This is a genomic window from Mycolicibacterium hodleri (assembly GCF_025822245.1).
GTDB lineage: Bacteria > Actinomycetota > Actinomycetes > Mycobacteriales > Mycobacteriaceae > Mycobacterium > Mycobacterium hodleri.
This window is the reverse complement of sequence record NZ_JACKTL010000005.1, coordinates 57,672-113,058: the sequence shown is the minus strand read 5'-3', so window position 1 is coordinate 113,058 and position 55,387 is coordinate 57,672. Positions and strand designations below refer to the sequence as shown.

The window sequence follows — 55,387 nt, the reverse complement described above, 5'->3', positions numbered from 1 at the left end:
GCAATTTCGTGAAACAAAGGGAGGACGGCGAGCGTTTTGCAACGTGGGCCGTGCGGGCCGACGAAGCAGATTTGAGGTAGTTGATGACCGACCTGATGACCGAGACCGATCTGATCGCCATCGCCGAGCGCGGCGCGGCCGAGCTCGACGGCGCCAGTCCCGACGAGCTGCTGCGCTGGACCGACGACAACTTCGGTGGCGAGTACGTGGTGGCCTCGAACATGCAGGACGCCGTTCTGGTGGCGATGGCCGCCAAGGTGCGCCCCGGCGTCGACGTCCTCTTCCTCGACACCGGCTATCACTTCGCCGAGACCATCGGCACCCGCGACGCCGTCGAAGCCGTCTACGGCGTGAACGTGGTGAACGTCACACCGGAGAACACCGTCGCCCAGCAGGACGCACTTCTCGGCAAGAACCTGTTTGCCAGCGACCCGGCGGCGTGCTGCCGGATGCGCAAGGTGGAGCCACTCGGCAAGGCCCTGAAGGGTTATTCGGCCTGGGTCACGGGCATCCGCCGCGTCGAGGCTCCGACGCGCGCCAACGCACCCCTCATCAGCTATGACAAGGCCTTCGGCTTGGTGAAGGTCAACCCGATTGCCGCCTGGTCCGACGACGAGATGCAGGCCTACATCGACGCCAACGACATCCTGGTCAACCCATTGGTCTTCGAGGGCTACCCGTCGATCGGCTGCGCGCCGTGCACGGCGAAGCCCATCGAGGGGGCCGATCCCCGCAGCGGTCGCTGGGCCGGTCAGTCGAAGACGGAGTGCGGACTGCACGCCTCGTGACCGCAGATGACTGAGCCCGCCCTGATCCTCGCGGCCCACGGCAGTTCGGACGCCCGGTCGCCGGAGGTCGCGGTGGCCTTGGCCGGGCGCATCCGCCGGTTGCGCCCCGGACTCGAGGTTCGCGCGGCGTTCCTGGAGAAGTCGGCGCCCTTCGTGGGCGACGTCCTCGCCGATCTTGCGAAGCGCGGCGACCCGGCCGTGGTGGTTCCAATGCTGCTGGCCAGCGCCCATCACGCCAGGGTCGACCTGCCCGCGGTGATCGAGGAGTCAGGCGCCGTGGTCCGGGTCGCGGAGGCGCTCGGCGAGGATCCGGCCCTGGTCACCTTGCTCGGTCAACGCATCGCCGCCGCGGGAGCACCGGCCGATCGACGCGACGTGGGAGTCGTAGTGGTCGCGGTGGGCTCGTCGAACGAGGCGGCCAACGCGCGCACGGCCACGGTGGCGGCTGCCCTGAGCGCGAGGACGCGCTGGGCCGGCGTGGAGGTGGCCTTCGCCACCGGACCGCATCCCACCGTCGCCGAGGCCGCGGCGCGCCTTACGCGCCGGGGAGCCCGACACCTGGTCGTCGCACCGTGGTTCCTCGCGCACGGCCGCATCACCGACAGGGTCGCCGCGGTGGCCGCCGAGCTCGGCATTCCGATGGCGGAGCCGCTTGGTTCGCACAATCTGGTCGCCGCCACGTTGCTCGACCGTTTCGACGCCGTCCAGCTCGCGCGCATCGCCGCGTGAGCGGGCAACACGTGCGGTCGACGGGGCCGTCTCTGCGCCGCGACGCCGGCGGCACACCCCGGTTTGCCGTGGTTCCCGCCAGAGTGTGAGCTCCCCTGCTGGACACGGTCTGGCACGGATTCAGCGATTCGTACTCGATTTGCTCAACTCGTGGCATCATATTGACGTCGGCGTCCAGCCGCCCACGACCCCGCAAACGGTCGTTGGATCGCAATTCGGGGATTGGATTGGGATAGAACATGAATACAGATCGTTTCACTCGCCGCGTGGCGTTGGTCATCGGTGGCGGTGCGATCATCACGATGGGGGCACTGACCGCTGGCTGCAGTAGCAGCAGCGAGACGCCCGCACCGAGCAGCACCACGACGACGACCACCGCGCCGTCCGTCACTCCGACGGAGAAGAGTCTGACCCCCGGTGGGGCCAACAGCTTCTCTCCGCCGGTGAAGGCACCGCCGGCTCCTACCGGCGAGCCCGGAACTCACCGCAACGGCAGCAGTTCCTAACTCCGGTCGCCCTAGGGCAATTCGACATTCTGCGGGGACGTCACGTCGTGGCGTCCCCGCAGAATCGACTGTGGTGACCGGGAGTCCCTGATGTTCGATCGACGCGCCGCTACGCGCATGATCGGGTGCTCGTTGGCCGCGTCGTTGACAGCCGGTGTCGCCGTTCTCATCTCGGGTCACCGAGCCGAGCCGCCGCCCTCACCCGCCGTCACCATCGCCGGGCCGTACGCGAACCTGCTGGCCAGCTCCACCGATCTCGGTCCGTCCCATCTGGACCGCGCTCAACTCACCGTCGGTCTCCGCGGCTCGGCGCGACCCGACCCCCTGCTCGAATGGGCGGCCACCAAGGGACTCGACGTTCGTTGGCGGCCCGGCGAGGATTGGGCCATCGTCGAAGGTGCCCCTCCCGTCGTGTCCGAGGCGTTCGACGTCCCGGTGCACGACTATCGCGGCATGCAGGGCCAGGTCTTCTACGCGTCGCCTCAACAGCCCGAGGTGCCCGCCGCCGTCCGCACCACGGTCAGCGACCTCGGCCGCATCCTCGGATTCACCCCGCACCGCGAGGCGCGTCCCGACTACGTACCGCTCGACGTCCCCGGCCAAGGGCTGACGCCGACCGCTCTGCTGACCGCCTACAACGCGAATCCCCTTACCGCGGCCGGCATTACGGGCAAGGGACAAACCATCGTCTTCTTCGCGTTCAGCGGCTACGACCAGGGCGACCTCGACGACTTCGCGACGATGTCCGGGCTGCCACCGTTGAAACCGATCCTCGTCGGAGGCCAGCCAAGCGAGTCACGCGCCGAGACCGTGATGGATCTCGAAGTGGCACATGCGATTGCACCGGATGCCCGGATGGTCGTCGTCAATGCCCGCCCCACGTTGGAGGGTGGCCGCACCTACGAACGCATCGCGGAGATGTTCGACGCGACCAACGAGCAATTCCCCGGCGCCGTGTGGAGCTTGTCGATCGGGTGGGGTTGTGACGCGCTGATCACCGCGACCGACCTCAAGCCCGTGCAGTCGGCCCTGGAACGAGCGCACCGCAACGGCACCTCGGCCTTCGACGCCAGCGGCGACACCGGAGGCCTGGAGTGCAAGGGCGGCGAGAACTGGTCGTCGCCACCCGGTCCGGACGACATCGGCCTCGACGCGATCTCGTCCCTGCCCGGCATGACGTCGGTGGGAGGCACGACGCTGTCCACCGACGAGGACGGCCAGTGGCTGGCCGAACAGGCGTGGATCGACTCACCGTTGTCCCAGGGCACCAGTGGTGGTGTGTCCAAGCTCTTTCCGCGGCCGCCGTGGCAGCGCAGGATGTCCGTCGAGCGCGACTCCGGCAAGAAGCAGCGACGACTGACACCCGACGTGGCCGCACTCGCCGATCCGTTCACCGGCGTCCGAATTCGATTCGACCAGCAGGACCTGGTGGGCGCCGGGACGTCACAGGCGGCGCCGGTGTGGGCCGGCCTCACCGCGTTGATGAACCAATACCTGCTCGCCAACGGCGGGGAGCGACTCGGTGACGTCAACCCCCTGCTGTACCGGGTGGCTGCGGGCGCCAACGCTCCCGGGTTTCGCGACGTCACCCTTGGCGGCAGCGCGGTCGACGTCGCGGTTCCCGGCTACGATCTTGCGACCGGACTCGGAAGTCCCAACGTCGCACAGCTGGCCCGCGACCTCCTCGACATCCAGAAGGGGATGGCCCCTCGATGACGACGATGACGTGTCGCATCTGCGCCGTCATCGTCCCGACGGGCGAATTCTGCGGCAACTGCGGGGCGACGGCTACGCCGCGGCGAGGCGACGGGCCGCCTTGGCTCCGGCTGTCGGCCTACGCGGCGGCACCCGGCGAGCACGTGCTTCGCCCCGCGGTGATCAGCACGATGTTCCCTGCCCTGCCAAGGCATTCCAGGGTGGCGTTCGGCGTCGCGCTGGTCGGCGTGCTCGTGCTGTTGGTGGGCACCGCCCTGCCGATGTGGTTGGCCGCGCTGATCGGGGTCGTCGGCGCCGGACTGCCAGCGCTCTTCCTGGCCTACCTCTGGGAAGCCGACGCGGGCGCCGATCCGTCGACCGGCACGCTGGTGGTGGTCGCGCTGCTCAGCATCGTCGGTGGCGTCGGCTGGAATTTCGCGACGGACGTGGCGGCGGCACGCGTGGACGACGACGCGCTAGGCCTGCCGGCAAGCACGCTCGACCTCCTGCTCACCTGTCTCGCCATCCCGGTGGGTTTCCTCGTTCTCCTCCTGGCACCGACGATCGTCGCGCGCGTGTGGCGCCCCGGCACTCGAGAGCCGTTGCACGGGCTCGTGATTGGCGCCTTCGGGGCGGTCTGCTTCGTCACCGCGGGAAGCATGGCGGGCTTGGCGCCGGAGCTCACCAGCGGCCCGGCCGACCCCGACGGTCAATCCACTGCCGACCTGGTGGTCGGGGGTCTGCTCCAGGGTCTGGCGGTGCCGCTGACGGCCGCGGCGGTCGCGGGTGCGGTAGGCGCCACCCTGTGGTTCGTGCCGCGGCGCGACATCGGACGCGCGCCGCGGTGGTACTGGCTGACCTCTCCCCTGCCGGCGATCATGTTCGGGCTGATCGCCTACCTGGGTCTGGGCGTGCTGGACTTCCTCTCCCCACCCAGCGACGTCGAGACGGTCGTGTACGCACTGCTGACGGTGGTCGCCCTCTACGTCCTGCGCGTCGTCGTGCACGTCACGTTGCTGCACTCCGAACCTGACCGCGCCGAACCCGACCGCGCCGAACCCGACCGCGCCGAACCCGACCGCGCCGAGCCGGGGGTCACGGACGAGTTGGTGCTGTGCCCCGAATGCGAGCACGTCGTGCCCGATCTTCCGTTCTGCCCGCGGTGCGGGCTCGCCGCCCAGACCGCCTCCCGGGCGTCTCGGGCCCGGCGGAGGTCCCAGCGCCCGGTGCCGGTGAGCTCGTGACGTCGGCTCCCCCGAAGGCGTGGCCGGGGTACTCGGTCCCCGAGACGAGTTACACCGCGGCCCCGGTGAAGTCGACCTCGCCGACGCGGCTGCTGGTCATCCTGGCCGTCGTCGTGGGTCTGGTGGCGGCGGGCACGGCCGCGCTGTCGGTGTGGTTCGAGCCGCCCGAGGCGCTGGTGGTGTGCCCACCCGATTGCGGAACGCCACCGATCAGCAAGCCGGTCTCCACCAACCCTCGGTTCACCTCCGACGACGGCCAGTTCTCGGTGTCCTACCCGGGGCCGGAGACGGCGTACGACGCCACCTTCGAACCGAACGGCGTGGTGCTGGACCTCCTCGCGGGCGACGGCGGCACACTGCGCTTGTTCGGACAGCCCGCCAACGGGCAGACGCCGCGCCAGATCGCGGACGACTTGCTACGGCAGCACTACCCGGATGCGACGTTCGCCTACGAGATCCCCAACGCCTTCGTCGGATACCAGCTCGGGTACGGGGAGGTCGCCGACGACTATCCTCCGGACGCAATCGGCGACGACGACCGAAACCGGATCCTCGTCATGGTCGGGGTGAAGAACGACTACGCGCTGATCGCGGCGGCCGCCGGTCCATTCCGCGAGTTCAGTCCCGAGTTCGGCTCCGGGCACCCCTCCGGCGCCAACTTCTTCCTCGCCCTCGACATGGCGAAGTACGTCAACAGCTTTACGTGGCGGGGAGACCCGCCGCGCTGAGGTCGGCGACCGGCACCTCGGCGCCGCCGGGGATGGGCGGCACCCGGGTCGCGCGCACGTAGACGGTGTCGCCCGCCTTGAGGCCGAGCGCCTCGGCATCACCGCGGGTGATCTGAGCGGTGAACGAGGTGTTGTCCGCCGCGCTCGTGAGCTCGACGCGAACTTCGAAGCCCAGCACCACGATTCGGTCGATGACGGCCCGGATGACGCCCGTCGCCGAGACGTTTCCTTCGGTCTGCGCGAGCGCCATGTCGGGGTTGCGGCCCACCCGGATGTCGTGGGGACGTACCAACGTCCCGTTCAGCGAGGACACGGCGCCGAGGAACGACATCACGAACCCGTTGATCGGGCTGTCGTACACCTCGGTGGGACTGCCGATCTGCTCGATGCGGCCCTTGTTGAGCACGGCGATGCGGTCGGCGACGTCGAGCGCCTCGGCCTGATCGTGGGTCACCAGCACCGTGGTGACGTGCACCTCGTCGTGCAGCCGGCGCAGCCAGGCCCGCAGATCCTCGCGGACCTTCGCGTCCAGCGCACCGAAGGGTTCGTCGAGCAGCAGCACCTCGGGGTCGACCGCCAACGCCCGCGCCAGCGCCATGCGCTGGCGCTGGCCACCGGAGAGCTGGCTGGGATAGCGACTCTGAAAACCGGCGAGCCCGACGATCTCGAGGAGGTTGTCGACCTTGTCCTTGATCTCGGCCTTCGGCATCTTGCGGATCTTCGGGCCGAACGCCACGTTGTCCCGCACGGTGAGGTGTTTGAACGCCGCGTAGTGCTGGAACACGAAGCCGATGCCGCGTCGTTGCGGCGGCACGCCGGTGACGTCGTCGCCCTTGATGGTGATGGTGCCCGAATCCGGTTGGTCCAGACCGGCGATGGCCCGCAGCAGGGTCGACTTGCCAGAACCGCTGGGACCCAGCAGCGCGGTCAACGAGCCCTCCGGAACGTCGAAGTCGACGTCGTCGAGGGCCACGAAGTCGCCGTAGCGCTTGTTCGCGCCACGCACCGTGATCGCGTTGGCTACATCGGAACTCATGGGGTCTCCTACTCGAGGCCTATTTTGCCGCCCGGGCACGCCGGGCGTCGAGGATGACTTGCACGATCAGGACGAACACCGCGACGGTCATCAGCAGTGTCGACACGGCGTAGGCGCCATACTCCTGGCCGCGGCTGTAGCGGTCGGAGACCAGCAGGGTGAGGGTTTGCGAGGTGCCGGGCAGGTTGGACGACACCATGATCACCGCGCCGTACTCACCGAGGGTTCTGGCGATGGTCAGCACGATGCCGTAGGTCAACCCCCACCTGATCGACGGAAGGGTGATCCGCCAGAACGTCTGCCACCACTGCGAACCCAGGGTGGAGGCGGCCTCCTCCTGGTCGGTGCCGAGCTCGTGCAGCAGGGGCTCGACCTCGCGGATGACGAACGGCAGCGTGACGAAGATGCTCGCCAGCACGATGCCCGGCAGACCGAAGATGATCTTGATGCCGAGGTCGTTCTCGACGAAGCCGAGCGCACCCGCCGACCCCCACAGGAGGATCAGCGCGACGCCGACGACCACCGGGGACACCGCGAAAGGCAGGTCGATCACGGCCTGCAGCGCGCTCTTTCCACGAAACTTGTTGCGTGCCAAGACGAGTGCAGTGGGCACGCCGAAGACCACGTTGAGTGGCACCACGATCGCGACGACCAGCAAGGAAAGCTGCAGCGCCGAGATCGCGGCGGGCGTGCCGATGGAGGCGAAGAAGGTGCCGAAACCCGGGGCCAGGGTGCGCCAGAGGATGAGCCCGACGGGGACCACCACCAGGACCAGGATGTACGCCAACGCCAGGTAGCGGATGAGATAGCGCACCGGGCGCGACAGGATCACGAGGCCAACTCCTCGCGTTTCGCCGCGCGCGATCCAACGGCCCTCAGCACGAACAACACCACGAACGACGCGGCGAGCAGGACGATCGAGATCGCCGCGGCCCCCGTGCGGTCGTCGTTCTCGATCAGGGTGCGGATCCACTGCGACGACACCTCGGTCTCGCCGGGGATCGCACCGCCGATGAGGACCACCGACCCGAACTCGCCGATCGCCCGCGAGAACGCCAGGCCGGCACCAGACAGCAGTGACGGCAGCAAGGCGGGCAGGACCACGTGAACGAAGATCGTCCAGTTGTTGGCGCCGAGCGATGCCGCCGCCTCCTCCACCTCCCGGTCGAGTTCCAGCAGCACGGGCTGGACGGAGCGGACCACGAACGGCAGCGTGACGAAGAGCAGCGCGATGCCGATGCCCCACCTGGTCTGCTGCAGGTGAAGTCCGACGGGACTGTTGGGGCCGTACAGCGCCAGCATGACCAGGCTCGCCACGATGGTCGGCAGCGCGAACGGCAGGTCGATGATCGCGTCGACCAACCGCTTGCCGGGAAAGTCGTCACGGGTGAGCACCCAGGCGACCAGCAATCCGAAGACCAGGTTCACGGCGGTGACCCCGATGGACACCGACAACGTCACCTTGTAGGACTCGAGCGCCGCGTTGGAGGTCGCCGCGTCCGCGAACGCCGACCAGCCGCCACCCACCGCCTGCCACAGGATTGCGGCCAGCGGCAGCAGGACGATGACGCTGAGCCACAGCGTCGCAGCGCCCACGCGCAGCGACGTCGTGCCCCTGGCCCGGCGTAGACGACCCGGCGCCTCGGGGGTCGGCGCGAGCCCAGCCGTCATCCGGTGGCCTGCTTGTAGATCTTGGTGATGGTGCCGTTGTCCTTGTCGAACAGCGCCGGGTCGACGTCACCCCAACCACCCAGGTCGGCGATGGTCCACAGCTTCTGCGGTGCCGGGAAGTCGGTGGCGAACTGGGCGGCGACGGCCGGGTCGACCGGGCGGAAGCCGGCTTGTGCCCACAGCTTCTGAGCTTCCGGGGTGTAGAGGTAGTTGTTCAAGGCGGTGGCCTTGTCGACGTGCTGCGACGTCGTCACGACCGCAACGGGGTTCTCGATCTTGAAGGTCTGCGGCGGGGTGACGTGTTCGACCGGCTTGCCCTGACGCTCGACGTTGATGGCCTCGTCCTCGTAAGCCAGCAGCACGTCGCCGCTGCCCTGAACGAAGAGGTCGGTGGCCTCGCGGCCCGAGCCGGGACGCGCCTTCACGTGCTCGGTCACCAGCTTGTTGACGAAGTCGAGACCGGCCGCCGCGTCCTGGCCACCATTGCTGGCGAATGCGTACGGCGCCAACAGGTTCCACTTGGCCGAACCGGAGCTCAGCGGACTCGGGGTGACCACCTCGACGCCGGGCTTCAGTAGGTCGTTCCAGTCCTTGATGCCCTTCGGGTTGCCCTTACGGACGAGGAAGGTCACCACGGAGCCGAATGGAATGCCCTTGGTGGCGCTCGTATTCCAGTCCTTGGCGACCTTGTCGGCCTTCACCAGCCGGGTCACGTCGGGTTCGACGGAGAAGTTGACGATGTCGGCAGGCTTGCCGTCGACGACGCCACGCGACTGGTCGCCGGAGGCGCCGTACGACGCGGTGACGGCGACGCCCTTGCCCTCGGGAGTGGCGGCGAAGGCCGGGATGATCTTGCTCCAGCCCGGCTCCGGCACGGCATACGCCACCAGGGTGAGCGTGGTGTCCGCGGCGGGGCCGGCAGAGCCACCGGCGACGTCGCTCGCGCCGCCACCGCACGCGGCGAGCAGGGATGCCGTGACGGCGATCGCGCCGGCAGCGGTCAGCGACCGAATCGACTTCGGGGTGAAGACGGGCATGGATTGGGCCTTTCCTAGCGGCGATTCATGGGTTCTGTTACCCGCCACGACGGAGAGGACACGTATCAGCGCTCAGGCATGAAGCTGCCCCGACCGACACCACACCGCGCAACGGAATGGGGGTCAGCGACAACAGTGCACATCGGCGACAGCGCAATTGCCCACGGCGATGAGAGCCAAGACATGGCTCTCGACGCTGCCGGACAGTGCGTGCATGGCGCGAAGCGTAACAGACCGGATTGACGTGGCGTTATCGGGCGAACAGCCACATCACGACGACGAGCAACACCAGCGCCACCAGCACCAACGTCACCCTGGAGCGCGGCATGCCGGTCACGACGGATCCTCGTCGGCGTGCCTGGCCCGCTGCAGCAGACGGATGCCGTTGCCCAGCGCCCCGTCGAGCAGCACCGCCACCGAGTAGGCGAGAACCAGCACCACGGGCATCACCACCACCGTCTGGACGACGAACCCAAGGCCGGACAGCCACAGTTCGACCCCGTCCCACCAACTCAGGATGCCCTTCACCCGCTCCACCCTACGATCAAGGGGTGAACGGACCTCAGTCCACGTCGTGCCTGATCGCCGGCGGCGGCCCGGCGGGCATGATGCTGGGTCTCCTGCTGGCGCGCGGCGGCGTCGACGTCACGGTGATGGAGAAGCACGCCGACTTCCTTCGCGACTTCCGCGGCGACACCGTGCACGCGAGCACGCTCCGGTTGCTGGACGACCTCGGGCTGGGCCGCGAGTTCGAGCGGCTCACCCATCGCGTGATCGAGACCGTGGGCATGTCGGTGCAGGGCGTGCCGGTCGACATCGACCTGCGCCACATCCCCGGCCCCCACAAGCACATCGCACTGGTGCCGCAGTGGGACTTCCTGGAACTGCTCGCGACCGCCGCGCAGAAGGAGCCGACCTTCCGGCTGCTGCGCAGCACCGAGGTGCTCGAACCCCTCCATCAGAGCGGCGTCGGCGTCGTCGGGGTCCGCTACCGCGGCCCGGACGGCCAGATCGCCGAGATGCGAGCCGATCTGACGGTGGCGTGTGACGGTCGGGGCTCGGCTCTACGCGCCGCAATGGGCTTGCGGCCCAAGAGCTTCGGTGCCCCCATGGACGTCTGGTGGTTCCGACTGCCGCGCACCGAGGGCGACCCGCCCGGCCTGGAGGGCGTGCTGACGTCGGGCCACGCGATGATCGTCATCGACCGCGGCGACTACTACCAGTGCGCCTACATCATTCCCAAGGGCGCCGACTCGCAGCTGCGCGCCGACGGCATCGAGTCGCTGCAGCGCACCGTCGCCAAGCTGGTGCCCGCACTGGCGGACCGCGTCGGCGAGCTGACCTCCTTCGACGACGTGAAGCTGCTCGACGTCCAACTCAACAGGCTGCGCCGGTGGTACACCGACGGTCTGCTGCTGATCGGCGACGCGGCACATGCGATGTCACCCGTCGGCGGCGTCGGCATCAACCTGGCGGTGGCCGACGCGGTGGCCACGGCGCGCGCGCTGGCGGTCCCCCTGCGCACGGGTCGCGTCCCCATCAGGGACCTGGCCCGCATCCAGGCCAGGCGGTGGGTCCCGACGGCACTCATCCAAGGCATGCAGCGGATGATCCACGCGCGCGTCATCGCGGCGGCGGTATCCGGCAGCGGCTCGGCAGCGCCACCCCTGGCAGTCCGCGTCGTCAGCCGGGTGCCGTTCCTGCGCACCGTGGCCGGGTACGCCGTGGCGATCGGACCGCTTCCCGAGCGTGCGCCCGCCTACGCCCGGCGGCCCGAGCCGCACGAGTAGACGCCGGAGGCCCGGTCAGTCGATGATGTCGGGATGGTTCTGCAGCAAGCTGGGTCCACCGACGGTTCCTCGGATGAGGCCGACCACGTGCCGGAGGCGCCGTACACGGTCACCGCACCCGTGCCGTACGCCCCCAGCGGGCCACTGCGCAACCCGTTTCCGCCGATCGCGGACTACAGCTTCCTGTCCGACTGCGAGAACACCTGCCTGATCTCCTCGGCCGGTTCGGTGGAGTGGCTGTGCGTGCCGCGACCGGACTCGCCAAGCGTGTTCGGCGCGATCCTCGACCGCGGGGCGGGGCACTTCCGACTCGCGCCCTATGGGGTGACGGTGCCGTCGGCCCGCCGGTACCTGCCGGGCAGCCTGATCATGGAGACCACCTGGCAGACGCACACCGGGTGGCTGATCGTGCGCGACGCGTTGGTGATGGGCCCGTGGCACGACCTCGACACCCGGTCGCGGACCCACCGCCGCACCCCGATGGACTGGGACGCCGAGCACATCCTGCTGCGCACCGTCCGCTGCGTCAGCGGCGTCGTGGAACTCGTGATGAGTTGTGAGCCGGCGTTCGACTACCACCGCGAGCCGGCGACGTGGGAGTACTCGGCGCAGGCCTACGGCGAGGCGATCGCCCGCTCGAGCAAGAACCCGGAAGCGCATCCGACGCTGCGGTTGACCACCAACCTGCGCATCGGTCTCGAGGGGCACGAAGCGCGCGCCAGGACCCGACTCACCGAGGGCGACAACGTCTTCGTCGCCCTGAGCTGGTCGGGCCACCCGGCGCCGCAGACGTTCGAAGAGGCGTCGGACAAGATGTGGAAGACCAGCGAGTCCTGGCGCCAGTGGATCAACATCGGCGACTTCCCCGACCACCCGTGGCGGTCCTACCTGCAGCGCAGCGCGTTGACCCTGAAGGGCCTGACCTACTCCCCCACCGGCGCGCTCCTTGCCGCGAGCACCACGTCGTTGCCGGAAACGCCTCAGGGCGAACGTAATTGGGACTACCGGTATTCGTGGATTCGGGACTCGACCTTTGCCTTGTGGGGGCTCTACACCCTGGGCCTGGACCGCGAGGCCGACGACTTCTTCTCGTTCATCGCCGACGTGTCGGGGGCGAACAACGGTGAACGCCATCCGCTGCAGGTGATGTACGGCGTCGGCGGGGAACGCAGCCTCGTCGAAGAGGAGCTGCACCACCTGTCGGGGTATGACAACTCGCGGCCGGTGCGCATCGGCAACGGCGCGTACGACCAGATGCAGCACGACATTTGGGGTTCGATGCTGGACTCGGTGTACCTGCACGCCAAGTCGCGCGAGCAGATCCCGGAGACGCTGTGGCCGGTGCTCAAGCTTCAGGTCGAGGAGGCCATCAAGCATTGGCGCGAGCCAGACCGCGGCATCTGGGAGGTCCGCGGCGAGCCGCAGCACTTCACCTCCAGCAAGGTGATGTGCTGGGTGGCGTTGGACCGCGGCTCCAAGCTGGCGGATCTGCAGGGCGAGAAGAGCTATGCCCAGCAGTGGCGGGTGATCGCCGAGGAGATCAAGGCCGACATCCTGGCGCACGGCGTGGACCACCGGGGCGCACTGACGCAGCGCTACGGTGACGACGCGCTGGACGCGTCGCTGTTGCTGGTGCCGTTGACACGATTCCTGCCGTCCGACGATCCGCGCGTGCGAGCCACGGTGCTCGCCATCGCCGACGAGCTCACCGAGGACGGCCTGGTCCTGCGCTACCGCACCGAGGAGACCGACGACGGCCTCTCCGGCGAGGAGGGCTCGTTCACGATCTGTTCGTTCTGGCTGGTGTCGGCGTTGGTGGAGATCGGCGAGATCAGCCGGGCGAAGCATCTGTGCGAGCGGCTGCTGTCGTTCGCCAGCTCTCTGCATCTCTACGCCGAGGAGATCGAGCCGCGGACGGGACGCCACCTCGGCAACTTCCCGCAGGCGTTCACCCACCTGGCGTTGATCAACGCCGTGGTGCACGTGATTCGCGCCGAGGAGGAAGCCGACAGCACGGGTGTGTTCCAGCCCGCCAACGCCCCGATGTGAGCTGACTCAGACGACGAGCGGTCGGCCGAGGGGCAGGGCGCGTCCCCCGGTCTCCTCCCACAACGCGGCGACGTAGTAGTACCCCACCAACGCGACGAAGGCGAAGACGAACCACCCGCCCGCGTGGGTGGCCGCGGTGCTGCCGGTCACGTTTCCGATCAGCAGCAGCACCAGCGCGACGTCGACGATGCCGAGCAGCAGCGGGTACGTCCACGGCAGTCGCAGCACCAGCACGGTCAGCAGTCCGATGGTCAACAGCCAGCTGCCGAGCCACAGGGCGGTCGTCGGTCCCGCGTCGGCGGCGCTGATTCCGAACCAGTCGTGGGTCAAGCCGAGGGACAGCACGGCATAGCTGGCGTAGAAACCGAAGAACACCCCGTAGACGGTGGCGTTGACGTTCTGACTCAGCGCCGCCGCCCAGATCGTCGCGAGCAGCAAGCCAACGGCCGTGGCCGACAACAGGATCGGTACCGCGGCCGCGGCGACGTCGACGATGCCGGTGTTGGTGAAGCCCAGGCCGAAGCCGCCGGCGATGACCAAGGGCAAGGCCAACAGCCCGGGGTTGCCCTCCCGCGCGGCGGCCGTCGCCGGGCCGTCCGCCGTCGGCGTCGACGACTCCCTGATGGCAAGGTCGGTCATGGATCCTCATCTCAGATATGCCGTGGCGCAAGGATTGTCGACCACGCAATGTCTCTGAAACATAGGGCGCGCCCGTTGCCGAACCGACGGTTGCGATCAGTGGGAAGTAATCAGGCGGCGTTGCGCCAGGCGAGGTGGTCGGCGAAGGCGACTTCGACGATGCTGCGGCGGTGGCCGGGTCGTCCGGGCAGCGGTGGTGCCTGGGAGTGGTGGCGGGCACCGGTGGGGGTGACGATCTCGCAGGTGTGGGTGCCGTCGCGGTCGCGGTGGGTGCTCACCCGCCAGCCGGGGGCTTGTTTGTCGTAGTTGCACCCCGCGCAGGTGCCCCGCCCGTTGACCGCCGTGGTGGGTCCGCCCGTGGCGTGGTCGACGGCGTGGTCGGTGTGGCGGATCGGGGCGTCGCAGTACGGGGTGCGGCAGGTGTCGTCACGCACCGCGATGAATCGGGTCAGGCCCTTGGGGAAGGCCCGGGCCCGCGACTCCATCGCGATCAGGGCACCGGAGTCGGGATGGCGGTACAGCCGCCGCAGTGTCGCGTGTGACCGGTCGTCACTTACGGCGCGGTTGACCAACTGGCACGCCACCGCCGCGGGAATCGGCCCGTAGCCCCGGGTACCCGAGCGGGTGCCTGGTCCCCGCCGAGCAGGGTGTCATCGGTGATGACCAGGTCCACGGTCACGGGGACGGGGACCTCGGCGGGGCGGCCGGTGACGCGTTCGACGAGGGTGTCGGGCCATGATCTGGCCGCGGCTTCTGCCGTCGCCGCAGGTGTCGGCTTCCCGGCGCAGGGCGGCGTAGACCGACACCCCTTGNGGCATGGGTAGNAGCGCGGTCACGTAGGTCATGTTGTCCGGGGCGGGGCGCACCCACACCGAGCGCTCCGACTCCGCGCGGGCGGCGCGGTCGACGACGGCGTGGGGGTCCAGTTCGTAGGCGATGGCCTTGGCGTCGGGACTCCGCGCGGGCGGCGTCGGCGCACATCCTCGCGTCCAACACCCGCCGGTCCGCCACGCTCAGGCAGGCCGACTCCCGGACGATCAACGTCGCCCGCCATTCGGAGAGCCGGCCGGCGGCCAGGGCGGCCAGGGTGTGGGGCATCTCGTAGACCAGGGCGCGGGCGAAGCCAAGGTGACGGCCGCCGCGGTTGGGGGAGTCGTGGCGGGCCAGGGCAACCTCACTGGCCAACCCCTTGCCACGCTTGGCCGCGGGCACACCGTCGGCGGCTTCGCGGGCGCGGCGCGCGGTGTCCAGTTCAGCGGTCAGGACGGCTTGTTCGGCGGCCGCGGCGCACTTGGCGCGTTCCAGCGCGGCGATGCGATCGACCAACCCCGCCTCGTCCACCACGTCGAACATGTGTTCGATTGTAGTCGCATCGTCTGACAACCCTCGACCGAACTCCGACGACGGGCCAAGATCGTGGGATGACCTCCGAACCCCATCGCACCGACACCACCGACGGACTGGCCGCCCTCACCCCAGAACTCGAGAGGGTGGCCGAATTGCTCGGCGTGAAGTCCCTTCTGGTGATGCGCTCCGAACCCGACTCGATGGTCGTCGCGGCCACCGCCGGAGAGGCCACCAAGCACTACACCGTTGGCGCGGCGGGCAAGAAGGCCGGCGACGACGCCACCCGGGTGCCGCTGTACTGCGAGCGCATCGTCGACACCGACGACGATCTGTTCGTCCGGGACTCCCGGACCGATCAGACCTTCGCGGGCAACGAGGACGAGGTCGAGTTCGGTCTGCACAACTATCTGGGCCTCGCCGTCCACGGTCCGGAGGGCAACGTGGTCGGCACGGTGTGCGTGCTGGACGACAACGCACGCGACTACTCGGAGGAGCAACGTCAGGAGCTCGAGAAGTTGCGCGGCGCGGTGGAGACGATCGTCGGCCGCGACGGCACCGCCCTGAGCTGACCGCTATACCCGCGCCGGCAGGGTCAAGGGCTCTGCGACCTTGTCCGCCAACGAGTTTTCGGTGAACGCGCCGCGGTACTTCGCCGCCGGGTGGGTGCCGGGCAGCCGATCCGAGCCGCCGCGGGACAGCTTGTGCCGCAACGTGCCCGACTTGTCGTCGCCGAGCAGCCCGCGCCTGCGCAACTCGGGGAACAGCAGTTCGGCGATGTCGGAGAACGTGCCGGGCCGGACGGCGTGGAAGACGTTGACCCCGTCGATGCCGGCGTCGCGCCACTCCTCCAGCTTGTCGGCGATCTCGGTGGGCGAACCGACGATGCGACTGCTGCGTTCGAAGGCGCGGCCAAGATCGTTGATCGTGGGTTCGGCATCCCCCGCGGCCTCACTCGCCCACCGGATCCAGCCCTGAATGCCCCGGAATTCGCCGAGATCCGACAGCGGCGTGTCCAGCGGCAGTGCCCCCGCGTCGATGCCCGCGTCACCGAGGATGTGGCACAGCACGCCCTCGACGCTGGACAACGCCTCGATCCGGGCTTCCTTCTCCCTGGCCTCCTCGGACGTGCGGCCCACCACCAGCGACAGACCCTGGAAGAACTTGACGTCGTATGGGTCACGCCCGTAATCGGCTGCCAGTGCCCGCGTCTCGTCGATCAACCCGCGCGCCGATTCGGGGTCCGGGCTGGAGATGAACACTCCCTCGGCGTTGCGCGCCGAGAAGCGCTGGCCGACCGGCGACGCGCCTGCCTGAAACAGCACCGGAACGCGCTGCGGCGACGGTGTCACGAAGTGCGGCCCCTCGACCGAGAAGTGCTGACCGACGTGGTTGATCTTGTGGATCTTCGCGGCGTCGGCATGCACTCCGGCCTGCTTGTCGGCACGCAGCGCGTCCTCGTCCCACGATCCCTCCCACAGCTTGTAGAGGACATCGACGTACTCCTCGGCGATCTCGTACCGCAGGTCGTGCTCGACGAGCTTGTCGTGACCGTAGTTGCGATAGGTGTTGTCGGAGAAGCTCGTCACGATGTTCCAGCCCACGCGTCCACGGGTGTAGTGGTCCAGGGTGGAGATGCGCCGCGCGAAGTCGAACGGAAGGCTTTGGGCGATCGAACTGGTGTAGACCAGGCCCAGGTTCTTCGTCGCCGTGGCGAGCGCGGAGATCAGCACCGACGGGTCGTTCGTCGGGATCTGCATGCCTTCGCGTGCGACCAGCTCGTAGGAACCGTTCCAGGGCGATCGCAGGCCGCTCACGTCGGCGAAGAACATCAGGTCGTAGCCCGCGCCGTCGAGGTACCGCGCCAGGTCGACCCAGTGCTCCAACGAATTGATCTCGTGGTTGGCCGCCGTCGGGTCGCGCCACAGTCCGTGGATCACGTGCGACGGGGTGTTCATCACGAACGCCGAGTACAGGAGTGGACGATCGTTTGCCGGCTTGGGCATGAGTTCCCCGATGTCGTTGCTGGAAATGGCTTTACGGGCTGACGGGACTGAAGAGGATGCCGCCGACCGTGACGATCGCGATGCCCACGGCGAGCACGATCCAGGGCCACCACTCGTGCCACGAGGTCTGCTTGAGCCAGACGGCGAAGCGCTCCACTTCGGTCATGGTGCGACCCTAGCCACGGCCGGCCGACCGGCGCGCCGACCACGCCACCGCTGGTTGGCTGGCCCTCCGGCCCGGCGATCCCCGAGTCGTTGCGTCACAATGACTTTGACGACGGCGAGCGCGTCTCGACTTCGTCTCCGCCGTTGCAATCACGCTGGTTCGAAGCTGTACAGGATCCGCCTCGTACGGTTGACTCAACAGACGCGACGCACCGAAGGAGACGCCATGAGCGAGCACACGTACCGGATAGTCGAGATCGTCGGGACCTCACCCGACGGAATCGACGCCGCCATCCGCAACGGAGTCAACCGGGCCGCCAAGACGCTGCGCGGGCTCGACTGGTTCGAAGTGCAGTCGGTTCGCGGCGAACTCGAAGACGGTCAGGTGGCCCACTTCCAGGTGACTCTCAAGGTCGGCTTCCGGCTCGAAGAGGGTGACGCATGACCACGATCGAGACGGAGTGGACGCAGTGGCACGCCGAGCGCGAGCGCTACTTCGGTGATCCGCTCGGCTGGGTCAGCATCACCGGCCTGTACTGGCTCACCGAGGACTTCGAGAGCGTCGCCGATCTTCCCGGACGCTGGCGGGCCGACGCCGATGCGGTGTTCGTCGAGGGAGTCGACGGGGTCGAGCGGCTCGAGCCGGCCGAAGGCGCACCGGGGTTGCTCGTCGAGGACGGCGAGCGACGCATCGAGGTCATCCGCCGCACGGGCTCGGTTGCGCTGCGGGTCCACGACCCGAAGTCCCCGCACCTGGCGGCCTACCACGGCATCCCGACGTACGCCCCGAGCGAAAGCTGGGTCGTCACCGGCACGTTCACCCCCTACGAGCGGACCACGACGGTGACGACGGGTGCCGTCGTCACCGGACTCGAACATCATCACGACGCCGTCGGGGTCGTCGACTTCACCCTCGCCGGCGCCTGGCGACGCCTCGTCGTCTTCGGTCGTGCGTCGGGTGGATTGCACATCCTGTTCACGGACGCGACGAGCGGGGTGACCACCCACCCGGGGGCGCGGTCGCTGGCGGTCGCAGAACCCGACGCCGACGGTTCGGTGACGTTGGACTTCAACAAGGCGGCCAACCTGCCGTGCTCGTTCACCGACTTCGCGACGTGCCCGGTGGCGCCGGCGCAGAACCGACTGGACGTCGCCGTCGAGGCCGGGGAACGCAATCCGCGCTGAGCGGACTCAGATCATGTACTCGAGCTGAGGGTGCACGTCGCCTAGCTCGTCGTGTGCGGCGCCGAGCACGGTCTCGGCCACGCGGCGGGCCTGAGAACGCAATTCGGGCACGGCCACGGTCTCCCAATACGTTCCACGAAGCATGGGACCCACGGCGAGCAGCCACGGTGACCGCTCCCCCTCGGCGTCCACCACCGTGTGGTCGGGTTCGACGCGCACCCCCATGTCGGTGGCGTCGGGCGCCACCGCACCTCGACGCAGCAGGTTCCGCAGCAGTACCGACCGCGTCGCACTGAATCTCGTCGACGGACCGGTCGCGTTGATCACCAGATCACCGGACAAGGTCGAGCCGTCGGCCAGGTGGACGTCGACCCGGTTCCGTGCAGCCGTCACCGTGGCGATGCTGGCGGCGTGAACTTCTAGCTGCCCGGTGAGTTGCGAGCCGGTGACCTGAGCGCGGATCACCGGTGCGATGCGGTGCCGAAAGACGTTCCAGCGGGCGGCATGCTCCTTCGCGAAGGTCACCCGCTCCTCCCGGGTGAAGCCACTCCAGATCCGCTGCGTGTGCGGGCGCAACTTGTCGACGATGATCGCGGGGTTGGCGTTTCGCTCGTGCAACGCCGCGCAGTGCTCGGTGACGAGGGAGTGCAGAGCCCGCAGGCCCAGTTCGGCGAGATCGATTCCCGGGGGCGGGAACTCGGGGTACTCGATGCCACGAAAGTGGGCGTGCGGAAACCAGCCGTGGCGCGACACCGCATGAATGCGGCCCATCCAGCCCAGTTCGCGGAGGGTGACGACGGCGTCCACCGCCGACAGGCCCGTGCCGAGGATCACGATGCTGCCGTCCATCGGGGGCAGGCGCGTCTCCCAGGCGTCCCAGGGGTTGCCGACCCAGGCGGGGTGCTCCTGGAGTTCCGCGCTGCCGGGCAGCGGCGCGGGTGGTTCGTTGCCGGTGGCCAGCACCACGCGATCGGCCTCGAGGACGGCTCCGTCGGCCATGTGGACCAGACACCCCGATCCGGCGGGCTCGACGTCGACCGCGACGCCGGTGACGAATTCCGATGTGGCGAGCGTCAACTCGCCCGGGCTCTGCAGGTGGTGCTGGACGATCGACCGCAGGTAGTCGCCGTAGATCTGGCGCGGTATGAAGCGTTCCCGCAGTTCGACTTCCGGCGTCAGCTCGAACTCGGCTCGGGTCTGCAGCCACTGCAGGAAGTGGTCGGGCTCGTCGGGAAGGGCGGACATGTTGCGCGCGGCCACGTTGAGCAGGTACTCGGGCCTGCGCACCCCGTAGGCGACACCTCGTCCCACCGACCCACGGTCGTCGACGACGGTGACGTGCAGGGGATGTTGGCTGAGCCTGGTGAGGTTCACCGCGCACATCGCGCCGCTGAAACCGCCTCCGACGACGACGACGCGATCTGCCCTCACGTCGTCGCCGGGGCAAGAGTCACGTGTGAACGCCCCAACCCAGTACGCGCGAGGTCAGCAACACCAGGCCAAGGGAAACCGTTGCCACCACCAACAATCCGATGACGGCGACCACCAACGGACGCCAGCCGGTGCGCGCGAGCTCACGGAAGTTGGTGTTCAGTCCGACGCCGGCGAAGGTCAGCAGGAACGCCCACTTCGAGACATTCGCCAGATTGGCACTCTGCCCCTTGGTCAACCACCCCGCCGTCGCCACCGCCGACACCGCGAGGAAGCCGAGGACGAACTTCGGGAACTTCTCCCAGACGAACTTCGCCCTGCTCCCAAATCCCGGGGCGATCTGATCGGCCTCACCACGCGCCGCCCAGTACAGCGCGAAGCCGAGGACCACGAACCCGATGAGGGCGTTGCGCGTCGACTTCACCAGGACCGCGATCTTGCCTACCTCCTCCGAGAAGAGGTAGCCGGTCGCCGTCGTCTCGGCGGTGTTGTCGACGGCCAGGCCCGCCCACAGCCCGAATTCGTGGTCGCTGAGCCCGATCAGGTGCCCCAGCGGGGGCAGCGTGAACAGCGCGACCGCACCGAGCGCAAGGATCGCGGCGATTGCGTAGCTCGCGTCGGAGTTGCGGGCTCGGATCGCTCCCTTCGACGCGATGATCGCCGACACCCCACAGATCGAGGTCCCGATCGCGAGGAGCGACCCGAGCTTTCCCGACAAGCCGAACAGGCGGGCCGCGAAGATGATGATGGCACCGGCCACGGCCATGTCCACCAGGATCTGCACCAGGCTGGTACCACCCAGCTTGAGGACGTCGCCGAGCACGAATCGTGAACCGAGGGCCACGATTCCGATCTTCAACCAGAACTCGTAGGTCCCGACGCCGGGACGGAAGATGCGATGCACCCCAACGGTGTTGGTGATCAGCAGGCCGATCAGGATGGCCCACAGCACGTACTCGATGTCGGGTACGGTCCAATGTTCATGCTTGGCCAGTGCGTTCCAGCCGATCTGGGCGTACTTGCCGAGCAGGCCGATGACGACGAGCAGCAGCACCCCGGGAACGTATTCGAGCGGGTTCGCGGGCGGCGCGGCCTCGTCGACGTGATCCTCGTCGGAGGTGACGGACGTCGAGCTCATCGGATCACCACGGAATTCGGGGAAGGAGGTTGGTGACGGCGAGAACGGTGATCGCGCCCGCGACGATCGTTGCCCACCAATCGGTGCCGAGGCGGGCGTACCAGGACCGCCGGGCCTGCGGTTCGGGACTCGATTCGCTCACGACACACTCTCCTCGACGATGGTTGACCGCGATCGTCGCGCAGCCGTGACCGGACGACAAGACATCGGATCGCAGTGATCCCGAGTCACGAACCGGTCGACTGGGACTGCCCTGCCCGCCGGCCGATCGCGACGCCGATCGCGAAGGCGCTCACCAGCAGCACCACGATCACCCAGGCGAGCACGCTCGATCCACCGACGAGATCGCTGAGGTTGGCCAGGATCAGGACCAGCGAACCCACCAAACCGAGCAGCCCGAAGCTAGGGGCGATCCGAACTCGCCACTGCGAGTAACCCTTCCGGTCACCGCGGAAGTACGCCAGGACGGCAACGCTGGTCGCGATGAGCAGCACCACGATGCCGACGGTCGTCGCCCCCGCAAACCAGGTGTAGAACTGCGCCGCGGGGTCCAGCCGGAACACCACCGCACCGGCGATGCTGATCGCGACGATCCCGGAGATCCACAGCGACGCCAGATGCGGCGATCCGTGTGTGCCGTGCGGACGGCTCAGCGAGGCGGGCAGGACGTCGCGCTGCGCCAACGCGAACAGGTAGCGCGACACCACGTTGTGGAACGACAGGATGCAGGCGAACAGGCTGGTGAAGTACAGCACCGTGATGACGTCCGCACCCACGGTTCCGAGGTAGCGCTGCGCGGTGTCTCCGAGGAATGACGAACCGGAGTCGGTGGCCCGGCGGACGGCCTCCTCGTCACCCCAGCCCGAGATCATCGCCCAGCTGGTGACGGCGTAGAAGACGCCGATCAGGAGCAGTGACGCGTACGTCGCCCGCGGAATGGTGCGCTCAGGGGCTCGGGCCTCGTCGCGGAAGATGGCGGTCGCCTCGAACCCGACGTAGCTGATGATCGCGAACAGCAATCCGATGCCGACCGAGCCCGAGAGAATCGCGTGCGGACTGACGATGCCGGTCGACAACCCATGATCACCGCCACGGACGACGATGACGAGGTCGAGGACCGCGACGATCGCAATCTCGGCCGTCAGCAGCACTGCAAGCACCCGGCTGGACAGCTCGATGTTGCGGTAGCCCAGGTAGGTGGTCACCGCGAAGGCCACCAGGGCGAACAGCCACCAGGGCAGGGTAGGACCGCCGAACAGTTCGACGATGCTCGCACCCGCCGGGCCCAGCAGACCGTAGACGCCCGCTTCGATGGCCAGGTAGCTCACGACGGCGACGAATGCGATGCCGATTCCCGTCGGGAAGCCGAGGGCCTTGCGCACGTAGGAGAAGAACGCGCCCGCCTCCTCGACATGAGGGGTCATGGCGGTGAAACCTACGGCGAACAAGAGCAATACGATCGTCGCGACGATGAACGTCGCCGGGAATCCGGCACCGTTGCCACCTGCAATGCCGAGCGGGACGACTCCACCGATCACGCCGAGCGGCGCCGCCGCCGCGACCACCATGAACACGATGGAGGCGACACCGAGATTGCCTCGGAGTTTCCGGTCCGGGTTGGCCTCTCCCAATATCTCTGCAGGCGTTGTAGTTTCGGACATCGGCGACCGTCTTTCGGAGAAGTCAACGTGCGGGCAAGGGCACCGTAGGCGGCGAGTGAGGTCACCGGCCACGGCTGGATTCACCACGAGTCCTAGGCCGCCACAATTGGTCACATACGGAGCTCGCTCGCCGGGTGGTCAGTGCCCGGCCCGCAGCGATGCCGTACCTCGGTTGCCCTCGTGACGACGGAAATCATGTACCGCGCCCGAGCGGCGGCGCACAGTGTTGGCCGTGCATCAAGCCGTTCCGCAGAGTGTGGGCGACTGGCCGGAGAGGGACGTCCGGGTCATCGTCACCCTTGACGTACCCGGCGGACCCGGTTTCGTCGAGCACGTCCTGCACCTCGCGGACGAGTTCGGAAGGGCTGTCTCCGAGCTGATTCCGGGCACCCTGGCGCACACCGCGACCACCGACGACGGCCGGACGACGAACGGGCTGATCATCGATCTGGTCGACCGACGGGTGAGCGTCGACGGCCGACCCGTACGGCTGGCCTACCGCGAGTTCGCGTTGCTCGGCTACCTGGCCGCGCGGCCACGCCGGACCGTGTGCCGGCACGTGCTGATCCAGGACGTGTGGTCGGATCGCGTTGGCCAGGAGGATGTCTCGAGCCGGGTGGTCGACACCCTCATCCGTCGGATCCGGGTCAAGCTGACCACGCAGGCGCACCGGCTGACCACGGTGCGCGGCCGAGGCTACCGCTTGGATCCCGGCGCCGATACGCGGATAAGAATCACGTCGGCCAAAACCGTCGCGACGCCCGTCGTCCACCCCTAGCTTGATGCGATGCGCGACCTGGAGTCGATCGACGACGAGCTGGCGCTGACCGCAGAGGTGCGACGGGCGCTTCGCGACGAAGGCTGGTCCTTTCCGACGTGGCAGGTCGACGGTCTCCTCGACGAACGGTTGCGCTTCGCCTCCGCCCGCGCCCTGCTCGGCCGTGCCCACATGGCGCTGCGCCGGCTCTCCGCCCGCTGATCACACAGACGTCCGGCCCGTCAGAAGTAGCCACTCCCAGGTAGTTTCGCGCCAGCCGGCCTAGAGCCTGGCCGCGTTCGCCATCATCGCACTGACCATGGAGACGGCCTCGTCGTTGACGCCGAACGCGCAGGCGATGGTCTCGACCGAGAGATTCGCCACCGCCGACAGCGCGTGCTGGCACTCCCACCCGTCGGAGTCCTCCTGCGACACTCTCTGCGTCACGACGTCACCGTCGACGCGCACGTCGTCGATGAGCCAGATCGAACTGGTCGCACCGTCGTCGACGGCTACCGAGAACCCGCCGCAGCCCCGCCAGGCAGACGTGGACTCGGCCACGAAGTCCCCGGCCGCCCGGTCGGTCGGGTAGAGGACCGCGGTCTGCTCCATCCAGTGCTGGTTGTCGTCGCGTGGCTCCTTGGCCACCTGGTCGCGCACCGCCGTCCAATCGCTGGAGCGGTAGACCAGGTCCTCGGCGCCGAAGATCGAGCCGAGGCAGTCGGGATCCGACACGGCGTCGGAGTTGTCCGACATCCGCTCGTCGGAGAGGGCGACCTCCATCTGCGTCGCACCGGCGATCCCGTTGAGCTGGGCGATGCTCAGCAGCACCTCGTCGAGCTGGGATTCCCGCAGGGGACGGACGTCGGTCGGGTTGGCGTCGACGTCACGCACGGCGACACCCTTCACGGTGTTCGCGCAGCCCGAGCACACCGCGGCCGCGACGGCGACTGCCGCGCACAGCCGAGTACACCGGTTCACGGACCTCATTGTGACTTGTCGAGCATCGTTTCGGCGATACGCACCGCCCAGGACCGTGGATCCGGCTGGCGTTCGCCGATGGGCGTGACGGCCAGCGAGACCTCGACGAGGGTGCCGTCGCGGACGCCGAGCGCACGCTCGTACCGGGTCTGGGTGCCGCCCGGGCGTTGGCGGGTCCGAACCGTCGCCGAGACGACCGCATCCTGCACGGTGACGTCCGTGACCGCCGCGTCGATCACCGCGTCACCCACGTGCTTGACCACGGTGGTGCCCGAGCACTCCTGCCACTGCCGCGCGAACGATTCGAACGCCTCGTGGGCGGCCGCCGGAGTGGCCAGCCGCACCACTGCCGCATCGGCACCCGAGGCGTCGACGCCCTCGTCCCAGTTGAAGTAACTCTGACGGGCCGCCTCGACGACGGGCAGTGGCTCGTACACGATGCGTGGCGCGGTGTCGGTGACGGCGGCGCAGCTGATGGGCGAGGCCTCGGCGTCACTGCGGTAGCCGTCGGGCAGGATCTCCGCCCCACCGATGAACGGCTGAAACCCAAAGGTGCTCAACGTGTTTCCAATGTCGGAGCTGATCTCTGCCTCGGTGGGCAGAATCTTGACCGCCGACACCGCGGGCGTGGCCACCCCCGGCACCGTCTGCGCGCAGCCGGCCAGCAGCAGGACGACGAACAAGCTGCCCGCCGGCCGGCGCACGGCGGGCTACTTCTTCGGCTTGTCGCTGGCGGCGTCGGCGGACAGCGCCGCGACGAAGGCTTCCTGCGGGACCTCGACCCGGCCGATGGTCTTCATCCGCTTCTTGCCTTCCTTCTGCTTCTCGAGCAGTTTGCGCTTGCGGCTGATGTCACCGCCGTAGCACTTGCTCAGCACGTCCTTGCGGATGGCTCGAATGTTCTCGCGCGCAATGATTCTCGATCCGATCGCCGCTTGAATCGGCACCTCGAATTGCTGCCGCGGAATGAGTTCCTTGAGCTTGGTGGTCATCTTGTTGCCGTAGGCGGCGGCACCGTCCTTGTGCACGATGGCGCTGAACGCGTCCACCGCCTCACCCTGAAGCAGGATGTCGACCTTGACCAGGTCGGCCTCCTGCTCACCGGCCTCCTCGTAGTCCAGGCTGGCGTAACCGCGGGTGCGCGACTTCAACGAGTCGAAGAAGTCGAAGATGATCTCGCCCAACGGCATCGTGTAGCGCAGCTCGACGCGCTCCGGCGAGAGGTAGTCCATGCCGCCGAGCTCACCGCGTCGCGACTGGCACAGTTCCATGATGGTGCCGATGAACTCGCTCGGCGCGATGACGGTGGTCTTCACGATCGGTTCGAAGACGGAGCGGACCTTGCCCTCCTGCCAATCCGACGGGTTCGTGACGATCAGTTCGGTCCCGTCGTCCTTGACCACCCGGTACACGACGTTGGGCGCGGTGGAGATCAGGTCGAGGTCGAACTCGCGCTCGAGCCGCTCGCGGGTGATCTCCATGTGGAGCAGCCCCAGGAAGCCGCACCGGAAACCGAACCCGAGCGCAACCGACGTCTCCGGCTCCCACGTCAGCGCGGCGTCGTTGAGCTGCAAGCGCTCCAGGGCGTCACGCAGGTTGGGGTAGTCCGACCCGTCGACCGGGTAGAGGCCGGAGTAGACCATCGGCCGTGGCTCCCGATACCCCGTCAGCGCCTCGGTCGCACCGTTGCGGGCCACCGTGACGGTGTCGCCCACCTTCGACTGCCGGACGTCCTTGACGCCGGTAATCAGGTAGCCGACCTCGCCGACGCCGAGGCCCTCGGTGGCCTTGGGCTCTGGTGAGACGATGCCCACCTCCAGCAGCTCGTGGGTGGTGCCGGTGGACATCATCTTGATCTTCTCGCGCGGGCTGAGCTTCCCGTCGACCACGCGGACGTAGGTCACCACGCCGCGGTAGATGTCGTAGACGGAGTCGAAGATCATCGCGCGGGCGGGCGCGTCGGCGTCACCGACCGGCGCGGGCACCAGCCTCACCACCGCGTCGAGCAACTCCCGGACGCCGACGCCGGTCTTGCCGGAGACCCGCAGGACCTCCTCGGGCTCGCAGCCGATGATGTGGGCGATCTCTCCGGCGTAGCGATCGGGGTCCGCCGCCGGCAGGTCGATCTTGTTGAGCACGGGGATGATCGTCAGGCCGCGGTCCAGCGCCAGGTACAGGTTGGCCAGCGTCTGCGCCTCGATGCCCTGGGCGGCGTCGACGAGCAGCACCGCGCCCTCGCAAGCCTCGAGCGCCCGCGACACCTCGTAGGTGAAGTCGACGTGACCTGGGGTGTCGATCAAGTGGAGGACGAACTCCTCGTCGTTGACCGTCCACGGCAGCCGCACGTTCTGCGCCTTGATGGTGATGCCGCGCTCGCGCTCGATGTCCATCCGGTCGAGGTACTGGGCGCGCATGTCCCGGTCGGCGACGACTCCGGTGATGCCGAGCATCCGGTCGGCCAGCGTCGACTTTCCGTGGTCGATGTGCGCGATGATGCAGAAGTTCCGAATCTGCGCCGGCGCAGTGAACGTCTTGTCGGCGAAGCTGCTGATGGGAATCTCCTGGTGAGGGTACGTGGCAGCGGCGCTGCGCTCGTCCAGGATATCGAGCCGGGACCTCATCGACACAATCGCGCCGGGGACGTCCCCCGGTCGCTACGCTCCTGCCCTCCGACGCGGCTCACCTATGCTCGACCCCATGGCTCCTCAGTTGAGTCCGTGGCAGCGGATTGTGAAGACCACCGAGAAATTGGTGTTCACCGAGGCTCCGAAGCTCATCCGGCAGCTGCAGAACCCCGAGATGGTGCCGCGCACCCTCGGTCAGGGCATCAGGATGGGCATCGACGTCGGCCTCAGCGTGATCGCCGCGTCCCAGCAGCCGCCTCAGCAGGCGATCACCGCAGGCCGACCGGTCACCAAGAACAGCGCTCCCACCGCCCGTCGAGCCCGCCGGATCTTTTACTCCCCCGACCTCGACGGCCAGGCCGACCCCGGTGAGATCGTCTGGACGTGGGTGGCCTACGAAGAGGACCCCTCCCGGGGCAAGGACCGTCCCGTTCTGGTGGTGGGCCGCGACAGCACGACGCTTCTCGGCCTGATGCTGTCCAGCCAGGAACGGCACGCCACCGACCGCTCCTGGGTCGCCATCGGCAGTGGCAGTTGGGATTACGAGGGCCGCGCGAGCTGGGTCCGGCTGGACCGCGTGCTCGACGTGCCCGAGGAGAGCATCCGACGCGAGGGGGCGATCCTCGAACGTGAGACCTTCGAGGTGGTCGCCACGCGGTTGCGGTCCGACTACTCCTGGCGCTAGCGCGCCGCGCGCCACATCGAGAACAGCGTCGGCCCACCCCGTGGGGTGATCTCGCCGGTGACCTCGAACCCGAAGCGCGCGTAGTACGGCACGTTGTCGGGATTGCTCGACTCCAGGTAGGCGGGCGCGTGTTCGGCGTCGCAGCGGTCCAACCGCGAGTTCATCAGGGCCTGCCCGTAGCCCGTGCCACGCACCGACGGATCGCTGCCGATGACGGCGAGATACCAGTGCGGCTCCTCGGGGTGAACCTTCTTCATCATGTCCTCGACGAGGACGCCGCGCTGCAGCGAGCGTCCGAACGCCCACAGCAGCCCCGGCATCGCCCGCAGTTCCTCACGGCGCGTCGGGCGCCACGCACCGGGAGGATCCCATAGTGCCGCGCCACCGATGCGGCCGTCGCCGTCGGTGACGACCTCCACTCCGCCGTGCGCAAGGTGGTGATGACGGGTCAGCGCGGCGAACAGGATGCGCAGCTTGCGTCGGCGCTGATCGGGGTCGGGCAGCATCCAGCGCATCACCGGATCGTCGACGAACGCCCTGCCCAGGGTCCTCGACAGGTCCTCGACGTCGGCGCGGGTCGCAGGTCTGACGTGCACGCCGTTCATGCTCTCACCCCTGCGTGATGTAGGCCTCCAACTGCTCGCGTTCGGCCTGCAGCTGCTCCATCCGGGTCTTCACCACGTCGCCGATGCTGACGATGCCCGCCAACCGGCCGTCCTCGACCACGGGAACGTGGCGCACCCGATGGGTGGTCATCAGGACGGTGAGACCGTCCACCGAGTCCTCGGGTGCGCAGGTGATGACGTCGCTGGTCATGATGTCGGCGACCCGTCGTCCGAGCGCGCCCGCGCCGTGCTCGTGGAGCATTCGCACGACGTCACGTTCGGACACGATGCCGATCAGACCCTCCGGCCCGACGACGACCATGGCTCCGACGTTGCGGCCGACCAGGCCGCTGATCAGGTCGCCGACCAGAGTGTCCGGCGCGATGGTCAGCACCCCGGCACCCTTGTTCCTCAACACGTCTGCGATACGCACCGGCGCCTCCTTGGTGACGTGGATCACACCAGGCTAGATCTGATCGCCGACGGAACACAATGCCCGCGGCGTCGGTTGCCACCACAGGAGACCGCCGCCACACCCCCCGAGGAGCCTGCCCGTGACCGACACCGTGATGCTCGGCGACGACCTGACCGTCAGCGCCGTCGGCTTCGGCGCGATGGCGTTGACGCCGGTGTACGGCGACGTGGACGACGCCGAATCGTTGGCGACCCTCCACCGGGCCGTCGACCTGGGCGTGACGTTCCTCGACACCGCTGACGTCTACGGCGGCGGCGCCAACGAGCGCCTGATCGCCAACCTGCTCACCACCCGGCGCGACGAGGTCACCCTGGCGACCAAGTTCGGCATCGCGGGCGATCCCACCGCTGGCGCGCCGACGTTCCGCGGCGACGCGGCTTACGTACGCCAGAGCATCGACGAGAGCCTCGGGCGTCTTCGCACCGACGTCGTCGACCTCTACTACATGCATCGCCGCGACCTGACCGTCCCCATCGAGGAGACCGTCGGCGCAATGGCCGAACTGGTCACCGCCGGCAAGGTCCGCCATCTCGGCCTGTCCGAGGTGACCGCCGACGAGCTGCGGGCCGCCGTCGCCGTTCACCCCATTGCCGCCGTCCAGAGCGAATGGTCCATCTGGAGCCGCGACGTCGAACGCCAGGTGGTGCCCGCCGCCGCTGAGCTCGGGGTCGGATTCGTGCCCTATTCGCCGCTGGGGCAGGGCTTCCTCACCGGCACGGTCACCTCGGCAGCGGATCTGTCCGGTTCGGACTTTCGCCACCACCTCCCGCGCTTCTCCTCCGACGCCCTCGACGCCAATCTCGCGGTGGTCGAGGTGATCCGCGCCGTCGCCGACGAACGTGAGGCGACGCCAGCTCAGGTCGCCCTGGCGTGGCTGCGCTACCGGGCCGACGAGCTCGGGGTGGCGTCGGTGCCGATTCCCGGCACCCGCAGGGCGGCCCGGGTCGAGGAGAACCTCGACTCGCTCGACGTCGCCCTGAGCGACGGTCAACTCGCGCGACTCGACGCGGCGGCCGAAGCGGTGTCGGGCGATCGATTCGCCGACCTGAGCTTCGTCTCGGCCGGCCGGGAATGACCGTCAGTCCTCGACCGGTCGCATTCCCCGGAGGGCAACGGCGACGTCGTCGAACGCGGCGGCCTGGGTTCGGATCCGGTCAATCTCGCTGGGGCGCTTGAGGAGTCCACGAACGGCGAGGGTGGCGACCTGCTCCCCGACCCGGACCGCGTCGGCGGTACGGTCGTCGGGATCCGCGTGCAACCGGGTGCGCTTCTGGGCCCCCTCGTCGAAGTTCAACAGCAGCTCTGCGGTCTGCACCCTGTCGCAGTCGACGAACCTGCCCTCGCCGATGCCCGCCCCGATCAGGTCGACGACCCACTGGGTGAGCCGTTCGTAGTCCGTCCAGAACTGGTGGAAGTCGGCGCGCTGCTGGTGCGCGATGCGTTGTATCTCGTTGAAGTCGACGGGTGACATGGCGAGCTGCATGGTGTCGAAGCGCAGCAGCCGGTAGAGCTTCACCGCCGGCGAGCCGGAACCCGCACCCACCTCGGCGATGAAGGCCAGCGGCGCCCGGTTGACGGCCAGCGTCTCCTGCAGCAGCTGCTCCTTGTTGCGGAACCAGTAGTACAGCGACGACTGTTGCAGACCCGCCGCGCGGGCCACGTCGCTCATCGTCGTCTGCGCATAACCCTTCTCCGAGAACAGCTTCGTGGCGGCGTCGACGATTCCGGCGCGGGGCGCCCGGCGCCGTGGCGTCGACACGGCTAGCTCAGCGGGGCGCGTTCGTGGTGCGCCCGTCGAACCATCTCCGTGGCCGCGTCGACCACGTCGCGCCAGAGCTGCTTCCCGAACTCCGCCGACGCGCGCGACGGGTGTCCGGTGACGCCGTTGGACGAGACCTGTGCGAGCGCATAGCGGAAGACGGTGCCCGCGGTGCGGTCCGGATCGTCGGCCCCGGCCAGCGCCTCGACGTCGACGAGCTCGGGCCGCAGCGCCAGGATCAGTGACGTCTCGGCGGCATTCGCGTGCCAGTCCACGGCGTCGGCCGTGGCGCGCTCGGCGATCTCGGGGGTCAACTCCCACCATTGCATGACGCCGATGCGCCCGTCGGGAAACTCCCGACGAAACTCGTCGCACGCGATCCACAGCGCGGCCGCGTTGCCGACGTGTCCGTTGACGAACAGCAGGCGGGTCACCCCCGAGGCCACGCATGCCCGCGCGACGCGTAGCGCGGCCGCGGCGGTCTTGGTGCCGCTGGCGGCGACGGTACCCGCCAGCGTGGTCCCGTGAAAGAAGCTGGCGCCGTATGCGATCGGGGGCAGGACGACCGCGAGGTCGCCGGCGGCGGCGTCGGCGAGGGCGGTGGCGACGATCGTGTCGGTCCCGATCGGCAGATGGGGGCCGTGCTGTTCGGTGGCCCCGACGGGGATCAGTCCCACGCAGTCGGGATCGGCGGCCACCCGACGCGCGAGCTCGGTCGACGTCAACTCCTCCCAGCGGTGGCTCACCCGATCACCAGAACCTCAGGTAGCGGTCGGTCTCCCACGACGACACGTGCGCGGTGTAGGAGTCCCACTCCGCCCGCTTCTCGCTCGTGTAGGAGTCGAACATCGCGTCACCGAACACCTTGCGCACCAACGGGTCCGCCTCGACGGCGTCGATCGCCTCACCGAGCGAGCGCGGCAGCCAGCCGATGCCACGCTCGGCGAGGTCGAGCTCGGACGCGTCGTAGAGGTTGTCGCGGTTGGGCTCACCGGGGTCGAGCCCCTCCCGGATTCCCTCCAGACCCGCCGCCAGCACCAGCGCGGCGCCGAGATACGGATTGCTGGCACTGTCGGCGGCCCGGCACTCGACCCGACCGCCACCCCTGGGGATGCGCATCATGTTGGTGCGGTTGTTGTCGCCGTAACAGGCAAAGATCGGGGCCCAGGTGAGGCCGGACATGCTGCCCTGCTTGACGAGCCGCTTGTAGCTGTTGACGGTGGGAGCGATCACCCCGCAGATCGCCGAGGCGTGGCGCAGCACACCCGCGGTGAATTGATAACCAAGAGTGGACAGTCCGCACCCGCGAGGGTCGTCCGCCTCCGCGAAGAGGTTGACCCCGGCCGCGTCGGCCAGCGACATGTTGTAGTGCGCGCCGCTACCCGTCCGGTCGGCGATCGGCTTGGGCATCCACGACGCGAACAGGCCGTGCTTGCGGGCGATCTCGCCCACCATCATGCGGAAGAACACCAGCCGGTCCGCCATCGCGACGGCGTCGGTGTAGGTGAAGTCGGTCTCGAACTGGCCGTTGCCGTCCTCGTGGTCGAACGAGTAGACGTCCCAACCGAGTTCGTTCATGGCCGAGACGATCTCGTCCACCACGGGAAGGTTGTGCAGCATCGTGCGCAGGTCGTAGCACGGCTTGGCCAGGTCGTCGTCGAGACTGGCCGGTTGCGGGACGCCGGACCGGTCGTCGGTCAGCAGGAAGAACTCCGTCTCGATCCCCAGGTTGAAGGTGTATCCGAGGGTCGCGGCGTCGGCGGTGACCCGTTTCAGGATCTGCCGGCTGCACGCCTCGAACGGGGTGTCTCCGACCCAGAGATCACCGGGGAACCAGGCGACCTCGCGGTTGAACGGAGCGATGATGGCGGCGTCGAGGTCGGGATGGGGTGCGACCTCGTCGTCGTTGACGTCCTGCGGCACTCCGTCCAGGGCGGCGCCGGTGAACATCTCCGATCCGCGGGCGGCTTGGTCGAGGTGGTTGAGCGGCACCATCTTCGCCTTCGGCTTGCCGTGCACGTCGACGAAGCTGATGGCCGCGTACTTCACGCCGGCCGCGCCGAGCCGCTCGGCGACCTCGGCGACCTCGGCGGACCGTCCAGTGAGCGTGGTGACGATGGTTCCTCCTCGATCGCGGGTGATGACGGGATCGACGCTAGGGGCCATCTGTTGCCAACCTGTTTCGCCGTCGTAAATGACCTATGGAGACTTCTGACTCACGGAGCGCGACCCATCCGCACGTCAGACGAGTTTTGGTGCACAAACTCAATGGGTTATCGAAAACTCGGCAACTCGCCGCCAATCCGTTCCGATCGATAGTGCAGCGCCGCTGATCTTGACCGGGTAGATATGACGACATGATCGAAGTAACCCTGCTGGGTACGGGCAGTCCGATGGTGGACGCCAACCGTGCCGGACCGGCGACGCTGGTGCGGGCGGGCGATCAAACCTTCCTGGTGGACTGCGGCCGCGGAGTCCTCATGCGCGCCGCGGCGGTCGGCGTCGGGGCGGCCAACATCACCGCGCTGCTGCTGACCCATCTGCACAGCGATCACATCACCGACCTGTCGGACGTGATCACGACGCGGTGGGTCACCACCTTCACCCGCACCCCCCTCCGCGTGATCGGACCACCGGGAACGGCCGCCGTCGTCGAGGCGACCCTCGCCGCGCTGGCGCCGGACATCGGCTACCGCATCGGCCACCACGCCGACATCACCGAACCGCCCAGCGTCGAGGTGGAGGAGGTGACCGACGGCGTGGTGTGGGGCCGCGACGGCGTGCGAATCTCGGTGGCGCCCACCGACCACCGGCCCGTCGAACCGACGATCGGCTTCCGGGTCGAATTCGGCGGCGCGTCAGTGGTGTTGGCCGGCGACTCGGTGCCGTGTGCCAGCCTCGACGCGTTGTCCGCCGGCGCGGATGCGCTGGTGCACACGGTAATCCGCAAGGATCTCATTCAACTGGTGCCCAACCAGCGCCTGCGGGACATCCTCGACTACCACTCCTCGGTCGAGGAGGCAGCCGCCACGGCGACACGGGCCGGCGTCGGCACGCTGATCCTGACGCACTACGTCCCGCCGTTGGCGGCCGGCCAAGTGGACGACTGGCGGGCGCTGGCGGCGACCGCCTTCGACGGGGCGATCGAACTCGGCGACGACCTGCTCCGCGTGGAGGTGACGGCTAGGCCAACCGGGTGATCTCGACGATGACGTCGAGGTCCGTCGACCCCTCACCCGAGTAGATGCCCTTGAGCGGCGTCACGTCGTGGTAGTCGCGACCCACCCCGACGCTGATGTACTGCTCGTTGATCTTCTTGTCGTTGGTGGGGTCGTAATGCCACCAGCCGCCCGTCCACGCCTGGATCCACGCGTGGCTCTGACCGTCGATGGTGTCGCCTACCTTGGCCTTGGCGTTCGGATGAAGGTATCCCGACACGTAGCGGGCGGGAATTCCCATGCTGCGCAACACGATCAGCGTGAGGTGCGCGAAGTCCTGGCAGACGCCCTTGCCCTCGCGCAGCGCGTCGAGCCCCGAGGAGTGCACACCCGTGGTGCCCGGCACGTAGGCGAGCTCCGTGTGCACCCATTGAGCCGCCTCGATCACCGCTTGCTGCGGATCGTGATACTTGGCGATGCGCTCACCGACGCGGGTCAGGCGTCTGCTGCTCGGGGTGAACTCCGACGCGGTGAGGTACTCGTCGAACTTGTCCTTGACCCCAGGCGACTCCAGGTCCTCCCACGTGAGCTTCTCCTCGGGCACCTCGTCCTTGTCCGTCTCGACGACCGAGGAGGCCGTCACCTCGAGCTCGGCGTGCGGAGCGTGCAGGTCGAACGCCGTCACCGCCGTGCCCCAGTAGTCCACGTAGCGGTAGGACCGGGTGGCCGGGATCGTCTCGATGCGGTTGAGGACGACGTTCTGCCGTGAGTCCGACCGCGGGGTCAGACGGGCTTCGTTGAACGACGCGGTGACCGGCGACTTGTAGGCGTAGCCGGTTGCGTGAATCACTCGCATGCGCCACATGTCAGACCTCGCCCTCTTCGATGACCAGCGAACCGTTGCGTCCCGCGTCGGTCCAGGCGACCCACGGTGCCGAGTAGAAGTACTCCTGCGCCAGGGCCTCCCCGACCTCGGCGCAGGTGATCTGCAGTGCACCGAGCCGTTCGTCGAGGGACTCCAGCAGCACCCCGGACCGCAGGAATTCCAGCTCGCTGCGGGCGCGACCGAGGAGGCGCTGGGCCTCGGCGGTTGCCCCGACGCGATTGAGCCTGCGGTGGTGCAGTTCGTCGAGGCTGTGTTCAGCCAACCGCAGCGAGTACATCACCGAGCGCGGGAAGAGCCGGTCGAGCATCATGAACTCGACCACCCGGCCGGCGTCGAGAACGCCGCGGTAGGTCCGTAGATACGTGTCGTGCGCACCGGCGGACCGCAGCACCGTCACCCACGCCGGCGAGGACGCGCTGTCCCCGACACGGGAGAGAAGCAGTCGCACGATCATGTCGACGCGCTCGATGGCCCGCCCCAGCACCATGAACCGGTAGCCGTCGTCACGGGACAGCGTCGAGTCGGCCAGCCCGGCGAACTGCGCCGCGCGACCCTCGACGTAGGACAGGAACTCGTGCGGCCCCAGTCGGCGGGCGGCGCGCTCGCGCTCCGGCAGCGCGTTGTAGGTGGTGTTGAGACACTCCCAAATCTCGGTCGAGGTGACTTCCCGTGCGCCGCGGGCATTTTCGCGGGCAGCCGAAATCGAGTCGACGATCGAGCAACCGCCCTCGGTGTCGCGGCTGAACGCGACGAGGTCGGTCAGCGACCACAGGTCCAGCTCGGTCTTGGGCGGCTTGATGCCGAGCACCTTCAACAACGTGCGAGACGCCTGATCGGGGTCGACGCTGGAGTCCTCGAGGAGTTGGTGGACGGTGACGTCGAGGATGCGCGCCGTGTCGTCGGCCCGTTCGACGTAGCGGCCGATCCAGTAGAGCGATTCCGCGTTGCGTGCGAGCATCAGTTCACCGCCTGCTGCTGCTGCTGTTGTTGTTGCTGTTGCTGTTGTTCCTGCTGCCCCTCGAGGGGTCCGAGCGCTTGGGACTGCGTCTGCGGTTGGGCGGACCCGTCGCCGTTGCGCTCCTTGGCCGGCTTCGGCTTGGGAAGGGCGCGAACGACTTCCGCGGCGGCGAGCTCGCGATCGGCCACCGACGTCCGCGACGCCAGCACCCAGGTGTCCTTCGAGCCGCCACCCTGACTGGAGTTCACCACCAGCGATCCCTCGGGCAGCGCCACGCGAGTCAGCCCGCCGGGTAGCACCCACACGTCGTCGCCGTCGTTGACCGCGAACGGTCGCAGGTCGACGTGCCGTGGCGCGAGTTCGTCGCCGATTTGCGTCGGCACGGTGGAGAGCTGCACGACGGGTTGGGCGATCCAGCCACGCGGATCGGCACGGACCTTCTTGGTGATCGCCGCCAGCTCCTTCTCGGAAGCGCTGGGACCGAAGACGATGCCGTAGCCGCCCGAGCCCTCGACGGGCTTGATGACGAGTTCGTCGATGCGGTCGAGCACCTCCTCGCGCTCGTCGTCGAGCCAGCACCTGAAGGTGTCGACGTTGGCCAGCGACAGCTTCTCGCCCAGGTAGTACTCAACGATCGTCGGCACGTAGCAGTACACCAACTTGTCGTCCCCGACGCCGTTGCCGACCGCGCTGGAGATCACCACGTTGCCGGCGCGCGCGGCGTTCAGGATGCCCGCGACACCGAGCACCGAGTCCGGCTTGAAGTGCATGGGGTCGAGGAACTCGTCGTCGATTCGGCGATAGATGACGTCGACCTGACGGTCGCCCTCGGTGGTGCGCATGTAGACGGTGTTGTCCCGGCAGAACAGGTCGCGGCCCTCAACGAGCTCGACGCCCATCTGCCGCGCCAGTAGCGAGTGCTCGAAGTACGCGGAGTTGTACACACCCGGGGTGAGCACCACGACCGTGGGATCGGCCTCGTTGGAGGCCGCGGCGTTGCGGAGCGCACGCAGCAGGTGAGAGGAGTAGTCGCCGACCGCGCGCACGCGGTGGGTGGCGAACAGATTCGGGAAGACCCGCGCCATCGTGCGGCGGTTCTCCATGACGTAGGAGACGCCCGACGGGGACCGCAGATTGTCCTCGAGGACCCGGAACGTGCCCTGGCCGTCACGCACCAGGTCGATGCCGGCAACGTGAATGCGCACCCCGTTGGGCGGGACGATGCCCGCCGCCTCGCGGTGGAAGTGCTCACACGAGGTGATCAGCCGGCGCGGTATGACCCCGTCGCGCAGGATCTCCTGCTCGCCGTAGATGTCGTCGAGGAACATCTCGAGTGCCTTGACGCGTTGCTTGATGCCGCGTTCCAGGCGGGACCATTCGGCTGCCGAGATGACTCGGGGCACCAGATCCAGCGGAAACGGCCGCTCCTGCCCGGACAGCGAGAACGTGATGCCCTGGTCGACGAACGCGCGCCCCAGCGCCTCGGACCGCGCGGCGAGCTCGGAGGCGTCCGACGGGGCGAGCTCGGCGAAGATGCCCTTGTACGGTCCGCGGACGTTGCCCTGCGCGTCGAACATCTCGTCGAACGCCTTGGAATAGTCGCCGACGTTGTTGTAGCCGCCGAAGATACCGTCGTGACGTGTGGACGAAGACGCGGTCTTGCGCCCCGTTCGGGCGCCGTCCGCTGGCAGGGTTCGAAGGCTCACGACTGACATGCTGCCCCAACTGTCTAGTTTCGGCAGGCCAGGCCCCTCCACTTTGGGGATTTTCGCGCTCCGCTGGTAACCTGATCTGTCGCTGCCCGGAGACGGGCGCCCAGGAACACTTCGTTACCCCAAGCTGACCATCAAGAAGGAACTTACGCGTGGCCAACATCAAGTCGCAGAAGAAGCGCATCCTCACCAACGAGACCGCGCGCCTGCGCAACCAGTCGGTGAAGTCCGCTCTGCGCACGGCTGTCCGCGGCTTCCGCGAGGCGATCGACGCCGGCGAGAAGGACAAGGCCGCCGCGTTGCTGGCCACCACCAGCCGCAAGCTCGACAAGGCCGCCAGCAAGGGCGTCATCCACAAGAACCAGGCGGCGAACAAGAAGTCCGCGCTGGCGCAGGCCCTGCACAAGCTCTGAGCTACTGCCCCCCGGCCAGTTCGGCCACCCTGCGCACCGCTGACTCGAGCGCGTAGTCCGAGTCTGCGGCCGCGCCCTTGACGTCTGCGTTCAGCGCGGCCACCAGGCGCATCGCCTCGGCCACCGAATCCCGCGTCCACCGCCTGGACTGCTTCTGCGCCTTCTGCACGCGCCACGGCGGCATGCCCAGCTCGCCTGCCAACCGGTAGGGATCCCCCGAGAGCGGACCTACCCGCGCGATGGCATGGACCGCCTCGGCCAGCGCGTCGGCCAACACCACGTGTGGCTCGCCGCCGATCATCGCCCAGCGCAACGCCTCGGCGGCACCGGAGACGTCGCCGGCCACCGCCTTGTCGGCGATGTCGAACCCCTTCACCTCCGCCTTGCCGCTGTGATAGCGGCGGACCGCGTCGGCGTCCACCTCACCGCCGGTGTCGGCGACGAGCTGCGAGCACGCGGCGGCGAGCTCGCGGACGTCGGAACCCACCGCGTCGAGCACCGCGGTGACGACGTCGTCGCCGATCTTGACCTTGAGGGTGCGGAACTCGCGACGGACGAAGTCGGCGCGTTCGCCGGCCTTGGTGATCTTGGCGCACGGATGGACCTCGGCCCCGAGCGCCTTCAGCTGGTCGGCCAACGCCTTGGCCCGGCCCGCGCCGGAGTGCACGACGACGAGCACCGTGCCCGGCTGCAAATCCGCCGCCGCGTCGGCGATCAGTGCCACCGCGTCCTTGCCCGCCTCGGCGGCCGCCTCGAGCACCAGGACGCGTTCGTCGGCGAACAGCGACGGGCTGAGCAGTTCGGCGAGCTCGTTGACGCTGACCTCGCCCGCGCGCATGCGGTCGACGGGCACGTCATGGGTGCCGGCCTCCTTGCGTGCGGTGCGCAGCACCGCGCCGATGGCGCGGTCGACGAGCAGATCTTCATCACCCAGGACGAGGTGCAGTTGGCTCACGAGACGATGGTGTCACGCCGCACCGACGGTCCACGCCACCAGGCACACCGCGGCCGCGACGACCGTCATGCGTCCCCATCTCCGGCGCCACGACGCCACCGCGGCCGCGCCGGCAGCCGCCACGGTCGCCACCCCGGGCCACCCCGACGGGGTGGTCACCACCGCGCCGGGGATCGCCGCCGCCCACGACGCGACGTGCGTCAACCACCACAGCTCCGGCCCGGTGAACCGGATCATCAGCTCGGCCGCCGCCGGCCACGGCACCGTCAGCACCGCAGCCGCGGTGCCGATCACCGTGATCGGCGGGATGACCACGGCGACAACCAGATTCGCCAGTATCGAGACCATGCTGAAGGTTCCCGACATGCCGGCGACCAGTGGCGCCGTGACGAGGTGGGCGGCCGCGGCGACGCTCACTGCCGCCGCCAACGGCTTCGGCCAGCCCCGGTCGGTCAGCCGACGCGCCCACCCCGGAGCCACGACCACCAGTGCCGCCGTCGCCGACACGGACAGGGCGAACCCGACGTCGACGGCCAGCTCGGGGGCCGCCACCAGAAGCACCAGCACGCAGGCCGACAACGCCGGTATCGCCTGCCGTCGGCGCCTCGACAACACCGCGAACAGCGCGATGGAGCCCATCACCGATGCACGCAACACACTGGCCGACGGTTGCACCACCACGACGAACGCGATCAGCGCCACCGCGGCAAGGGCGACCGCGATCCGCGGCCCGACCAGTCCCGCCGTCAACAGGACCGCGCCGCACACGATGGTGACGTTGGCGCCCGACACCGCCGTCAGATGGGTCAACCCCGCGGCGCGAAACTCGTCCTGGACGTCCTCGGCGAGGGCGGAGGTGTCCCCCAGCACCAACGCCGGCAGCATTGCGGCCTGGTCGCCGGGAAGCACCGACCGCGCCGCGTCGGCGAACCGGGCGCGGACGTCGCCGGCCGCCCTTTGCACCAGGCTCGCCGTTCCCCACCTCGGGGTGCCGGTCGCCGTCAGCACCGCCACGGACAGATCTCGCCGCATCGGTCGCGAGATGCGGGCGCGGAACGCGGCGGGCCGCCCCGCCGACACGTCTTGGTAGTCGACGCCCGAGGCGAAGACGACCACGCGCCCGGTCGTCTGCCGGCCGTCCAGCGAGATCAGCTTGGCGCGGAACATCGTTCGCATGCCGCGCAGGACGCGTGGTGACTCGCTCGGCGTCACCACCACCGACGCGGTCGCGCCGTACCGGGACACGATCGGATGGTGTTCGGCGTCGTCCACCCGCAGACCCACGGCCATCGCGAAGGCGACGCCGACCGCCGCCACGGCCAGAACCGCAGGACCGACCATGGAGAACCGACTCGCCGGTTGCCATCGCCATGCGATCAGCGCCGCCACGAGCACGGCGGCCACCGCGACGACCACCGCGGCCGTCGCACCCCATACGATGCCGGCCGCGGTGACCGCCCAGCTGGTCAGCGCGCTGGGAACCAGGCGCACGTCGGGGACGGTGGCGACCGTCGGGGAGCTCACACCCGGACCAGCGCGCGCAGCTTCTCCAGACGTGCGGGACCGATGCCGTCGACCTCGCCGAGTTGGTCGACCCCGGCGAACGAGCCGTTGGCGTCGCGCCAGGCGACGATCGCCGCCGCGGTGACGGGGCCGACGCCGGGCAGGGCGTCGAGCTGCTCGACGGTCGCGGTGTTCAGGTCGACGAGTCCGCCTGGGGCCGAACCCTTGTCGCCCACCACCGGCGAGGACGGCCCCGCGCTGGGCGGCGCGGTGATCGAACTGCCCATCGCCGGCGGGGCGCCCGGCGGAGACGACAGTCCGACGACGATCTGCTCGCCGTCCCCGACGCGGCGGGCCATGTTGAGCCCGACCAGGTCGGCGCCGTCGAGCGGGCCGCCCGCGGCGGTGAGCGCATCGGCGACGCGGGCACCGGCGCCGAGGGTCACCAAACCGGGTTGGTGCACCAGTCCCACGACGCTGACGGTGACCTCGACGTCGGCCGGGGCTCCGGGCGGCGCACCCGGTGCGGTGGACGAGACCATCTCCACCGGAGGCAGTTTCGCCGACGTGATGGCGGGCCCGTCGTCGCGGGTCAGCGTGAACACCGTCACCAGGACGGCAACGGCGCCGACGATGCCGAGGCCGATCACACCCGCCTTCCCCGGGTCGGCCCGTACCGTTGCGAGCCATCCCGCGGCCGTGCTGCCCGAGGTGGCCTCGGGCAACCATCGCGACAGCGACGTGTCGGATTCCGCACCGCCGGGGACGGCGTCAGGGACGGCCTCGGAGTGCTCCTCGTCGAGGGTGCGGGTGCCGGAGAGTCGGTGTTCCACCCCGGGGACCGGTCGTTCGGTGCGCATGCCGTGACGGTAGGCGCGCCCGCGGACTCGTCGGCCTCACCGACCGGCCGTCGGCCACCGGCTGTGGATGAAGTGGGATCTGTGGATCGATTCCAGCCGTCACTGCCAACCGTCGTGTCGCCAGCACACCCAGTCGATCTCGACCAAGGCACTGACCGCGAGACCGCTGACCCCGACGCACGTCCGGGACGGCAGACGGTCCGGGAACCAGGCGGCGTAGGACGTGTTGAAGGCGGCGTAGTCGTCCCAGTTCGTCAGGAAGGCGCGGACCGAGACGACGTCGGCCAGTCCGCCGCCGCAGAGTTCGGTGACGCGCACCAGGTTGCGGAGCACCTGGTCGGTCTGGGTGGCCACGTCGTCGCCCACCACGGCGCCGTCCAGCCCGGTCGGCATCTGACCGGTGACGTAGAGCGTCTGTCCCGCGGCGGTGGCGTGGACGAACGGGGCGACCCCGGGCGGCACGCCGTCGGCGGGGCTGAAGGTGAACGCGCGAATGCCGGTCATCCGGCGACCCGCCAGCTCGGGAAGCACCGCTTGTCGATCCGACCGTGGACGCCTTGGCGTTGGTCGACGACCTGGGTGACGGTGAAGTCGACGGCCACCGACATGAACGAGTACGCGTCCCCACTCGTCAGGCCGAAGTGCCGCTGCAGCACGTCCAGAGTCCTCATCGCCGCCGCCTTCATCGCCTCGTCCAGGGTGTCGCCGAACCCGTGCACCAGCAGCTCGGTCGCGGTCTCCAGCACCGGAACGGTGAACGGCAGATCACGGCGAACCGTCACCCGCAACAACCCGTTCAGCGACGCCTCCAGTGCGGTCCCGCTGACTTCGCCGTCGCCCTGCGACACGTGCGGGTCGCCCACCGACAGTAGCGCGCCGGGCACCTGGACCGGGAAGTACATTCGTCCGCCCGCACCGATTCGCCAGTCGTCGACGTTGCCGCCGTGATCGCCGGGCGGCACCGACGACACCCGCTGCGGCTCCGCGGGTGCCACACCCATGGTGCCGAAGTGTGGTCGCAACGGGATGACGACACCGGGTAGGGCAGGCTCACGGGCCGCGGCGTCGGGGGTCACGATCGTGCCCGGCTGGTCGGCCAACGGCGTCGTGGTCCAGTCATAGCCGAAGACGGCACGTCCGAGCAGTGCGTCGCAATCCAATTCGTAGATCGTCACGCGCTCGCCCGGCAGCACGTCGTAGAGGTGGCCCCAGTGCGCGGCGAGGTTCGAACCGTAGGGCAGCCGGGGCACCGCTTCGAGGATGTCCACCTGCAGGACGTCCCCCGCGCGGGCGCCCTCGACGGCGATGGGCCCGGTGAGCAGGTGCGGTCCTGGCCCACGGTCGGTGACCGACGCGAAGACGGCGGCGACGCCGTCGTCCATGAGCAAGTCCGGAGCGTCGCCCGCGTGGTGGGTCAGCGTCTCGATCTGGATCAGGTCACCGGACGCGACGACGACCGCCGGGGGCAGACGCGGGTCGAAGAATCCCCAGTGCACCGTCGACGGGGTGGCGGGCAGGAAGTGGTGCATCCGGCGATCATGCCAGCGGACGACCACCTCGGCGCGGCGACGAAGTCGGGGATTCGGCCCGCGAGTACACACCTCGCGAATAGTGTTCATCCATGACGTCGACGACCCCGCTCCGGGTGATTCAGTGGACCACCGGCAACATCGGGCGGCGTTCGCTGCACGCCATCATCGGACGCGACGACATGGAGCTGGTCGGCGTGTACGCCCACGGCGCCGACAAGGTGGGCGTCGACGCCGCCGAGCTCGCCGGCCTGACCGAGCCGACCGGCGTCACCGCCACCGACGACGTCGACGCCCTGATCGCCCTGAAGCCGGACGCGTGCTGCTACAACCCGCTGTGGCCCAGCGTCGACGAGCTCGTCCGACTGTTGGAAGCGGGTGTCAACGTCTGCTCCAGCGCCGCGTGGATCACCGGCGGCAAGCAGACTCCCGAGGATCGGGAACGCATCCAGAAGGCCTGTGCGGCGGGCAATTCCACCATCTTCGGCAGTGGCGCACATCCCGGCATGACGAACATGGTCGGCATGGTGCTCTCGGGTGCGTGCGAGGACGTCGACCAGATCCGGATCACCGAGTCGGTGGACTGCTCGACCTACGAGTCGGCGGGGACCCAGTCCGCCATGGGATTCGGCCGGGATCCGGAAACCCCCGGCCTCGCCGAGAGCGTGCGACGCGAGAGCGAGGTGTTCGCCGAGTCGGCGGCGATGATGGCCGACGCGATCGGCGCCACCCTCGACCGGCTGACCTTCGACGTCGAGTTCACCGCGGCCACCGAAGATTCAGATCTCGGCTTCATGCAGATTCCGAAGGGCACCGTCGGCGGCGTGTTCGGCTACCACCGCGGCTGGGTCGGCGACCGGAACGTGGTCAGCGTGGGATTCAACTGGACGATGGGCAGTCACGTCACTCCGCCCAAGCCGCTCGAACACGGTCACGTCATCCAGGTCTTCGGCACGCCCAACATGCGTACCGTGCTGCATTGCCTGCCCCCCAAGGACTGGAAGGAACCGGGGTTCATGGGCCTCGGGATGATCTACACCGCCATGCCGGTGACCAACGCGGTGCCCGCGGTGGTCGCCGCGGCACCGGGCATCGTCACCCTGAAGGACCTGCCGCCGGTCACCGGACGCGTGCGGCGAGGCTGACCACTCCCGCCCCGTCGAGGTCGGCCAGCGCGTCCGGGCGGCCAGCCATGATCATCAGCAGCGCCTCGCCGGTGCCGCGCACCTCGGGGCCCGTGCCGTGCGACCAGTCGACGTCGGTGGCGACGAGCCGCACCCGGCGGGCCCGCCACGCACCGCGGATCGTGGGCGCGTAGCGGACGAAGTCCAGCGCCGCGCACAGGCGCTCGGGGGGAATCCGACGGGGCAGCCGTAGCGGCCGTCGGACGTCCTGCTGGTGAATCATGTTGTCGGTCAGGGCAACCCGGCCGCCGAACCCGCTGCCGAGGCCGTGGGGTTCGGCGTTGTCCCGCAGGATGCCGACGAGCCGATCCGTCGGTTGACCGGCCAGAGCGGCGACCGCGAGAGCGTTGATGCGGTCGGTCTGCAGGCGGCCCTTGACGAACCGCGTCGCCAGCTCGCGAGCCGTCAAGCCCTCGAAGCTGACGCAGTGCGCCGCGACGTCGCGCACCGACCATGCCGCGCACAGCGACGGGTGGTCCCACTGCTCGGGCGTCAGAGCGCTCAGGAAGTCGGCGAACTCCTCGCGCTCCCGGCGGGCCATCTTCAGTGGTGTCACGACTCCCCCTTCAGTCGTCCAGCGTCACGCAGACGCCGACCGCGCCGCCGCCGACGTGCACGGACAGCACCGGGCCCATGTCGGTCACGGACGTCGAATTCACCTGCGGCAGACGGGTGGTCAGCGCAGCCCCGATCTCCGCCGCGGCGTCGTAATTGTCGACGTGGTGTACGGCGAGGGTCGCCGAGTGCTCACCCACGACCTCGGCGACCGCGTCGACCAACGCCGCATGCGCCTTGGACACCGTGCGAATCCGCTGCGACAGCACCAACCGGCCGTCGACGTCCAGGCACAGCAGCGGCTTCAGCGACAACGCCGTGCCCAACCACGACGCGGCGGTGCCGATCCGGCCACTGCGCCGCAGGTTGTCGAGCCGGTGCACCACGATGAAGGCGTGACCGCGCGGCACCGCCGCCCGCGCCGCGGACTCAACCGCGTCGAGGTCGCCACCGTCGGCTGCCGCCCGGGCCGCGGCGAGGGCGACGAACCCGACACCGGCGGCCGCGGAACGCGAATTCACCACGCGCACGGCGGAACCGAACTCACGCGCCGCCCCGACGGCCGAGCTGAACGTGCTCGACAACGCCGCGGACAGGTGCACCGCAACGACACCGTCGCCACCGCTGTCGGCCAGCGCGTTCCGGTACGCCTGCGACAGGTCGGCCGGCGAGGCTCCCGCGGTCGTGGCGTGCGGTCGGTCGTGGACGTCGTTGGGCACGTCGTCGACCTCGTCGAGCAGGTCGGCGCCGTCGACCAGCACGTGGAGGGGAACGTGCCGAATCCCCCACCGCTGCAGAAGGTCCCGATCCAGTCGGGCCGACGAATCGGTGACCACCACGACCGCCACGCTCAGCCGCCCGCGTCCACGGTCGTCACTCCCGCCTCGGCGAGCCCCCTCATCATCAGGTCGGCCACCGTGCGATGCGCCTCGAAGTTCCAGTGGATGCCGTCGGGGTTGCCCCGGCCGCTCGTCACCTCGTCCCCCACCGCCGCCTTCAGGTCGACGATCGGGACGTCGTGCCGTCGCCCCCACGTGGTGATGGCGGCCGCGGTGGCCTCACGCCACCGATGAGACTTGCCGTAGGTCTCCGCAATGTGGACCGACGGGACGCACGCCACGAAGGGGATGCCTGGTCGGTTGAAGTCGATTGCGGCGCGGGTCTGTTCGAGGTAGTCCACGCTCAAGTGGGCGGGCAGCGCCGGTCGCGCGACCGGTGCCAATCGTGGCTGCACCCAGCCGTAGCCGTCACGCGCCCACCGGCGCAGCAGCGGCGGCCGCACGTAGCGGATCAGCTCGCGCACCGCGGTCGGCAGCGGCGAGGGCAGCGAGTCCATGCCGGACGTCGCAAAGATCACCGCGCCCGCGCGCGGCAACGACGCCCACGCGCGCGGATCCTGGATCGCGGCCCACCAGACGTCGCGGCACGTCCAGCCGATCCGACCGATCAGTTCGAGATCCCAGTCGAGTTGGGAGGCAACGATGTTGGGCCAGATCCTGGGATCGTCGGCCGGCAGCCCGCCGGTCGGCCCGTAGTAGGACAGAGAGTCGCAGAAGACCAACAACGTGCGGCGGGGAGTGTCGCTAGAGGACATCGTTGGCGACCTGGGCCGAGGCGTTCCACACGTCGAGCCGCCATCGGACGTCCCGGGGCGCCGCATCGTCGTCGGAATGTCCGGACAGCTGCACCCAGCTCGCGTTGCCCATGCCGCCGAGCACCGGCCAGTTGTCCACCGGAAGGTCCAGCAGTGCGGCCGTGAGCGCGGCGATCAGACCCCCGTGGGCGACCAGGACGACCGGCCGGTCCGAGGCTCCCCCGGTGCCCCAGTCGCCGAGCGCGGTGAGCAGTTCGTCGACCACCGGCATGCTGCGCTCCGCCACGTCGACCCTGCTCTCGCCGCCGTGCGGAGCCCACCTGGCGTCGTCGCGCCACGCGAGCCGAGCCCCCGGCGCGACGTCGTCCACCTCGAGGTGGGTCAGGCCCTGCCAGTCACCGAGGTGCGTCTCGCGAAGCCGGGTGTCGACCGACACCGGCACCCCGCTGAGCTCGCCGAGCGCGGTCGCGGTATCCAGCGCGCGGCGCAGGTCCGAGGACACGATCGCCAACGGCTCACGCTTGGCCAGCACCTCGGCGGCCGCGGCGGCCTGTTCCCGACCGAGGGTAGTCAGGTCGGTGTCGAGCTGGCCCTGCATGCGGTTGCCCGCGTTGTACTCGGTCTGCCCATGGCGTAAGAGCACCAGGCGGCGAACCCTCATTGCGGACCGTCCAGGTCGACGGGGATCACCGGGCAGTCCCGCCACAGCCGGTCGAGGGCGTAGAAGTTGCGCTCGTCCTGGTGCTGGATGTGGGCCACGATGTCGATGTAGTCGAGCAGCACCCACCGCCCCTCGCGGGTGCCCTCGCGGCGGGCGGGCTTGTACCCGGCCAGCCGCATCTTCTCTTCCACCTCGTCGACGATCGCGTTCACCTGCCGGTCGTTGGACGCCGAGGCGACGACGAAGCAGTCGGTGATGACCAGTTGGTCGGAGACGTCGATGACGACGACGTCGTCGGCGAGCTTGGCCGACGCCGCCTGAGCGGCGATCGTGGCCATGTGAATGGCTTCTGCGTTGGCTGTCATGTGTGGTGTTCCCCCAGTGGGTGGGCTGTCGCGGGATAGAGACCGCGCTTGGTGACGTATTGCACGACGCCGTCGGGTACCAGGTACCAGATGGGCCTGCCGAGTTCGGCTCGCCTACGGCAGTCGCTCGAGGAGATCGCCAGGGCGGGAACCTCGACGAGCTTGAGCGAACCGGCGGGCAGCTCCTTCATCGCCGCCTCGATGTGTTCGCCGTCCAGCTCGTAACCGGGCCGGCTGACACCGATGAAACGCGCCAGGGAGAACAGGTCTTCCCAGTTCTGCCACGACAGGATCGAGCCGAGGGCGTCGGCCCCGGTGATGAAGTACAGATCGGCGTCCGGGTTGAGCGCCGCCAGGTCGCGCAGCGTGTCCTTGGTGTAGGTCGCCCCGCCCCGGTCGATGTCGACCCGGCTGACCGAGAAGCGCGGGTTGGCGGCGGTGGCGATGACCGTCATCAGGTAGCGGTCCTCCGCAGCGGTGACCGTGCGGTCGCGCTTCTGCCAGGGCTGACCCGTGGGGACGAACACCACCTCGTCGAGGGCGAACAGGTCCGCCACTTCGCTGGCTGCCACGAGGTGACCGTGGTGGATGGGATCGAAGGTGCCGCCCATCACCCCCAGCCTGCGTCGAGTCACGAATAGGCAGCTTAGACGGGCAGCAGCTGGTCGATCACCGCGGCGAGCTGTTTGGCCGACCGGCACTCGTGCATGGGGATGACGCCCTCGTACCGCGGCACCGCCGAATCGCCGCTGCCCCACAGATGCTTGGGCTCGGGGTTCAGCCAGTGGGCGTGCCGGCTCGCGGTCACCATGTGCGTCAGCAGGTCGACCTCGGGATTGCGGTAGTTGTTGCGCCCGTCTCCGAGCACCAGCAGCGAGCTCCGCGGGGACAGCACGCTCGGATACTTGTCCAGGAACGAGACGAACGCGTGCCCGTAGTCGGAGTGACCGTCGCGGGTGAACACGCCGGCCTCCCGGGTGATGCGTTGCACGGCGACAGCCAGGTCGGAGTCGGGGCCGAACAGCTCGGTGACCTCGTCGGTGGTGTCGATGAACGCGAAGACGCGGACCCGGGAGAACTGCTGACGCAGCGCGTTGACCAGAAGCAGCGTGAAGTGACTGAAGCCGGCGACCGAGCCCGAGACGTCGCACAGCACCACGAGTTCCGGACGCGCGGGGCGCGGCTTCTTCAGCACGACCTCGATCGGAACGCCGCCGGTGGACATCGACTTGCGCAGCGTCTTGCGCAGATCGATCTGACCGGCCCTCGAGCGACGGCGACGGGCGGCCAGCCGGGACGCCAGGGTGCGGGCCAGCGGTGCGACCACGCGGCGCATCTCGCGCAGTTGCTCGCCGGAGGCCCGGAGGAATTCGACGTTCTCGGCGAGTTGGGGGATGCCGTAGGTCTGGACGTGTTGGCGCCCCAGTTGCTCGGCCGTGCGGCGTTTGGTCTCGGCCTCGACCATGCGGCGCAGCTGCGCGATGCGCTTGCCGGCCATCGCCTTGGCGATCTGCTCTTGGGTGGGGGTGGGCTCCTCGCCGTACGGTGCCAGCAGCCCGGCGAGCAGCTTGCCCTCCAACTCGTCGAGGGCCATGGCCTTGAGCGCCTGATAGGAGGAGTAAGACGGTCCCCGGCTTGAGCTGTACTTGCCGAACGCCTCGACGATCTGGGCGACCATCGCCGCCAACCGATCGTCGATCTTGCCCATGTCCTCGTTGCGGGCGAGCATCTCGACCAGCGCGGCCCGCATGGCCTCGGCGTCCTGGCTCGGCGCCGCGTCGGGAGCTTGGGCGTCGGACTCGTCGTCGGAGAGCACCGTGCGCGCACCGAGCGCCGCGGGGAACCACAGGTCGAACATCGCGTCGTAGGTGTTGCGGTGTTCCGGGCGTCGCAGCACGGCGCAGGCCAGCCCCTCGCGCAGCACCTCGCGGTCGCCGAGTCCGAGCACCGTCATCACCTGGCCCGCGTCGACCGTCTCCGACGGCCCAACGGCGATGCCGACGCCGCGCAACGCTTCGACGAACTCCACCAGGTGGCCGGGGAATCCGTGCGGCGCAAGGGGTTGCGGCGGGCTGGTGCGACGGACGGCCATCAGTTGAGCCTCAGCTCCCCGCTGGCCTTCACCTGGTCGGACTGATGCTTGAGCACCACCCCGAGGGTGGCGGCGATCATCTCGTCGTCGATGGTGTCCATGCCCAGCGCCAGGACGGTCCGCCCCCAGTCGATGGTCTCGGCGACCGACGGCACCTTCTTGAGCTGCATGTCGCGCAACACGCCGATGATCCGGACCAGTTCCTCGGCGACCTTCTCCGGAAGCTCGGGCACGCGCGACAGCAGGATCCGTCGCTCCAGGTCGGGCTTGGGAAAGTCGATGTGCAGGAAGAGGCATCGACGCTTGAGCGCCTCGGACAGTTCGCGGGTGGCGTTGGAGGTCAGCAGCACGAACGGCGTGCGAGTCGCGGTGATCGTGCCCAGTTCCGGCACGGTGACGGCGAAGTCGGACAGCACCTCGAGCAGCAAGCCCTCGATCTCGATGTCGGCCTTGTCGGTTTCGTCGATCAACAGCACCGTCGGATCGGTACGGCGGATGGCCGTCAGGAGTGGCCGCGAGAGCAGGAACTCCTCGCTGAACACGTCCATCTTGGTCTGGTCCCAGTCGTCGGACCCGGACTGGATCCGCAGGATCTGCTTCGCGTGGTTCCACTCGTAGAGCGCGCGGGCCTCGTCGACGCCCTCGTAGCACTGCAGCCGCACCAGACCCGACCCGGTGCACTGGGCAATCGCCCGGGCCAGCTCGGTCTTGCCGACGCCGGCGGGTCCCTCGACGAGCAGCGGCTTGCCCAGCCGGTCGGCGAGGAAGACCGCTGTGGCCGTGGCGGTGTCGGGCAGGTATCCGGTTTCGGCGAGCCGGTTGGCGACGTCGTCGATGTCGGTGAACAGCGGGGCAGAGCGAGCGGGGACGGTCACGTGATGGTTACTCCAGTGCTCGGAAGTCGGTTAGGTAGGCCGGATGTGGCCGTCGGCGGGCGAACCCCACACGATCCACTTCGTCGAGGTCAACTCCGACAGTCCCATCGGGCCCCTCGCATGCAGCTTCTGGGTGGAGATGCCGATCTCGGCGCCGAAGCCGAACTGTTCGCCGTCGGTGAAGGCCGTCGACGCGTTGACCATCACCGCGGCCGCGTCGACTCGGTCGGTGAAGCGTTGCGCCGCAGCGAGATCGGTCGTCACGATGGCCTCGGTGTGCCCCGTTCCGTACTCGTTGACGTGATCCACCGCCGCGTCGACCCCGTCCACGACGGCCACCGCGATGTCCATCGAGAGGAACTCGGCCCGCAGTTCCTCCTCGGTGGGGTCGAGGTGGACCGTGACGCCGGCGGCCTCGAGCGCGCCCACCAGCCGCGGCAGCGCGGTCGCCGCGACGGCCGAGTCGACCAGCAAGGTCTCGGCGGCGTTGCAGACGCTGGTGCGGCGGGTCTTGGAGTTCAGCACGATTCGTTCGGCGACGTCGAGGTCGGCCGCCTCGTGCACGAAGACGTGGCAGTTGCCGACACCCGTCTCGATGGTCGGCACGGTCGCGTCGCGCACCACGGCGTCGATGAGCCCCGCACCCCCACGCGGAATGACCACGTCGACGAGCCCGCGCGCCTGGATCAGATGGGTGACGCTGGCGCGATCGGCGCTGGGCAGCAGTTGGACGGCGTCCTCGGGCAATCCCTCACCGAGCAGGGCCATCTGCAGCGCGGAGACCAGCGCCGCGTTGGACTGCGCCGCCGACGAGCTGCCCCGCAGCAGCGCCGCGTTTCCCGACTTCAGCGTCAGCCCGAACGCGTCGACGGTGACGTTCGGTCGGCCCTCGTAGACCATGCCGACCACGCCGAGCGGCACGCGTTGCTGACGAATCTGAAGCCCATTGGCCAGGGTGCTGCCGCGGAGCACCTCGCCGACCGGGTCGGGTAGACCGGCGACCTGCCGAAGGCCCGACGCGATGCCCTCGACCCGCTGCGGGTTCAGGGCCAACCGGTCCAGCATCGACTCGGGTGTTCCCGACGCCCTGGCGGCCTCGACGTCGGCGGCGTTGGCGGCCAGCACTTCGTGCACGTGAGCCAGGACCGAGTCGGCCGCGGCGTGCAGGGCCCGATTCTTGGTCTCGGTGGTCAACGTGGCGAGGATGCGGGCGGCGACGCGCGCCCGCCGGGCGGCGTCGTGAATCTGGTCTCGCAGATTCGACGTTGGAGGAGCCTCAACGCTCATTAGTGCAGCTTATCGAGCCACGCCACGTTTTGCCTCGTCGGGTTACGGTGGGCGGCGTGGCGAGGGTATGCGTGGTGGGCAGTGTGAACCTCGACCAGTCGTTCACCGTCGGCACCCTGCCCGCGCCGGGCGAGACCGTCCTGGCGTCGTCGCTGTCGTCGGCATCCGGACCGAGCGGGCCGCGGCCATCGTGGTCGACGCCGGCGCGGAGAACACCATCGTCGTGGCGCCCGGTGCCAACGCCCACCTTTCCATGGCGTCGGCACACGCCAGGCAGACGGTCGCAGACGCCGAGGTCGTGCTGATGCAGCTGGAGATTCCCCTGGCCGTGGCGCTGGCCGCCGCCCGGGTGGGCCGGGAGGCGGGCGCCCTGGTGATCCTCAACGCCTCACCGGCGGGAGCCGACCCCGCCGAGCTCGCCGGGCTGGCCGAGGCGGTCGACGTCGTGGTCGTCAACGAGGTCGAGGCCGACGAATGGCATTGGCCCGTGGGTCATCTCGTCGTCACCCGCGGGGCGTCCGGAGCGAGCTACCGCGGCGGCGACACCGCATTCGACGTGGCGGCGCCGCCGGTCGAGCCGGTCGACACCACCGGGGCCGGTGACGTCTTCGCCGGAGTCCTTGCGGCCGAATGGCATCGGGGTCCCGAGGGCGCCATCCGCCGAGCGTGCGCCGCCGGGGCCCTGGCGACCCTGACGGCCGGGGCCGGGGACTGTGCGCCGTCCGCCGAAGCGGTGGACGACGTCCTCGCCGGGTGATTCAGCTCGTCGGTCTGAGCACGTCATGGGCGACGAACACGCTGTCGCCCGCCTCCATGTCCATGGCGTTCTGGTTCACCACGATCCGGCTCTTGCTGGGCGACATGACCGTCGAGAGCACGTGATGTGGCGCTGCCGCGGCGAACGCGACGCGGTTCATCCGGATCAGGGGTGAGCCGATGGCGGTGCCGAGCAACGAGGCGGTCCGGGGACCGGCGATCTCGGCGGTCATCTCGTGCTCCAGGCATTCCAGCGTCACCCCCGCATCGGTGATGAGGCGGTGCAACGGGGCCCGTGCCAACGACGACTCGGTGACCACCCCGGCAAGGTCGACGGGCAGCCACGCCTCGGTGACGAGCAGCGGCTCACCCGTGTCCCGCTCGCGGCGGACCCGCAACACGTAGAGGGCGTCGTCGCGGGAATCCCAGCGCGCCGCGACGGCGGGCGGCAGGGACCGCACACCGCACTCGATCACCTCGACGTCGGTCTCGGATTCGACCTCGCGCTCGGCCTCCAGGTGCGATCCGTCCGACGATGCCGGCCACGTGACGAAGGACCCGACGCCGTGGCGCCTGTCGACGAGTCCGGCGTCGGAGAGGTCCGCCAACGCACGTCGCACGGTGATCCGGGACACGCCGAACATGTCGCAGAGGGCCTGCTCGGTGGGGAGGGCCTCGCCCGAAGCCAGTGCTCCGCGGCTGATCTCGTCGTGAAGCACCAGGTAGAGCTGCCGGTGAAGCGGTACCCCCGCATCTGCACTGACACGCGCGGCGCCGTTGCAGGGTTCCTCCACAGCGGAGAGTTTTTCACACCGGCGACAGTTAGGCCTCCGGGACCTCGCGTGCGATCTCCTCGAGCCAGATCCGCGCCGACATGTCCGACGGGGCGCGCCAGTCACCGCGCGGCGAGAGCGCTCCGCCCGCGGACACCTTCGGCCCGTTGGGCAACGCCGAACGCTTGAATTGGCTAAACGAGTAGAACCGTTGGACGAACACCTCTAGCCAGTGCCGGATCTCGGACAGCGAGTACTCCGGCCGCTCGTCCATCGGGTAGCCAGTCGGCCACCGCCCGGCCTCGGCGTCGTGCCAGGCATGCCAGGCCAGGAAGGCGACCTTCGAGGGACTGAAGCCGTAGCGCAGCACCTGGAAGAGCGAGAAGTCCTGCAGGACATAGGGTCCCACCTTGGCTTCGCTGCTCTGAATCTCCTCGTCCTCACCGGCGGGTACCAGCTCGGGGGTGATCTCGGTCTCGACGACCGATTGCAAGACCGCGTTGACGTCGTCGGCGAACTGGCCCGAGGAGATGACCCAGCGAATCAGGTGCTGGATCAACGTCTTCGGCACACCGCCGTTGACGTTGTAGTGCGACATCTGGTCGCCGACGCCGTAGGTGGACCAACCGAGCGCGAGTTCGGACAGGTCGCCGGTGCCCAGCACGATGCCGCCGCGCTGGTTGGCCAACCGGAACAGATAATCGGTGCGCAGACCGGCCTGAACGTTCTCGAACGTGACGTCGTAGAGCTTCTCGCCACGGGAGAAGGGATGATCCATCTCGGTGAGCATCCGCGTCGCGGTGTCGCGAATGTCGATCTCCGCGAAGGTCACTCCGAGGGCCGCGCACAGCGCGATGGCGTTGCCCTTGGTGCGTTCCCCGGTGGCGAAGCCGGGCATGGTGAACGCCAGGATGTCGCTGCGCGGCCTGCGCTCGCGGTCCATGGCCCGGGCCGCGACGATCAGTGCGTGGGTCGAGTCGAGGCCGCCGGACACCCCGATCACCAGTTTCGGGTAACCCAGCGCCCGCATCCGCTGTTCGAGACCCGACACCTGGATGCTGTAGGCCTCGTAGCAATCGCGTTGCAGGCGTTCGGGATCCGAAGGCACGAAGGGGAAGCGCTCGACGGCTCGCCGTAGCCCGATGTCGCCGGCGGGTGGGTCGAGGACGAACTCGACGTGGCGAAACGCATCGGTGCGGTCGGCGTGGTGGCGCCGGTTGTCGTCGAACGTTCCCATCCGCAGTCGCTCGGCGCGCAGCAGTCCGGTGTCCACGTCGGCGACGGACCTGCGTTCCCCCTTGGGGAAGCGTTCGGTCTCGGCGAGCAGCACGCCGTTCTCGTAGATCATCGTCTGGCCGTCCCAGGCCAGGTCGGTCGTCGACTCGCCCTCACCGGCCGCGGCGTAGACGTAGGCGGCCAGGCAGCGCGAGGATGCCGACTGCGCCAACAACTTCCGGTCGTCGGCGCGGCCGATGGTGATGGGGCTGCCCGAGAGGTTGGCGAGCACGGTCGCGCCCGCCAACGCCGCCTCGGCGCTGGGCGGCACCGGGACCCACATGTCCTCGCAGATCTCCACGTGCAGAACGAAACTCGGAAGGTCGGTCGCGGTGAACAGCAGGTCCGGGCCAAACGGCACCTCGGTGCCGCCGAGGCGGATGACACCGCCCTGATCGTCGCCGGGTGCGATCTGTCGGCGTTCGTAGAACTCGCGATAGGTCGGCAGATAGGACTTCGGTACGACGCCGAGCACCGTCCCGCGGTGGATGACGACCGCGGTGTTGTAGATCCGGTTCCGGTGGCGCAGCGGCGCCCCGACCACCAGCACCGGCAGCAGATCCGCCGAGGCCGCCACCACCTGGTCGACGGCCACCTCGACGGCGTCGAGCAGGGTGTCCTGCAGGACGATGTCCTCGATCGAATACCCGGACAGCGTCAGTTCGGGAAAGAGCGCCAGCCCCACCCCCTCGGCGTGGCATTCGCGGGCCACGTTCAGCACCGATTCGGCGTTGGCCGACGGGTCGGCCAAGGCGGTGTGATGGGTACACGCGGCCACTCGCACGTAGTCGTGCCGGTAGGCGGAGTAGAAGTCCACGCCCCGATCATCCCAGGTACGCCGTGGGCCGCCTACCCTGGACGGTGATGAACGGTCACACCGCGCCCGATCTGGTCTCGCTGCTTGCCGGTCGGCGCTTCGCCGTCCTCACCGGGGCCGGGTTGTCGACCGACTCCGGCATCCCCGACTACCGCGGCCCGGATTCGCCGCCGAGCAATCCGATGACGATCCGCCAGTTCACCTCGGACCCGGTGTTCCGGCAGCGGTACTGGGCGCGAAACCACGTCGGGTGGCGGCACATGGACGACACCCTGCCGAACGCCGGGCACCGCGCGCTCGCCGCGCTGGAGCGCGCCGGAGTCGCCACTGGCGTGATCACCCAGAACGTCGACCTGCTGCACACCAAGGCCGGCAGCGAGAACGTCGTCAACCTGCACGGCACGTATGCCCAGGTGGTGTGTCTCGGGTGCGGCTTCACCCTGACGCGCGC

At 68.9% G+C, this 55,387-nt stretch carries 60 protein-coding genes and 2 pseudogenes (2 of these 62 only partly in view); 21 read left to right on the top strand and 41 right to left on the bottom strand.

Annotated features, from left to right (window positions below):
- The 7 genes from H7J06_RS00930 to H7J06_RS00900 form a co-directional block, all read left to right on the top strand.
- Positions 1-80: the final stretch of a nitrite/sulfite reductase gene (locus H7J06_RS00930; protein ID WP_264036145.1), read on the top strand. It extends 1,603 nt beyond the left edge of the window; the window shows 80 of its 1,683 coding nt (coding positions 1,604-1,683); its start codon lies beyond the left edge, outside the window; its stop codon occupies positions 78-80.
- Positions 81-83: 3 nt separating this feature from the next.
- Complete coding sequence (locus tag H7J06_RS00925; RefSeq protein WP_264036142.1) at positions 84-788, top strand: phosphoadenylyl-sulfate reductase; 705 nt, start codon at positions 84-86, stop codon at positions 786-788.
- A 6-nt stretch (positions 789-794) separates the two neighbouring features.
- Positions 795-1,517, top strand: coding sequence for a sirohydrochlorin chelatase (locus tag H7J06_RS00920; RefSeq protein ID WP_264036141.1), 723 nt, complete (start codon positions 795-797; stop codon positions 1,515-1,517).
- 239 nt (positions 1,518-1,756) lie between these two features.
- Positions 1,757-2,023: a hypothetical protein gene (locus tag H7J06_RS00915; protein ID WP_149482604.1), complete on the top strand. Its 267-nt coding sequence runs from the start codon at positions 1,757-1,759 to the stop codon at positions 2,021-2,023.
- Between the two features lie 90 nt (positions 2,024-2,113).
- Positions 2,114-3,739, top strand: a complete 1,626-nt coding sequence (locus H7J06_RS00910; RefSeq protein ID WP_264036136.1) for a S53 family peptidase — start codon at positions 2,114-2,116, stop codon at positions 3,737-3,739.
- On the top strand, positions 3,736-4,962 hold the full coding sequence (locus tag H7J06_RS00905; protein WP_264036134.1) for a zinc ribbon domain-containing protein: 1,227 nt from the start codon (positions 3,736-3,738) through the stop codon (positions 4,960-4,962). Before H7J06_RS00910 ends, H7J06_RS00905 begins: the two co-directional genes overlap by 4 nt.
- Positions 4,959-5,690: a flagellar basal body-associated FliL family protein gene (locus tag H7J06_RS00900; protein WP_264036131.1), complete on the top strand. Its 732-nt coding sequence runs from the start codon at positions 4,959-4,961 to the stop codon at positions 5,688-5,690. Before H7J06_RS00905 ends, H7J06_RS00900 begins: the two co-directional genes overlap by 4 nt.
- Here H7J06_RS00900 and H7J06_RS00895 read toward each other — a convergent pair.
- The 6 genes from H7J06_RS00895 to H7J06_RS00875 all read right to left on the bottom strand — a co-directional run bounded on the left by H7J06_RS00895 (position 5,662) and on the right by H7J06_RS00875 (position 9,962).
- Positions 5,662-6,726 (bottom strand): sulfate/molybdate ABC transporter ATP-binding protein, encoded by a 1,065-nt coding sequence (locus H7J06_RS00895; protein ID WP_264036130.1) that lies wholly within the window; start codon positions 6,724-6,726, stop codon positions 5,662-5,664. The two genes, H7J06_RS00900 and H7J06_RS00895, sit on opposite strands and share 29 nt — an antisense overlap.
- Before the next feature lie 19 nt (positions 6,727-6,745).
- On the bottom strand, positions 6,746-7,558 hold the full coding sequence (cysW, locus tag H7J06_RS00890) for a sulfate ABC transporter permease subunit CysW (RefSeq protein WP_264036129.1): 813 nt from the start codon (positions 7,556-7,558) through the stop codon (positions 6,746-6,748).
- Complete coding sequence (gene cysT / locus H7J06_RS00885; protein ID WP_264036126.1) at positions 7,555-8,397, bottom strand: sulfate ABC transporter permease subunit CysT; 843 nt, start codon at positions 8,395-8,397, stop codon at positions 7,555-7,557. Before cysT ends, cysW begins: the two co-directional genes overlap by 4 nt.
- On the bottom strand, positions 8,394-9,434 hold the full coding sequence (locus H7J06_RS00880) for a sulfate ABC transporter substrate-binding protein (protein WP_264036124.1): 1,041 nt from the start codon (positions 9,432-9,434) through the stop codon (positions 8,394-8,396). The genes cysT and H7J06_RS00880 overlap by 4 nt, the downstream gene beginning before the upstream one ends.
- Before the next feature lie 123 nt (positions 9,435-9,557).
- Positions 9,558-9,650: an Ms4533A family Cys-rich leader peptide gene (locus H7J06_RS32545; RefSeq protein WP_372515203.1), complete on the bottom strand. Its 93-nt coding sequence runs from the start codon at positions 9,648-9,650 to the stop codon at positions 9,558-9,560.
- A gap of 117 nt (positions 9,651-9,767) precedes the next feature.
- On the bottom strand, positions 9,768-9,962 hold the full coding sequence (locus tag H7J06_RS00875) for a hypothetical protein (protein ID WP_264036122.1): 195 nt from the start codon (positions 9,960-9,962) through the stop codon (positions 9,768-9,770).
- A gap of 23 nt (positions 9,963-9,985) precedes the next feature.
- Here H7J06_RS00875 and H7J06_RS00870 point away from each other — a divergent pair, with 23 nt between their 5' ends.
- Both H7J06_RS00870 and H7J06_RS00865 read left to right on the top strand, forming a co-directional pair.
- Positions 9,986-11,224, top strand: a complete 1,239-nt coding sequence (locus H7J06_RS00870; RefSeq protein WP_264036120.1) for an FAD-dependent oxidoreductase — start codon at positions 9,986-9,988, stop codon at positions 11,222-11,224.
- Positions 11,225-11,257: 33 nt separating this feature from the next.
- The gene (locus H7J06_RS00865; RefSeq protein ID WP_264036118.1) at positions 11,258-13,273 is read left to right on the top strand and encodes a glycoside hydrolase family 15 protein; all 2,016 of its coding nucleotides are present in this window, start codon (positions 11,258-11,260) and stop codon (positions 13,271-13,273) included.
- Between the two features lie 6 nt (positions 13,274-13,279).
- On the opposite strand, the gene H7J06_RS00860 is transcribed toward H7J06_RS00865, so the two are convergent.
- Together H7J06_RS00860 and H7J06_RS00855 are read right to left on the bottom strand one after the other, a co-directional pair.
- Positions 13,280-13,912 carry a GPR1/FUN34/YaaH family transporter gene (locus H7J06_RS00860; protein ID WP_264036116.1) on the bottom strand — a complete coding sequence of 211 codons (633 nt, stop codon included), beginning with the start codon at positions 13,910-13,912 and terminating at the stop codon, positions 13,280-13,282.
- 110 nt (positions 13,913-14,022) lie between these two features.
- Positions 14,023-15,265: pseudogene (locus H7J06_RS00855) on the bottom strand (HNH endonuclease).
- Positions 15,266-15,333: 68 nt separating this feature from the next.
- On the opposite strand from H7J06_RS00855, the gene H7J06_RS00850 reads away from it, so the two are divergent.
- Positions 15,334-15,828 (top strand): GAF domain-containing protein, encoded by a 495-nt coding sequence (locus H7J06_RS00850; RefSeq protein WP_264036114.1) that lies wholly within the window; start codon positions 15,334-15,336, stop codon positions 15,826-15,828.
- A gap of 3 nt (positions 15,829-15,831) precedes the next feature.
- Here the strand turns inward: H7J06_RS00850 and H7J06_RS00845 are convergent, their stop codons facing one another.
- Positions 15,832-17,262: an NtaA/DmoA family FMN-dependent monooxygenase gene (locus H7J06_RS00845; protein WP_264036112.1), complete on the bottom strand. Its 1,431-nt coding sequence runs from the start codon at positions 17,260-17,262 to the stop codon at positions 15,832-15,834.
- A 31-nt stretch (positions 17,263-17,293) separates the two neighbouring features.
- Complete coding sequence (locus tag H7J06_RS00840; RefSeq protein ID WP_264036111.1) at positions 17,294-17,428, bottom strand: hypothetical protein; 135 nt, start codon at positions 17,426-17,428, stop codon at positions 17,294-17,296.
- A gap of 225 nt (positions 17,429-17,653) precedes the next feature.
- On the opposite strand from H7J06_RS00840, the gene H7J06_RS00835 reads away from it, so the two are divergent.
- Positions 17,654-17,872: a dodecin gene (locus H7J06_RS00835; RefSeq protein ID WP_264036110.1), complete on the top strand. Its 219-nt coding sequence runs from the start codon at positions 17,654-17,656 to the stop codon at positions 17,870-17,872.
- Positions 17,869-18,612, top strand: coding sequence for a DUF1684 domain-containing protein (locus tag H7J06_RS00830; protein ID WP_264036107.1), 744 nt, complete (start codon positions 17,869-17,871; stop codon positions 18,610-18,612). Before H7J06_RS00835 ends, H7J06_RS00830 begins: the two co-directional genes overlap by 4 nt.
- Before the next feature lie 6 nt (positions 18,613-18,618).
- Here the strand turns inward: H7J06_RS00830 and H7J06_RS00825 are convergent, their stop codons facing one another.
- From H7J06_RS00825 to H7J06_RS00810, 4 genes are all read right to left on the bottom strand, one after another.
- On the bottom strand, positions 18,619-20,043 hold the full coding sequence (locus H7J06_RS00825) for an FAD/NAD(P)-binding protein (RefSeq protein WP_264036105.1): 1,425 nt from the start codon (positions 20,041-20,043) through the stop codon (positions 18,619-18,621).
- 19 nt (positions 20,044-20,062) lie between these two features.
- Positions 20,063-21,181, bottom strand: a complete 1,119-nt coding sequence (locus H7J06_RS00820; RefSeq protein WP_264036103.1) for a YeiH family protein — start codon at positions 21,179-21,181, stop codon at positions 20,063-20,065.
- A 4-nt stretch (positions 21,182-21,185) separates the two neighbouring features.
- Positions 21,186-21,323, bottom strand: coding sequence for a hypothetical protein (locus H7J06_RS00815; RefSeq protein ID WP_264036102.1), 138 nt, complete (start codon positions 21,321-21,323; stop codon positions 21,186-21,188).
- A gap of 85 nt (positions 21,324-21,408) precedes the next feature.
- The gene (locus H7J06_RS00810) at positions 21,409-22,842 is read right to left on the bottom strand and encodes an APC family permease (RefSeq protein WP_264036101.1); all 1,434 of its coding nucleotides are present in this window, start codon (positions 22,840-22,842) and stop codon (positions 21,409-21,411) included.
- A 232-nt stretch (positions 22,843-23,074) separates the two neighbouring features.
- Between H7J06_RS00810 and H7J06_RS00805 the strand changes: the two genes are divergently transcribed.
- Together H7J06_RS00805 and H7J06_RS00800 are read left to right on the top strand one after the other, a co-directional pair.
- Positions 23,075-23,620, top strand: coding sequence for a winged helix-turn-helix domain-containing protein (locus H7J06_RS00805; RefSeq protein WP_264036100.1), 546 nt, complete (start codon positions 23,075-23,077; stop codon positions 23,618-23,620).
- Positions 23,621-23,629: 9 nt separating this feature from the next.
- Entirely contained in the window at positions 23,630-23,821 is a 192-nt protein-coding gene (locus tag H7J06_RS00800; protein ID WP_264036098.1) for a hypothetical protein, read from the top strand.
- Positions 23,822-23,881: 60 nt separating this feature from the next.
- Here the strand turns inward: H7J06_RS00800 and H7J06_RS00795 are convergent, their stop codons facing one another.
- Genes H7J06_RS00795 through lepA form a run of 3 tightly spaced genes read right to left on the bottom strand, consistent with a single transcriptional unit; the run spans position 23,882 to position 27,201 of the window.
- Positions 23,882-24,580 carry a sensor domain-containing protein gene (locus H7J06_RS00795; RefSeq protein ID WP_264036096.1) on the bottom strand — a complete coding sequence of 233 codons (699 nt, stop codon included), beginning with the start codon at positions 24,578-24,580 and terminating at the stop codon, positions 23,882-23,884.
- Between the two features lie 5 nt (positions 24,581-24,585).
- A complete protein-coding gene (locus H7J06_RS00790; RefSeq protein WP_264036095.1) occupies positions 24,586-25,284 on the bottom strand; it encodes a sensor domain-containing protein in 699 nt (232 codons plus the stop codon).
- A gap of 6 nt (positions 25,285-25,290) precedes the next feature.
- Positions 25,291-27,201 carry a translation elongation factor 4 gene (gene lepA / locus H7J06_RS00785; protein WP_264036094.1) on the bottom strand — a complete coding sequence of 637 codons (1,911 nt, stop codon included), beginning with the start codon at positions 27,199-27,201 and terminating at the stop codon, positions 25,291-25,293.
- 76 nt (positions 27,202-27,277) lie between these two features.
- On the opposite strand from lepA, the gene H7J06_RS00780 reads away from it, so the two are divergent.
- A complete protein-coding gene (locus tag H7J06_RS00780; protein WP_372515202.1) occupies positions 27,278-27,889 on the top strand; it encodes a type II toxin-antitoxin system PemK/MazF family toxin in 612 nt (203 codons plus the stop codon).
- On the opposite strand, the gene H7J06_RS00775 is transcribed toward H7J06_RS00780, so the two are convergent.
- Together H7J06_RS00775 and H7J06_RS00770 are read right to left on the bottom strand one after the other, a co-directional pair.
- Complete coding sequence (locus H7J06_RS00775) at positions 27,886-28,494, bottom strand: GNAT family N-acetyltransferase (protein ID WP_264036092.1); 609 nt, start codon at positions 28,492-28,494, stop codon at positions 27,886-27,888. The genes H7J06_RS00780 and H7J06_RS00775 overlap by 4 nt on opposite strands.
- Before the next feature lie 4 nt (positions 28,495-28,498).
- Positions 28,499-28,927, bottom strand: coding sequence for a CBS domain-containing protein (locus H7J06_RS00770; RefSeq protein WP_264036090.1), 429 nt, complete (start codon positions 28,925-28,927; stop codon positions 28,499-28,501).
- A 121-nt stretch (positions 28,928-29,048) separates the two neighbouring features.
- Here H7J06_RS00770 and H7J06_RS00765 point away from each other — a divergent pair, with 121 nt between their 5' ends.
- On the top strand, positions 29,049-30,044 hold the full coding sequence (locus H7J06_RS00765; protein WP_264036087.1) for an aldo/keto reductase: 996 nt from the start codon (positions 29,049-29,051) through the stop codon (positions 30,042-30,044).
- 3 nt (positions 30,045-30,047) lie between these two features.
- Here H7J06_RS00765 and H7J06_RS00760 read toward each other — a convergent pair whose 3' ends face one another.
- Genes H7J06_RS00760 through glnT form a run of 3 tightly spaced genes read right to left on the bottom strand, consistent with a single transcriptional unit; the run spans position 30,048 to position 32,894 of the window.
- A complete protein-coding gene (locus H7J06_RS00760; RefSeq protein ID WP_264036085.1) occupies positions 30,048-30,728 on the bottom strand; it encodes a TetR/AcrR family transcriptional regulator in 681 nt (226 codons plus the stop codon).
- A 2-nt stretch (positions 30,729-30,730) separates the two neighbouring features.
- Positions 30,731-31,474: a creatininase family protein gene (locus H7J06_RS00755; protein WP_264036084.1), complete on the bottom strand. Its 744-nt coding sequence runs from the start codon at positions 31,472-31,474 to the stop codon at positions 30,731-30,733.
- 4 nt (positions 31,475-31,478) lie between these two features.
- Positions 31,479-32,894 (bottom strand): type III glutamate--ammonia ligase, encoded by a 1,416-nt coding sequence (gene glnT / locus H7J06_RS00750; protein WP_264036082.1) that lies wholly within the window; start codon positions 32,892-32,894, stop codon positions 31,479-31,481.
- A 191-nt stretch (positions 32,895-33,085) separates the two neighbouring features.
- On the opposite strand from glnT, the gene H7J06_RS00745 reads away from it, so the two are divergent.
- Positions 33,086-33,928, top strand: a complete 843-nt coding sequence (locus H7J06_RS00745; RefSeq protein ID WP_264036080.1) for a ribonuclease Z — start codon at positions 33,086-33,088, stop codon at positions 33,926-33,928.
- Here the strand turns inward: H7J06_RS00745 and H7J06_RS00740 are convergent.
- Genes H7J06_RS00740 through H7J06_RS00730 form a run of 3 tightly spaced genes read right to left on the bottom strand, consistent with a single transcriptional unit; the run spans position 33,912 to position 37,445 of the window.
- On the bottom strand, positions 33,912-34,751 hold the full coding sequence (locus H7J06_RS00740; RefSeq protein ID WP_264036078.1) for a transglutaminase family protein: 840 nt from the start codon (positions 34,749-34,751) through the stop codon (positions 33,912-33,914). The genes H7J06_RS00745 and H7J06_RS00740 overlap by 17 nt on opposite strands.
- A 1-nt stretch (position 34,752) precedes the next feature.
- Complete coding sequence (locus H7J06_RS00735; RefSeq protein WP_264036076.1) at positions 34,753-35,730, bottom strand: alpha-E domain-containing protein; 978 nt, start codon at positions 35,728-35,730, stop codon at positions 34,753-34,755.
- Positions 35,730-37,445, bottom strand: coding sequence for a circularly permuted type 2 ATP-grasp protein (locus H7J06_RS00730; protein ID WP_264036073.1), 1,716 nt, complete (start codon positions 37,443-37,445; stop codon positions 35,730-35,732). Before H7J06_RS00730 ends, H7J06_RS00735 begins: the two co-directional genes overlap by 1 nt.
- A 149-nt stretch (positions 37,446-37,594) precedes the next feature.
- On the opposite strand from H7J06_RS00730, the gene rpsT reads away from it, so the two are divergent.
- Positions 37,595-37,855: a 30S ribosomal protein S20 gene (rpsT, locus tag H7J06_RS00725; RefSeq protein ID WP_264036071.1), complete on the top strand. Its 261-nt coding sequence runs from the start codon at positions 37,595-37,597 to the stop codon at positions 37,853-37,855.
- A gap of 1 nt (position 37,856) precedes the next feature.
- Here the strand turns inward: rpsT and holA are convergent, their stop codons facing one another.
- From holA to H7J06_RS00700, 5 genes are all read right to left on the bottom strand, one after another.
- Positions 37,857-38,810, bottom strand: coding sequence for a DNA polymerase III subunit delta (gene holA, locus H7J06_RS00720; RefSeq protein WP_308205662.1), 954 nt, complete (start codon positions 38,808-38,810; stop codon positions 37,857-37,859).
- A gap of 12 nt (positions 38,811-38,822) precedes the next feature.
- Positions 38,823-40,334, bottom strand: a complete 1,512-nt coding sequence (locus H7J06_RS00715) for a ComEC/Rec2 family competence protein (RefSeq protein WP_264036069.1) — start codon at positions 40,332-40,334, stop codon at positions 38,823-38,825.
- Complete coding sequence (locus H7J06_RS00710; protein ID WP_264036067.1) at positions 40,331-41,173, bottom strand: ComEA family DNA-binding protein; 843 nt, start codon at positions 41,171-41,173, stop codon at positions 40,331-40,333. Before H7J06_RS00710 ends, H7J06_RS00715 begins: the two co-directional genes overlap by 4 nt.
- A 99-nt stretch (positions 41,174-41,272) precedes the next feature.
- A complete protein-coding gene (locus H7J06_RS00705; RefSeq protein WP_264036064.1) occupies positions 41,273-41,677 on the bottom strand; it encodes a RidA family protein in 405 nt (134 codons plus the stop codon).
- Positions 41,674-42,702 carry an acetamidase/formamidase family protein gene (locus H7J06_RS00700; RefSeq protein WP_264036063.1) on the bottom strand — a complete coding sequence of 343 codons (1,029 nt, stop codon included), beginning with the start codon at positions 42,700-42,702 and terminating at the stop codon, positions 41,674-41,676. The genes H7J06_RS00705 and H7J06_RS00700 overlap by 4 nt, the downstream gene beginning before the upstream one ends.
- 92 nt (positions 42,703-42,794) lie before the next feature.
- On the opposite strand from H7J06_RS00700, the gene H7J06_RS00695 reads away from it, so the two are divergent.
- Positions 42,795-43,847, top strand: coding sequence for an NAD(P)H-dependent amine dehydrogenase family protein (locus H7J06_RS00695; RefSeq protein ID WP_264036062.1), 1,053 nt, complete (start codon positions 42,795-42,797; stop codon positions 43,845-43,847).
- Here the strand turns inward: H7J06_RS00695 and H7J06_RS00690 are convergent.
- Genes H7J06_RS00690 through H7J06_RS00650 form a run of 9 tightly spaced genes read right to left on the bottom strand, consistent with a single transcriptional unit; the run spans position 43,822 to position 51,315 of the window.
- On the bottom strand, positions 43,822-44,427 hold the full coding sequence (locus H7J06_RS00690; RefSeq protein ID WP_264036191.1) for a maleylpyruvate isomerase family mycothiol-dependent enzyme: 606 nt from the start codon (positions 44,425-44,427) through the stop codon (positions 43,822-43,824). The genes H7J06_RS00695 and H7J06_RS00690 overlap by 26 nt on opposite strands.
- Before the next feature lie 25 nt (positions 44,428-44,452).
- A complete protein-coding gene (locus H7J06_RS00685; RefSeq protein ID WP_264036060.1) occupies positions 44,453-45,289 on the bottom strand; it encodes a DegV family protein in 837 nt (278 codons plus the stop codon).
- Between the two features lie 2 nt (positions 45,290-45,291).
- Positions 45,292-46,035, bottom strand: coding sequence for a diglucosylglycerate octanoyltransferase (gene octT, locus H7J06_RS00680; RefSeq protein ID WP_264036058.1), 744 nt, complete (start codon positions 46,033-46,035; stop codon positions 45,292-45,294).
- Complete coding sequence (gpgP, locus tag H7J06_RS00675) at positions 46,025-46,696, bottom strand: glucosyl-3-phosphoglycerate phosphatase (RefSeq protein ID WP_264036057.1); 672 nt, start codon at positions 46,694-46,696, stop codon at positions 46,025-46,027. The genes octT and gpgP overlap by 11 nt, the downstream gene beginning before the upstream one ends.
- Positions 46,693-47,061 (bottom strand): ribosome silencing factor, encoded by a 369-nt coding sequence (rsfS, locus tag H7J06_RS00670; RefSeq protein WP_264036054.1) that lies wholly within the window; start codon positions 47,059-47,061, stop codon positions 46,693-46,695. The genes gpgP and rsfS overlap by 4 nt, the downstream gene beginning before the upstream one ends.
- Positions 47,058-47,696, bottom strand: a complete 639-nt coding sequence (gene nadD / locus H7J06_RS00665) for a nicotinate-nucleotide adenylyltransferase (protein WP_372515201.1) — start codon at positions 47,694-47,696, stop codon at positions 47,058-47,060. The genes rsfS and nadD overlap by 4 nt, the downstream gene beginning before the upstream one ends.
- Before the next feature lie 11 nt (positions 47,697-47,707).
- A complete protein-coding gene (locus H7J06_RS00660; protein ID WP_264036052.1) occupies positions 47,708-49,153 on the bottom strand; it encodes a vWA domain-containing protein in 1,446 nt (481 codons plus the stop codon).
- Positions 49,153-50,028 (bottom strand): AAA family ATPase, encoded by an 876-nt coding sequence (locus H7J06_RS00655; protein ID WP_264036050.1) that lies wholly within the window; start codon positions 50,026-50,028, stop codon positions 49,153-49,155. The genes H7J06_RS00660 and H7J06_RS00655 overlap by 1 nt, the downstream gene beginning before the upstream one ends.
- Positions 50,029-50,058: 30 nt before the next feature.
- Positions 50,059-51,315 carry a glutamate-5-semialdehyde dehydrogenase gene (locus H7J06_RS00650; RefSeq protein WP_264036048.1) on the bottom strand — a complete coding sequence of 419 codons (1,257 nt, stop codon included), beginning with the start codon at positions 51,313-51,315 and terminating at the stop codon, positions 50,059-50,061.
- A gap of 56 nt (positions 51,316-51,371) precedes the next feature.
- Between H7J06_RS00650 and H7J06_RS00645 the strand changes: the two are divergent.
- Positions 51,372-52,072, top strand: a pseudogene (locus H7J06_RS00645) (PfkB family carbohydrate kinase).
- Position 52,073: 1 nt separating this feature from the next.
- Here the strand turns inward: H7J06_RS00645 and H7J06_RS00640 are convergent.
- Both H7J06_RS00640 and H7J06_RS00635 read right to left on the bottom strand, forming a co-directional pair.
- On the bottom strand, positions 52,074-52,865 hold the full coding sequence (locus H7J06_RS00640) for a GntR family transcriptional regulator (protein ID WP_264036047.1): 792 nt from the start codon (positions 52,863-52,865) through the stop codon (positions 52,074-52,076).
- Between the two features lie 28 nt (positions 52,866-52,893).
- Positions 52,894-54,936, bottom strand: a complete 2,043-nt coding sequence (locus H7J06_RS00635) for an NAD(+) synthase (RefSeq protein WP_264036045.1) — start codon at positions 54,934-54,936, stop codon at positions 52,894-52,896.
- 47 nt (positions 54,937-54,983) lie between these two features.
- Between H7J06_RS00635 and H7J06_RS00630 the strand changes: the two genes are divergently transcribed.
- Positions 54,984-55,387, top strand: partial view of an SIR2 family NAD-dependent protein deacylase gene (locus H7J06_RS00630; protein WP_264036043.1) — the beginning only. Its footprint extends 439 nt past the window's final position; only the first 404 of its 843 coding nucleotides appear in the window; the start codon lies at positions 54,984-54,986; its stop codon lies beyond the right edge, outside the window.

Bases quoted from the DNA above. Each gene is read 5' to 3' on its own strand.
- H7J06_RS00925 (WP_264036142.1), top strand. From the start codon at position 84: ATGACCGACCTGATGACCGAGACCGATCTGATCGCCATCGCCGAGCGC.
- H7J06_RS00920 (WP_264036141.1), top strand. From the start codon at position 795: ATGACTGAGCCCGCCCTGATCCTCGCGGCCCACGGCAGTTCGGACGCC.
- H7J06_RS00915 (WP_149482604.1), top strand. From the start codon at position 1,757: ATGAATACAGATCGTTTCACTCGCCGCGTGGCGTTGGTCATCGGTGGC.
- H7J06_RS00910 (WP_264036136.1), top strand. From the start codon at position 2,114: ATGTTCGATCGACGCGCCGCTACGCGCATGATCGGGTGCTCGTTGGCC.
- H7J06_RS00905 (WP_264036134.1), top strand. From the start codon at position 3,736: ATGACGACGATGACGTGTCGCATCTGCGCCGTCATCGTCCCGACGGGC.
- H7J06_RS00895 (WP_264036130.1), bottom strand. From the start codon at position 6,726: ATGAGTTCCGATGTAGCCAACGCGATCACGGTGCGTGGCGCGAACAAG.
- cysT (WP_264036126.1), bottom strand. From the start codon at position 8,397: ATGACGGCTGGGCTCGCGCCGACCCCCGAGGCGCCGGGTCGTCTACGC.
- H7J06_RS00880 (WP_264036124.1), bottom strand. From the start codon at position 9,434: ATGCCCGTCTTCACCCCGAAGTCGATTCGGTCGCTGACCGCTGCCGGC.
- H7J06_RS32545 (WP_372515203.1), bottom strand. From the start codon at position 9,650: ATGCACGCACTGTCCGGCAGCGTCGAGAGCCATGTCTTGGCTCTCATC.
- H7J06_RS00865 (WP_264036118.1), top strand. From the start codon at position 11,258: ATGGTTCTGCAGCAAGCTGGGTCCACCGACGGTTCCTCGGATGAGGCC.
- H7J06_RS00860 (WP_264036116.1), bottom strand. From the start codon at position 13,912: ATGACCGACCTTGCCATCAGGGAGTCGTCGACGCCGACGGCGGACGGC.
- H7J06_RS00850 (WP_264036114.1), top strand. From the start codon at position 15,334: ATGACCTCCGAACCCCATCGCACCGACACCACCGACGGACTGGCCGCC.
- H7J06_RS00845 (WP_264036112.1), bottom strand. From the start codon at position 17,262: ATGCCCAAGCCGGCAAACGATCGTCCACTCCTGTACTCGGCGTTCGTG.
- H7J06_RS00840 (WP_264036111.1), bottom strand. From the start codon at position 17,428: ATGACCGAAGTGGAGCGCTTCGCCGTCTGGCTCAAGCAGACCTCGTGG.
- H7J06_RS00835 (WP_264036110.1), top strand. From the start codon at position 17,654: ATGAGCGAGCACACGTACCGGATAGTCGAGATCGTCGGGACCTCACCC.
- H7J06_RS00830 (WP_264036107.1), top strand. From the start codon at position 17,869: ATGACCACGATCGAGACGGAGTGGACGCAGTGGCACGCCGAGCGCGAG.
- H7J06_RS00820 (WP_264036103.1), bottom strand. From the start codon at position 21,181: ATGAGCTCGACGTCCGTCACCTCCGACGAGGATCACGTCGACGAGGCC.
- H7J06_RS00810 (WP_264036101.1), bottom strand. From the start codon at position 22,842: ATGTCCGAAACTACAACGCCTGCAGAGATATTGGGAGAGGCCAACCCG.
- H7J06_RS00800 (WP_264036098.1), top strand. From the start codon at position 23,630: ATGCGCGACCTGGAGTCGATCGACGACGAGCTGGCGCTGACCGCAGAG.
- lepA (WP_264036094.1), bottom strand. From the start codon at position 27,201: ATGAGGTCCCGGCTCGATATCCTGGACGAGCGCAGCGCCGCTGCCACG.
- H7J06_RS00780 (WP_372515202.1), top strand. From the start codon at position 27,278: ATGGCTCCTCAGTTGAGTCCGTGGCAGCGGATTGTGAAGACCACCGAG.
- H7J06_RS00775 (WP_264036092.1), bottom strand. From the start codon at position 28,494: ATGAACGGCGTGCACGTCAGACCTGCGACCCGCGCCGACGTCGAGGAC.
- glnT (WP_264036082.1), bottom strand. From the start codon at position 32,894: ATGGCCCCTAGCGTCGATCCCGTCATCACCCGCGATCGAGGAGGAACC.
- H7J06_RS00745 (WP_264036080.1), top strand. From the start codon at position 33,086: ATGATCGAAGTAACCCTGCTGGGTACGGGCAGTCCGATGGTGGACGCC.
- H7J06_RS00740 (WP_264036078.1), bottom strand. From the start codon at position 34,751: ATGTGGCGCATGCGAGTGATTCACGCAACCGGCTACGCCTACAAGTCG.
- H7J06_RS00735 (WP_264036076.1), bottom strand. From the start codon at position 35,730: ATGCTCGCACGCAACGCGGAATCGCTCTACTGGATCGGCCGCTACGTC.
- H7J06_RS00730 (WP_264036073.1), bottom strand. From the start codon at position 37,445: ATGTCAGTCGTGAGCCTTCGAACCCTGCCAGCGGACGGCGCCCGAACG.
- H7J06_RS00710 (WP_264036067.1), bottom strand. From the start codon at position 41,173: ATGCGCACCGAACGACCGGTCCCCGGGGTGGAACACCGACTCTCCGGC.
- H7J06_RS00705 (WP_264036064.1), bottom strand. From the start codon at position 41,677: ATGACCGGCATTCGCGCGTTCACCTTCAGCCCCGCCGACGGCGTGCCG.
- H7J06_RS00700 (WP_264036063.1), bottom strand. From the start codon at position 42,702: ATGCACCACTTCCTGCCCGCCACCCCGTCGACGGTGCACTGGGGATTC.
- H7J06_RS00695 (WP_264036062.1), top strand. From the start codon at position 42,795: ATGACGTCGACGACCCCGCTCCGGGTGATTCAGTGGACCACCGGCAAC.
- H7J06_RS00690 (WP_264036191.1), bottom strand. From the start codon at position 44,427: ATGGCCCGCCGGGAGCGCGAGGAGTTCGCCGACTTCCTGAGCGCTCTG.
- octT (WP_264036058.1), bottom strand. From the start codon at position 46,035: ATGTCCTCTAGCGACACTCCCCGCCGCACGTTGTTGGTCTTCTGCGAC.
- gpgP (WP_264036057.1), bottom strand. From the start codon at position 46,696: ATGAGGGTTCGCCGCCTGGTGCTCTTACGCCATGGGCAGACCGAGTAC.
- rsfS (WP_264036054.1), bottom strand. From the start codon at position 47,061: ATGACAGCCAACGCAGAAGCCATTCACATGGCCACGATCGCCGCTCAG.
- H7J06_RS00660 (WP_264036052.1), bottom strand. From the start codon at position 49,153: ATGGCCGTCCGTCGCACCAGCCCGCCGCAACCCCTTGCGCCGCACGGA.
- H7J06_RS00650 (WP_264036048.1), bottom strand. From the start codon at position 51,315: ATGAGCGTTGAGGCTCCTCCAACGTCGAATCTGCGAGACCAGATTCAC.